Annotated in this window: 57 protein-coding genes, 2 tRNA genes and 1 other annotated feature (1 of these 60 cut by a window edge); of the genes, 20 read left to right on the forward strand and 39 right to left on the reverse strand. The window is 43.1% G+C overall.

Going from position 1 to position 55,665, the window contains the following annotated elements; translation table 11 throughout:
* The 8 genes from GLV98_RS11455 to GLV98_RS11490 all read right to left on the reverse strand — a co-directional run.
* Positions 1 to 279 carry the start of a PucR family transcriptional regulator gene (locus tag GLV98_RS11455; protein ID WP_160915212.1) on the reverse strand. 1,308 nt of this gene lie to the left of the window's left edge, so 279 of the gene's 1,587 nt are visible here — the first part of the coding sequence; the start codon lies at positions 277 to 279; its stop codon lies beyond the left edge, outside the window.
* 444 nt (positions 280 to 723) lie between these two features.
* Positions 724 to 960: a hypothetical protein gene (locus GLV98_RS11460; protein ID WP_160912088.1), complete on the reverse strand. Its 237-nt coding sequence runs from the start codon at positions 958 to 960 to the stop codon at positions 724 to 726.
* A gap of 15 nt (positions 961 to 975) precedes the next feature.
* Entirely contained in the window at positions 976 to 2,469 is a 1,494-nt protein-coding gene (locus tag GLV98_RS11465; protein ID WP_160915215.1) for an NCS1 family transporter, read from the reverse strand.
* 92 nt (positions 2,470 to 2,561) lie between these two features.
* A complete protein-coding gene (gene hydA / locus GLV98_RS11470; RefSeq protein WP_160915217.1) occupies positions 2,562 to 3,977 on the reverse strand; it encodes a dihydropyrimidinase in 1,416 nt (471 codons plus the stop codon).
* A gap of 18 nt (positions 3,978 to 3,995) precedes the next feature.
* Positions 3,996 to 5,282, reverse strand: a complete 1,287-nt coding sequence (gene preA, locus GLV98_RS11475) for an NAD-dependent dihydropyrimidine dehydrogenase subunit PreA (protein WP_160915219.1) — start codon at positions 5,280 to 5,282, stop codon at positions 3,996 to 3,998.
* Entirely contained in the window at positions 5,270 to 6,679 is a 1,410-nt protein-coding gene (locus GLV98_RS11480; RefSeq protein WP_160915221.1) for an NAD(P)-dependent oxidoreductase, read from the reverse strand. The genes preA and GLV98_RS11480 overlap by 13 nt, the downstream gene beginning before the upstream one ends.
* A gap of 130 nt (positions 6,680 to 6,809) precedes the next feature.
* Entirely contained in the window at positions 6,810 to 7,700 is an 891-nt protein-coding gene (locus tag GLV98_RS11485) for a nitrilase-related carbon-nitrogen hydrolase (RefSeq protein ID WP_160915224.1), read from the reverse strand.
* Between the two features lie 295 nt (positions 7,701 to 7,995).
* Positions 7,996 to 9,468 carry a CoA-acylating methylmalonate-semialdehyde dehydrogenase gene (locus GLV98_RS11490; RefSeq protein WP_160915226.1) on the reverse strand — a complete coding sequence of 491 codons (1,473 nt, stop codon included), beginning with the start codon at positions 9,466 to 9,468 and terminating at the stop codon, positions 7,996 to 7,998.
* Positions 9,469 to 9,694: 226 nt separating this feature from the next.
* On the opposite strand from GLV98_RS11490, the gene GLV98_RS11495 reads away from it, so the two are divergent.
* Positions 9,695 to 10,558, forward strand: coding sequence for an SDR family oxidoreductase (locus GLV98_RS11495; RefSeq protein ID WP_160915228.1), 864 nt, complete (start codon positions 9,695 to 9,697; stop codon positions 10,556 to 10,558).
* 95 nt (positions 10,559 to 10,653) lie between these two features.
* On the opposite strand, the gene GLV98_RS11500 is transcribed toward GLV98_RS11495, so the two are convergent.
* Both GLV98_RS11500 and GLV98_RS11505 read right to left on the reverse strand, forming a co-directional pair.
* Positions 10,654 to 11,310 carry a hypothetical protein gene (locus GLV98_RS11500; RefSeq protein ID WP_160915230.1) on the reverse strand — a complete coding sequence of 219 codons (657 nt, stop codon included), beginning with the start codon at positions 11,308 to 11,310 and terminating at the stop codon, positions 10,654 to 10,656.
* Positions 11,311 to 11,376: 66 nt separating this feature from the next.
* Entirely contained in the window at positions 11,377 to 12,750 is a 1,374-nt protein-coding gene (locus GLV98_RS11505; RefSeq protein ID WP_272917295.1) for an alkaline phosphatase, read from the reverse strand.
* Positions 12,751 to 12,953: 203 nt separating this feature from the next.
* On the opposite strand from GLV98_RS11505, the gene GLV98_RS11510 reads away from it, so the two are divergent.
* Together GLV98_RS11510 and GLV98_RS11515 are read left to right on the forward strand one after the other, a co-directional pair.
* A complete protein-coding gene (locus GLV98_RS11510; RefSeq protein WP_160915232.1) occupies positions 12,954 to 13,442 on the forward strand; it encodes a hypothetical protein in 489 nt (162 codons plus the stop codon).
* 119 nt (positions 13,443 to 13,561) lie between these two features.
* Positions 13,562 to 14,227, forward strand: a complete 666-nt coding sequence (locus tag GLV98_RS11515) for a DUF3889 domain-containing protein (protein WP_160915234.1) — start codon at positions 13,562 to 13,564, stop codon at positions 14,225 to 14,227.
* A 139-nt stretch (positions 14,228 to 14,366) separates the two neighbouring features.
* On the opposite strand, the gene GLV98_RS11520 is transcribed toward GLV98_RS11515, so the two are convergent.
* Positions 14,367 to 14,439, reverse strand: a tRNA-Val gene (locus GLV98_RS11520).
* A gap of 172 nt (positions 14,440 to 14,611) precedes the next feature.
* On the opposite strand from GLV98_RS11520, the gene GLV98_RS11525 reads away from it, so the two are divergent.
* Entirely contained in the window at positions 14,612 to 15,931 is a 1,320-nt protein-coding gene (locus GLV98_RS11525) for a DUF2254 domain-containing protein (RefSeq protein WP_160915236.1), read from the forward strand.
* A 132-nt stretch (positions 15,932 to 16,063) separates the two neighbouring features.
* Here GLV98_RS11525 and GLV98_RS11530 read toward each other — a convergent pair.
* Positions 16,064 to 16,136: transfer RNA gene (locus tag GLV98_RS11530), tRNA-Val, on the reverse strand.
* Between the two features lie 295 nt (positions 16,137 to 16,431).
* On the opposite strand from GLV98_RS11530, the gene GLV98_RS11535 reads away from it, so the two are divergent.
* From GLV98_RS11535 to GLV98_RS11550, 4 genes are all read left to right on the forward strand, one after another.
* Positions 16,432 to 17,160, forward strand: a complete 729-nt coding sequence (locus GLV98_RS11535; protein WP_160915238.1) for an alpha/beta hydrolase — start codon at positions 16,432 to 16,434, stop codon at positions 17,158 to 17,160.
* A 31-nt stretch (positions 17,161 to 17,191) separates the two neighbouring features.
* Positions 17,192 to 17,707: a 2'-5' RNA ligase family protein gene (locus tag GLV98_RS11540; RefSeq protein ID WP_089653965.1), complete on the forward strand. Its 516-nt coding sequence runs from the start codon at positions 17,192 to 17,194 to the stop codon at positions 17,705 to 17,707.
* 6 nt (positions 17,708 to 17,713) lie between these two features.
* Positions 17,714 to 18,136 carry a GNAT family N-acetyltransferase gene (locus GLV98_RS11545; RefSeq protein ID WP_160915241.1) on the forward strand — a complete coding sequence of 141 codons (423 nt, stop codon included), beginning with the start codon at positions 17,714 to 17,716 and terminating at the stop codon, positions 18,134 to 18,136.
* A 106-nt stretch (positions 18,137 to 18,242) separates the two neighbouring features.
* On the forward strand, positions 18,243 to 18,920 hold the full coding sequence (locus tag GLV98_RS11550; RefSeq protein ID WP_160915243.1) for a DUF421 domain-containing protein: 678 nt from the start codon (positions 18,243 to 18,245) through the stop codon (positions 18,918 to 18,920).
* Here the strand turns inward: GLV98_RS11550 and GLV98_RS11555 are convergent.
* The 5 genes from GLV98_RS11555 to GLV98_RS11575 all read right to left on the reverse strand — a co-directional run bounded on the left by GLV98_RS11555 (position 18,907) and on the right by GLV98_RS11575 (position 21,009).
* Positions 18,907 to 19,806, reverse strand: a complete 900-nt coding sequence (locus tag GLV98_RS11555; protein ID WP_160915245.1) for an MBL fold metallo-hydrolase — start codon at positions 19,804 to 19,806, stop codon at positions 18,907 to 18,909. The two genes, GLV98_RS11550 and GLV98_RS11555, sit on opposite strands and share 14 nt — an antisense overlap.
* A gap of 22 nt (positions 19,807 to 19,828) precedes the next feature.
* Positions 19,829 to 20,128: a hypothetical protein gene (locus tag GLV98_RS11560; RefSeq protein ID WP_160915247.1), complete on the reverse strand. Its 300-nt coding sequence runs from the start codon at positions 20,126 to 20,128 to the stop codon at positions 19,829 to 19,831.
* Positions 20,129 to 20,164: 36 nt separating this feature from the next.
* The gene (locus GLV98_RS11565) at positions 20,165 to 20,380 is read right to left on the reverse strand and encodes a hypothetical protein (protein ID WP_160915249.1); all 216 of its coding nucleotides are present in this window, start codon (positions 20,378 to 20,380) and stop codon (positions 20,165 to 20,167) included.
* Positions 20,377 to 20,706, reverse strand: coding sequence for a DUF1360 domain-containing protein (locus GLV98_RS11570; RefSeq protein ID WP_237417114.1), 330 nt, complete (start codon positions 20,704 to 20,706; stop codon positions 20,377 to 20,379). Before GLV98_RS11570 ends, GLV98_RS11565 begins: the two co-directional genes overlap by 4 nt.
* A 63-nt stretch (positions 20,707 to 20,769) precedes the next feature.
* On the reverse strand, positions 20,770 to 21,009 hold the full coding sequence (locus GLV98_RS11575; RefSeq protein ID WP_160915251.1) for a hypothetical protein: 240 nt from the start codon (positions 21,007 to 21,009) through the stop codon (positions 20,770 to 20,772).
* A gap of 191 nt (positions 21,010 to 21,200) precedes the next feature.
* Here GLV98_RS11575 and GLV98_RS11580 point away from each other — a divergent pair, with 191 nt between their 5' ends.
* Positions 21,201 to 21,701 (forward strand): CotY/CotZ family spore coat protein, encoded by a 501-nt coding sequence (locus tag GLV98_RS11580; RefSeq protein WP_160915253.1) that lies wholly within the window; start codon positions 21,201 to 21,203, stop codon positions 21,699 to 21,701.
* Between the two features lie 49 nt (positions 21,702 to 21,750).
* Here GLV98_RS11580 and GLV98_RS11585 read toward each other — a convergent pair whose 3' ends face one another.
* A complete protein-coding gene (locus GLV98_RS11585) occupies positions 21,751 to 22,302 on the reverse strand; it encodes a CotO family spore coat protein (RefSeq protein WP_160915255.1) in 552 nt (183 codons plus the stop codon).
* Positions 22,303 to 22,485: 183 nt separating this feature from the next.
* Between GLV98_RS11585 and GLV98_RS11590 the strand changes: the two genes are divergently transcribed.
* Positions 22,486 to 23,496 (forward strand): EAL domain-containing protein, encoded by a 1,011-nt coding sequence (locus GLV98_RS11590; protein WP_160915257.1) that lies wholly within the window; start codon positions 22,486 to 22,488, stop codon positions 23,494 to 23,496.
* Between the two features lie 47 nt (positions 23,497 to 23,543).
* Here the strand turns inward: GLV98_RS11590 and fabI are convergent, their stop codons facing one another.
* The 3 genes from fabI to mgtE form a co-directional block, all read right to left on the reverse strand.
* Positions 23,544 to 24,323, reverse strand: a complete 780-nt coding sequence (gene fabI, locus GLV98_RS11595; protein ID WP_160915259.1) for an enoyl-ACP reductase FabI — start codon at positions 24,321 to 24,323, stop codon at positions 23,544 to 23,546.
* 787 nt (positions 24,324 to 25,110) lie between these two features.
* The gene (locus GLV98_RS11600; RefSeq protein WP_160915261.1) at positions 25,111 to 26,973 is read right to left on the reverse strand and encodes a monovalent cation:proton antiporter family protein; all 1,863 of its coding nucleotides are present in this window, start codon (positions 26,971 to 26,973) and stop codon (positions 25,111 to 25,113) included.
* A gap of 15 nt (positions 26,974 to 26,988) precedes the next feature.
* Positions 26,989 to 28,353 carry a magnesium transporter gene (gene mgtE / locus GLV98_RS11605; protein ID WP_160915263.1) on the reverse strand — a complete coding sequence of 455 codons (1,365 nt, stop codon included), beginning with the start codon at positions 28,351 to 28,353 and terminating at the stop codon, positions 26,989 to 26,991.
* A gap of 253 nt (positions 28,354 to 28,606) precedes the next feature.
* Between mgtE and prpE the strand changes: the two genes are divergently transcribed.
* Positions 28,607 to 29,338 carry a bis(5'-nucleosyl)-tetraphosphatase PrpE gene (prpE, locus tag GLV98_RS11610; protein WP_160915265.1) on the forward strand — a complete coding sequence of 244 codons (732 nt, stop codon included), beginning with the start codon at positions 28,607 to 28,609 and terminating at the stop codon, positions 29,336 to 29,338.
* 60 nt (positions 29,339 to 29,398) lie between these two features.
* Here prpE and GLV98_RS11615 read toward each other — a convergent pair whose 3' ends face one another.
* From GLV98_RS11615 to GLV98_RS11625, 3 genes are read right to left on the reverse strand one after another with little or no spacing between them, the layout of a single operon-like run.
* Positions 29,399 to 30,250 (reverse strand): RluA family pseudouridine synthase, encoded by an 852-nt coding sequence (locus tag GLV98_RS11615; RefSeq protein ID WP_337193746.1) that lies wholly within the window; start codon positions 30,248 to 30,250, stop codon positions 29,399 to 29,401.
* Between the two features lie 19 nt (positions 30,251 to 30,269).
* Positions 30,270 to 31,076 (reverse strand): NAD kinase, encoded by an 807-nt coding sequence (locus tag GLV98_RS11620; protein WP_115824145.1) that lies wholly within the window; start codon positions 31,074 to 31,076, stop codon positions 30,270 to 30,272.
* A 16-nt stretch (positions 31,077 to 31,092) separates the two neighbouring features.
* Positions 31,093 to 31,731 carry a GTP pyrophosphokinase gene (locus GLV98_RS11625; protein WP_160915359.1) on the reverse strand — a complete coding sequence of 213 codons (639 nt, stop codon included), beginning with the start codon at positions 31,729 to 31,731 and terminating at the stop codon, positions 31,093 to 31,095.
* Between the two features lie 133 nt (positions 31,732 to 31,864).
* Between GLV98_RS11625 and GLV98_RS11630 the strand changes: the two genes are divergently transcribed.
* The 4 genes from GLV98_RS11630 to GLV98_RS20000 all read left to right on the forward strand — a co-directional run bounded on the left by GLV98_RS11630 (position 31,865) and on the right by GLV98_RS20000 (position 34,055).
* Complete coding sequence (locus tag GLV98_RS11630; RefSeq protein ID WP_160915270.1) at positions 31,865 to 32,449, forward strand: CYTH domain-containing protein; 585 nt, start codon at positions 31,865 to 31,867, stop codon at positions 32,447 to 32,449.
* 54 nt (positions 32,450 to 32,503) lie between these two features.
* A complete protein-coding gene (locus tag GLV98_RS11635) occupies positions 32,504 to 32,902 on the forward strand; it encodes a globin (RefSeq protein ID WP_160915272.1) in 399 nt (132 codons plus the stop codon).
* Complete coding sequence (locus tag GLV98_RS11640; protein WP_160915274.1) at positions 32,899 to 33,786, forward strand: DsbA family protein; 888 nt, start codon at positions 32,899 to 32,901, stop codon at positions 33,784 to 33,786. Before GLV98_RS11635 ends, GLV98_RS11640 begins: the two co-directional genes overlap by 4 nt.
* Positions 33,787 to 33,878: 92 nt before the next feature.
* Positions 33,879 to 34,055, forward strand: coding sequence for a hypothetical protein (locus tag GLV98_RS20000; protein WP_202410018.1), 177 nt, complete (start codon positions 33,879 to 33,881; stop codon positions 34,053 to 34,055).
* Between the two features lie 40 nt (positions 34,056 to 34,095).
* Here the strand turns inward: GLV98_RS20000 and pepF are convergent, their stop codons facing one another.
* From pepF to mecA, 3 genes are all read right to left on the reverse strand, one after another.
* Positions 34,096 to 35,904 (reverse strand): oligoendopeptidase F, encoded by a 1,809-nt coding sequence (pepF, locus tag GLV98_RS11645; RefSeq protein WP_160915276.1) that lies wholly within the window; start codon positions 35,902 to 35,904, stop codon positions 34,096 to 34,098.
* A 65-nt stretch (positions 35,905 to 35,969) separates the two neighbouring features.
* Entirely contained in the window at positions 35,970 to 37,121 is a 1,152-nt protein-coding gene (locus GLV98_RS11650; protein ID WP_160915278.1) for a competence protein CoiA family protein, read from the reverse strand.
* A 191-nt stretch (positions 37,122 to 37,312) separates the two neighbouring features.
* Positions 37,313 to 38,011 carry an adaptor protein MecA gene (gene mecA / locus GLV98_RS11655; RefSeq protein ID WP_160915280.1) on the reverse strand — a complete coding sequence of 233 codons (699 nt, stop codon included), beginning with the start codon at positions 38,009 to 38,011 and terminating at the stop codon, positions 37,313 to 37,315.
* A 296-nt stretch (positions 38,012 to 38,307) separates the two neighbouring features.
* Between mecA and GLV98_RS11660 the strand changes: the two genes are divergently transcribed.
* Positions 38,308 to 38,973, forward strand: coding sequence for a TerC family protein (locus GLV98_RS11660; RefSeq protein ID WP_160915282.1), 666 nt, complete (start codon positions 38,308 to 38,310; stop codon positions 38,971 to 38,973).
* 84 nt (positions 38,974 to 39,057) lie between these two features.
* On the opposite strand, the gene spxA is transcribed toward GLV98_RS11660, so the two are convergent.
* The 8 genes from spxA to GLV98_RS11700 form a co-directional block, all read right to left on the reverse strand.
* Positions 39,058 to 39,453 (reverse strand): transcriptional regulator SpxA, encoded by a 396-nt coding sequence (gene spxA, locus GLV98_RS11665; RefSeq protein WP_008638741.1) that lies wholly within the window; start codon positions 39,451 to 39,453, stop codon positions 39,058 to 39,060.
* A gap of 287 nt (positions 39,454 to 39,740) precedes the next feature.
* Positions 39,741 to 40,331 (reverse strand): GNAT family N-acetyltransferase, encoded by a 591-nt coding sequence (locus GLV98_RS11670; protein WP_160915284.1) that lies wholly within the window; start codon positions 40,329 to 40,331, stop codon positions 39,741 to 39,743.
* 813 nt (positions 40,332 to 41,144) lie between these two features.
* Positions 41,145 to 42,365: a putative glycoside hydrolase gene (locus GLV98_RS11675; RefSeq protein WP_160915286.1), complete on the reverse strand. Its 1,221-nt coding sequence runs from the start codon at positions 42,363 to 42,365 to the stop codon at positions 41,145 to 41,147.
* Between the two features lie 169 nt (positions 42,366 to 42,534).
* Complete coding sequence (locus tag GLV98_RS11680) at positions 42,535 to 43,473, reverse strand: ABC transporter ATP-binding protein (protein ID WP_160915288.1); 939 nt, start codon at positions 43,471 to 43,473, stop codon at positions 42,535 to 42,537.
* Positions 43,470 to 44,528, reverse strand: a complete 1,059-nt coding sequence (locus GLV98_RS11685; protein ID WP_160915290.1) for an ABC transporter ATP-binding protein — start codon at positions 44,526 to 44,528, stop codon at positions 43,470 to 43,472. Before GLV98_RS11685 ends, GLV98_RS11680 begins: the two co-directional genes overlap by 4 nt.
* Positions 44,529 to 44,544: 16 nt before the next feature.
* Positions 44,545 to 45,675, reverse strand: a complete 1,131-nt coding sequence (opp3C, locus tag GLV98_RS11690) for an oligopeptide ABC transporter permease (RefSeq protein ID WP_160915292.1) — start codon at positions 45,673 to 45,675, stop codon at positions 44,545 to 44,547.
* Positions 45,676 to 45,681: 6 nt separating this feature from the next.
* The gene (gene opp3b / locus GLV98_RS11695) at positions 45,682 to 46,608 is read right to left on the reverse strand and encodes an oligopeptide ABC transporter permease (protein WP_160915294.1); all 927 of its coding nucleotides are present in this window, start codon (positions 46,606 to 46,608) and stop codon (positions 45,682 to 45,684) included.
* 178 nt (positions 46,609 to 46,786) lie between these two features.
* Entirely contained in the window at positions 46,787 to 48,490 is a 1,704-nt protein-coding gene (locus tag GLV98_RS11700) for a peptide ABC transporter substrate-binding protein (RefSeq protein ID WP_160915296.1), read from the reverse strand.
* A 416-nt stretch (positions 48,491 to 48,906) separates the two neighbouring features.
* On the opposite strand from GLV98_RS11700, the gene GLV98_RS11705 reads away from it, so the two are divergent.
* Together GLV98_RS11705 and trpS are read left to right on the forward strand one after the other, a co-directional pair.
* Entirely contained in the window at positions 48,907 to 49,269 is a 363-nt protein-coding gene (locus GLV98_RS11705; protein ID WP_237417127.1) for a DUF3899 domain-containing protein, read from the forward strand.
* A 53-nt stretch (positions 49,270 to 49,322) separates the two neighbouring features.
* Positions 49,323 to 49,521: a binding site (T-box leader), on the forward strand.
* A 58-nt stretch (positions 49,522 to 49,579) separates the two neighbouring features.
* Positions 49,580 to 50,581 (forward strand): tryptophan--tRNA ligase, encoded by a 1,002-nt coding sequence (gene trpS / locus GLV98_RS11710; RefSeq protein ID WP_160915300.1) that lies wholly within the window; start codon positions 49,580 to 49,582, stop codon positions 50,579 to 50,581.
* 27 nt (positions 50,582 to 50,608) lie between these two features.
* On the opposite strand, the gene GLV98_RS11715 is transcribed toward trpS, so the two are convergent.
* Positions 50,609 to 51,370 (reverse strand): YjbA family protein, encoded by a 762-nt coding sequence (locus tag GLV98_RS11715; RefSeq protein ID WP_160915302.1) that lies wholly within the window; start codon positions 51,368 to 51,370, stop codon positions 50,609 to 50,611.
* A gap of 90 nt (positions 51,371 to 51,460) precedes the next feature.
* Complete coding sequence (locus GLV98_RS11720) at positions 51,461 to 51,661, reverse strand: hypothetical protein (RefSeq protein WP_160915304.1); 201 nt, start codon at positions 51,659 to 51,661, stop codon at positions 51,461 to 51,463.
* Positions 51,662 to 51,843: 182 nt separating this feature from the next.
* On the opposite strand from GLV98_RS11720, the gene GLV98_RS11725 reads away from it, so the two are divergent.
* Positions 51,844 to 52,839 carry an LCP family protein gene (locus tag GLV98_RS11725; protein WP_237417115.1) on the forward strand — a complete coding sequence of 332 codons (996 nt, stop codon included), beginning with the start codon at positions 51,844 to 51,846 and terminating at the stop codon, positions 52,837 to 52,839.
* 39 nt (positions 52,840 to 52,878) lie between these two features.
* Here the strand turns inward: GLV98_RS11725 and fabF are convergent, their stop codons facing one another.
* Together fabF and GLV98_RS11735 are read right to left on the reverse strand one after the other, a co-directional pair.
* Positions 52,879 to 54,120, reverse strand: coding sequence for a beta-ketoacyl-ACP synthase II (gene fabF, locus GLV98_RS11730; protein WP_160915306.1), 1,242 nt, complete (start codon positions 54,118 to 54,120; stop codon positions 52,879 to 52,881).
* An 18-nt stretch (positions 54,121 to 54,138) separates the two neighbouring features.
* Positions 54,139 to 55,077, reverse strand: a complete 939-nt coding sequence (locus GLV98_RS11735; protein ID WP_160915308.1) for a beta-ketoacyl-ACP synthase III — start codon at positions 55,075 to 55,077, stop codon at positions 54,139 to 54,141.
* A 193-nt stretch (positions 55,078 to 55,270) separates the two neighbouring features.
* Here GLV98_RS11735 and GLV98_RS11740 point away from each other — a divergent pair, with 193 nt between their 5' ends.
* A complete protein-coding gene (locus GLV98_RS11740) occupies positions 55,271 to 55,447 on the forward strand; it encodes a hypothetical protein (RefSeq protein ID WP_160915310.1) in 177 nt (58 codons plus the stop codon).
* Positions 55,448 to 55,665 lie beyond the last annotated feature (218 nt).

The following is a 55,665-nucleotide window of genomic DNA, read 5'->3' on the forward strand; positions in this document are numbered from 1 at the left end:
TATGTAATCAACGAAACTCCCGATCTCGATACAAATTCCGGCTACTTCTTTTTCGATTAATTGTTTTAATAAATGGAGAAAAAGCTCATGATCATCCTTCCAGCCAAATCCTGTCGAAAGGACAAGCTCCCCACCTTTCAAATTCTTTCTCACTTCGATCATTTCATAAACGTGAACCCATTTGACCAGCCGGTCGATCCCCTTACGACCAGCAATAATTTCAGCTGAAGCGAAATGGTCCCTTTTCAGGATGTTTTCAATCGACATGTGTTCGTTCATTGAATGACCCCTCTTTTAAAGTACAACAATTTTTCAGAAAAATCTAATAGATTGTGAGATTTTCTTACAAAAAAGTTTAATAGTCCTAGTGAATCTAACACCTCCTCCAATATTCAACGATCTTCAACAAACTGGCAGGATTGTGTAAGACTTGATTTCGAGACTTTTGTTGGAGTTTAGAGGCTCCGGGAAAAGGTTCGCTTTCCGTGGGCGAGTGATGAGCCTCCTCGAGCTAACGCTCTGCGGGGTCTCATCTACCACGCACTTCCCACAGGACGCAGTCCGAGGAGGCTCACCGCGCTCCCGCGGAAAGCGAGCTATTCCCCGAAGCCCCCTTCCACTCAGCAAACATCTCGAAACTGAGTTTTCAAGAATAGGGAGCTTATGTGAAAGATATAGATGAAATAGAAGAAAGAGGATTGGCAGGGGCCAATCCTCTTTCTTCTATTTCACACTCTGTTTTTTCTGTTGCTGGACGAGAATGGTAGAGAAATACTTCCTCGTATCCGGGTGCAGGATGTGGAGCCGTTCCTTTTCACTTTTATCAGATTCGTTTCCTTTATATTGAAACTCAACGAATGCTCCACTTAAATTTTCAGTGACTCCACTTATGACATAGCCCTGCTCCAATAAAAAATCGATCTTTTCGCGTTCTGCTTCAAACTCGCGATGGTCAGACATTCAAATTCCTCCTTCTTATGCATCTATTTTCCTTGTGGATCCTTCTGTACCTGTCTTACGCCCCAGCTTTTCTTCTACGAATTTTTCTCCGATGACCCAGTCACGACCGACGGTTATGCCGAGATATTCATCATCACTTGGGTTATCAATTTCTGCCTGGGGATGCTTTTTGAAATACCAATGTTTGGCTAATAAGTAATAACATAGCGCTCCTACGCCAAATCCGACGAAGAAAGAATAGGTTGAGAACGTATAGGCGAAGGCACTTCCGATGACCCATGAAATGATTCCAGCCCAGTTGACTCCTCCGTCATACCGGAATTGACCACCTTGTTTATACAAATCGTGGACGTTCATTCTCCGCTTCCTCAATAAGTAGTAATCGGCGAAAATGATCCCTACGATGACAGAGAGAATGGCTGCCGCAATCAATAATACGGGAATCAATAAGTTGAAGATACTCCATGGTTGGATGACTGTTCCTACAAGCCCTGCGATAAAAACCCCTGCCCAAAATGGCAGTTTCGGTCCTCCGACATTAGAGAAAATAGTGGCCGCAGGTACGATGTTCGCTGACACGTTTGTCGACCATTGGGCAAGAACGATCATTAATAGAAGAATACCAAGGACTAGTCCGCTGGCTGATTCCTGTAAAGCAACGACAGGGTCAAAGTTGGATACAGCAATGTAAGATACGGCACCAAGAACAACGATGAAGGTTTGTGTTAAAGGCAGTGCCACAAGACTTCCTACAAGAGCCCCTTTGTTTCTTTTCACCCAATTACGTTCCAGTTTCGGTGCTTTTATAAAGCGAGAAATGGAGGATATATCAGCTGCGAGCGTTGACCAATATCCCATATTCCCAACAACGACGACAACGAAAGCTGTAAAAGCCGCGCCTCCGGTGACAGGGCTTTCCACCCAAGTCCATATGTCTTTCCCCTGTTCAGAAGCTGTTCCAGCGAGGGTAAAATACATCCATACTCCAATCAAAATAATGATCGGGGCAGCTAGGTCAGCGAACTTCTCTACCGCTTTGATGCCTAAGGCCGTGTTAAATAATTGAAATAGAGCAAAGAGAATATAACATACAAACCAATTATCAAAACCGAATAAAATGTTTAAAATTCCATTAATGGCAGTTGAACCGAAGAACGTATTAATCCCGAACCACATCGATGCAGCAACCCCGCGCACGACAGATGGAAAATGGGTACCTATCGTCCCAAAAGGTGCCCTCATATAAACTGGGAAAGATATCCCATGTTCGATTCCAATATCAGCCGTCACAGAAATCGCTAGACCGATTAGAATCGTTCCCACCAAAGTACCAAGAACGACCCAGATCAAGGATATTTCCTGTACCCCTGCTCCACCGATAGCGAATGCTGCCAGTACGACAGCCATTCCGACCCACATAAACGAAAAACCTAAGGTACTGATTTTTTTCTCATTGTGAGGGATGGGCATTAAATCCGGGGACATCAAATGATTTGTCTTTTTGTCCATATATGGACTCCTCCTACCTATACCTGTTTTTTAAAAGGCTGCCTGGCTTTCAATGAAGCGAGGCAGCCTACAATCCATGGCATACGGACAGGTTACTTCTGATAAAGTTCTTCTTTGGAGGATGTCAATTCCCCGTAACGGGAACGTTTCAAGTAGTTTCCTTTGCCGAGTTTACCGACAAATTCTTTATTCTGGATGACAAAGTCACCACGGGATAATACACTGATCGGTTGTCCGGTCACTTTCATTCCTTCAAAAGGATTGTAGTCGGCAGCCATGTGACTCGTTTCAACAGAAATCGTGCGTTCCACATTCGGGTCGAAGATGACGATATCCGCATCTGCGCCGACCGATATCGTACCTTTTTGTGGGAACAGTCCGAATGTCTTTGCAATTTTCGTGGACGTTATGTTTACAAACTCGTTCAGAGAAATTCTTCCCTTTTTCACCCCTTCAGAGAAAAGGATGCTAACGCGATCTTCGATGATCGGACCGCCGTTCGGAATCTTTGTGAAGTCTCCTTTTCCTAAATCTTTCTGACCTTTAAAGTCAAAGGAGCATTGATCGGAACCAAGCGTTTGCAGGTCCCCTGTTTTAAGGGCCTTCCATAATACATCCTGGTGGTGCTTTTCACGAAGTGGTGGCGACCACACATACTTCGCGCCTTCGAAGTCTGGCTTTTCTAAGTAACTTTGATCGAGAACCAAGTATTGCGGGCACGTTTCACCCATCACGTTATAGCCTTTTTTGCGTGCTTTCGCGATGGCCTCCACCGCTTCTTCACACGTCACATGAACCACATATAACTGGGAGTCGGCAAGTCCTGTTAATTCTGCTGCACGCCCCGTCGCTTCACCTTCTACTTCAGGCGGACGCGTCAATGCATGATAAATCGGATCGGTTTGTCCCGCTTCCAATGCTTTATTAACTAAATGATCGATTACATCCCCGTTTTCCGCATGGACCATGACTAAGGCGCCCAGTTTCTTCGCTTGTTCTAATGTACGGAAAAGCGTGCCGTCATCTGCCTGGAACACATTTTTATAGGCCATGAAAACTTTGAATGAAGTAATCCCTTCGTCTTCAATAACACTTGGCAGCTGTTCAAGGACATCATCGTTCATTTCGCCAATCATCAAATGAAAACTGTAATCGATGACGGACTTGTCCTTTGATTTCGCATGCCACTGATCAATGGAGTTCTGTAGTGGCTTTCCTTTGTCTGTGAGGCAAAAGTCTATGACCGTGGTTGTCCCACCGTGAGCAGCAGCAATGGTACCCGTTTCAAAGTCATCCTTACTCACTGTCCCACCAAACGGCATCTCGAGGTGAGTGTGTGGGTCGATGCCTCCAGGGAAAATGTAATTCCCTTCTGCATCCACCACTTCCGCTGCAGGATCGGTCAAATTCTGTCCGATCAAAGCAATCTTTTCATTTTCGATGAGAATATCCGCTTTGTACGTATCAGCAGCTGTGACAATCGTTCCATTTTTGATGATTTTCTTCATCTAATCCCTCCATACCATTTATTTAATTAAATTGACATCACAAGAGGACGCTGCACCAATGGCTGCTTGCCTTTCATTCCATGTCATCGGTGGCTTGCCGTTCGCGTACTCCACCATGTCGATCGCGCCATCTACCGGGCAGACGATGCTGCAAAGGTTACACCCGACACAATCTTCTTCACGAACTTTCAGAATGTCGTTGCCATTGGCATCTTTCAACATATCGATACACTGGTGAGAAGTATCTTCACATGCGATATGGCACTTGTTACAGTTGATGCATACATCATTATTGATTTGAGCAACGACCTGGTGATTGAGGTCTAAATTGCCCCAGTCGCTGTACTTCTCTACAGACTTTCCGACAAGATCCATGACGGAATCAATGCCTTTTTCATCAAGATAATTGTCGAGGCCATCGACCATATCCTCAATGATGCTAAATCCGTGGTGCATCGCAGCTGTACAGACTTGGACCCCTGTTGCACCCATGAGCATAAACTCGACAGCCTCTCTCCAACTCGATACGCCACCCATTCCAGATATCGGAACATTGATTTTCGGATGACGAGCACATTCAGCTACCATGTTCAATGCAATGGGCTTAACGGCAGGACCACAGTAACCACCGTGAGCTCCTTTCCCAGCTACGTTCGGAATCGTATCCCATGAATCGATATCGACCCCAGCAAGGCTGTTGATCGTATTAATCATACTGACCGCATCCGCGCCGCCATTGACGGCAGCTTCCGCTGTGAAAGTAATGTCAGTAATGTTCGGTGTGAGTTTTACGATGACGGGCGTTTGCGCGACTTCTTTCGCCCACATCGTCTGCTTCTCAACAAGCTCTGGAACCTGCCCGGAGGCTGCCCCCATGCCGCGTTCCGCCATCCCGTGCGGACAGCCGAAGTTCAACTCCAGCCCATCCACCCCGACGTCTTCGACACGTTTGACGATTTCATGCCATTTTTCCTGTGTCGGTTCAACCATCAATGAAGCAATGATCGCATGGTCAGGAAACCTTTTTTTCGTTTCGTAAATTTCTTTCAAGTTCACTTCTAATGGACGGTCTGTGATCAGCTCAATATTATTGAAACCAGCCACTTGTTTTCCATTAAACCCTACGGCCGCAAAACGGGAGGATACGTTTAAGATTGGTTCACCTAGCGTTTTCCAAACGGCCCCGCCCCACCCTGCTTCAAATGCGCGCTGGACCTGGTAGCCCGAGTTTGTCGGAGGCGCAGAGGCGAGCCAGTATGGATTCGGAGATTTGATTCCTGCAAGATTCAAACTTAAGTCAGCCATGTATGTTCCTCCTTGTTGAAAGATTTATAGGCATTCGTCGGTTCAGGTGCCAGTTGTTTGTGGATCGCCATCGCTGCTTCTTTTCCTTGTTGGGCGGCTGTTACAACCATCGCTTCACCCTGCCCTTTGGCAAAGATGACATCCCCCGCTGAAAAAACTTTCGGATTGGATGTTTGCAATGTTTCTGGATTGACTGTGACAACGCCACCCTCATGATCCAGCCCAAACCCTTCAATAAGATCGGTATAACGGCTTTGACCAATGGCTTTAATGACAGCATCCACTTCCATAACAAATTCAGAGTTTTCAACAGGAGAAGGTCGGCGGCGGCCATCCGCATCCGGTTCACCGAGGGCCATCTTCACACATTTCAGGTGTGTGACTTTCCCATTTTCATCACCAATGATTTCAACAGGTTGTGTAAGCCAGTTGAATTCGACATCATCCTGCTTAGCAAAGTCATATTCAAACTCATACGCGGTCATTTCATTCCTCGTCCGGCGGTAGACGATCTTCACATCGCCCGCACCTTTTCGAGCGGCGCAGGTCGCTGCATCAATGGCTGTGTTTCCAGCACCGACAACGACGACATTTTCCCCAAGAAGTTCATCGGTGATCGGCCCAGACTTCGTACTTTTCACAAAATCTATCGCGTCATGCACACCATCCAGATCCTCTCCATCAATGCCGAGCATCGGAACATTCCCCATACCGATCGTCAGAACGATCGAGTCATAATCATTGGTCAACTCTTCAAAAGAAACATCTGTGCCTACACGCGTATTGGTGCGGATTTCAACATCCAACTTTTCGACTTGATCGACTTCCCAGCGAGAAATATCCTGTGGAAGACGGAAAGACACAATCCCGTAAGTATCAAGGCCACCCGCTTCAGCTTCAGCCTCAAAAATCGTCACGTCATAACCGAACCTGGCGAGTTCTCTGGCTGCCGATAACCCGGCAGGTCCACCGCCGACAACCGCAACTTTTTTCCCATTTTTCTTACCGGGCTTGAACAATAATTGTTCGTTTTTAATTGCCCAATCTGTTGCGAATCGTTGTAAATCTCCAATTAAGATCGGTTCCGTGGAATGGTTCAAAACACAGGCCCCTTCGCACAATTCTTCCGTTGGACAAACACGGGCGCAGGTCGCTCCGACAGGGTTGGACGACATAATCGTCGTTGCCGATCCTTTCAAGTTCCCGGATGCGATCTTCTTGATGAATTTCGGGATATCGATGCCTGTGGGACAAGCCTGGATACAAGGAGCATCGTAACAATATAAACAGCGGTTCGATTCTTCCATCGCTTCCTGAGCATTCAGCCCGTCATGGACTTCCTCGAAGTTCACCTTCAAATTTTCTAATGAAATTCCTTTGCTCTTTAACTGGGTCAAGGTGTTTCCCTCCTTTAATAAAAGAGAGGCTTTTAGGTAGGCCTCTTAATAAAAAAGTTCCACATAGAGAAAATGGTTCATTTTCTTTTGCTCTATGCAGAACTTCTACTTTGTGTCTGATGGATAGGGTTTAAGGGAGAAGCTCAACCATGTTTTCGTAAGTTTCCGGACGGCGGTCACGATAGAACTGCCAGGTGTCACGTACTTCACGGATAAACTTCTTGTCCATTTCTGCAACGAGGACTTCGTCTTGATCACGGCTTGCGGTTGCAACGAAGTTCCCGCGCGGGTCGACCAGATAGGACTGTCCATAAAATTCACCCATGTTCCACGGTCCTTCATAACCGACACGGTTGATGGCACCAAGGTAATACCCGTTTGCTACGGCATGAGCAGGCTGCTCCAGTTTCCATAGGTACTCAGAAAGTCCAGCTACAGTTGCTGATGGGTTAAAGACCACTTCTGCCCCGTTCAACCCAAGCAATCTAGCACCCTCAGGGAAGTGGCGATCATAACAGATATAGACACCGACTTTGGCAAAGGCTGTATCGAATACAGGATAACCGAGGTTTCCTGGCTTGAAGTAATATTTCTCCCAGAACCCGTGCCCTTTGTCACCGACAGCGACTTGTGGAATGTGGTGTTTGCGGTATTTTCCTAGATAAGAGCCATCTGCATCGATGACAGCCGCTGTGTTATAGTACGTCGAAATCCCCTCTTTTTCATAGATAGGAAGAACAATGACGACACCCAATTCTTTCGCAAGTTCTTGGAAACGTATGGTGGTAGGACCATTTGGAATTTCTTCTGCTGAGTCGTACCACTTCGGATTTTGTTCTGAACAAAAGTACGGCCCATAGAAAATCTCTTGAAGGCAGATGATCTGCGCCCCTTTTTCCGCTGCTTCTTTTACGAGTTTGATATGTTTTTCGATGGAGTGCTGTTTATGAACCTCTACAGGCTCACTTCCATCCACATCATGCGAAGCTTGGATTAAACCAATCTGGACTTTATCAGACACTATAATTCCTCCTTATGTAATCCTTTTTTATTGTCCTTCCACTTGAAACCAAATCCCCCAAGGTTTTGATTTCTTAAAGTAAGACTCACCTCCTATATTTGATGATTGAATTTTCTTTATTTACTGAATTTTTAAATAACTAATTTTACTTTACATGAAAAATTGAAAAATTCCATTATACATAATGTTAAATGTTGCTTTCTGTGTTTAGATTTTTTGTAAGGTTGGCAGGGAATTTGTGGATACGATAGTGGGAAGTGCGCGAAATGTTGAAAATCCCGCGCACTTATAAATTTTAGTACCAGCGTTGTGTCAGCATTTTACGCTTTGTATAGAAGTTGAGTCCATCTTTACCGTTAGCATGGAGATCGCCATAGAAGGACTTCTTGTTTCCAGAGAACGGGAAGAACGCCATCGGGGCAGGAACGTTGACGTTGACACCAAGCATTCCGGCATCCATCTCTTCTCTGAACTGTTGAACGGCCTTTCCGCTTGTCGTGTATATGACAGCACCATTGGCAAATTCAGATTTATTGGACGTTTCAATCGCTTCATCGAGCGTATCGGCACGAACAATACTAAGAACAGGAGCAAAAATCTCATCTTTCCAAATTTTCATCTCGTCGGTGACGTAGTCAAAAATCGTCGCACCAAGGAAATAACCAGACTCATTCTCACGCAGTTCTACACGACCATCACGGACGAGCTTAGCATTATCCTGCTCCCCAGCTTCGATATATCCGAGAACACGCTCGCGGTGGGTGTCACGGATCAATGGTCCGAGATTTGTTTCTTCATCTAAACCATTTCCTACGTTCAGTTGGTCTGCCGCTTCTTTTAATTTGGCGACAAGGTCATCAGCTACATCGCCGACGGCTACGACAACAGAACAAGCCATGCAACGTTCGCCCGCGCTTCCGAAAGCGGCATTGATGATTCCTTCGACCGACTTGTCTAAGTTACAGTCCGGAAGAACGATAGAGTGGTTCTTGGCTCCAGCGAGAGCTTGGACTCGCTTGCCGTGGTTGGCAGCCGTTTTGTACACATATTCCGCAACAGGCTGGGAACCAACGAAGGAGATCGCGTCGACTTCGTCATGCTCAAGCAATCCGTTTACAACGTCATGCGCACCATTGACGACGTTGAGGACGCCCTTTGGAAGACCCGCTTCATGAATCAGCTCGACGAGCATTTTCGCAAGGATCGGCGTGCGTTCGGATGGTTTTAATACAAATGTATTCCCGCACACGATTGCAAGTGGGAACATCCATAAGGGCACCATCATCGGGAAATTGAATGGTGTGATTCCCCCCACGACCCCGACCGGATAGCGGTACATGCCAGAGTCGATGCCTTCCGCAATATCTGGAAGAACGTCGCCCATCATAAGACTTGGAGCGCCGGCTGCGAATTCGACACATTCAATGCCTCGCTGCACTTCTCCTGTCGCATCTTTCATGGTCTTTCCATTTTCCTGGGTGAGTGCTTTCGCCAACTCCTCACGATTTTCTACTAATAACTGATGATACTTGAACATCACTCTGGCCCGTTTCGGAACCGGAACTTTTTTCCAAGTTTTGAATGCCTCTCTCGCTGATTGAACCGCTTTATCTACATCCTCTTTCGATGAAATGGGAACTTGGGCAATGATCTCTCCTGTTGCAGGATTGGGTACGTCCTCCACTTGCCCGCTTTCCGACGAAACCCACTCGCCTCCAATGAAGTTCTGAATGGTTACCTGATTCTTCTTTGAGAAAGTTGTCTCCATTTTTTCACCTCTACTCGTAGATTCTGTTCCTTTACACCCTTCAAAATATATTATAAATTCAGAAAATTCCTACATCAATGGACGAAATGTCAAAACAAGAACCTCCCATTTTGACACAATGACCTTTTGAGGAGGTGTTGTCGGTATTTGGATAATACTGGATGACCTGGGCATCCTAATACTGGGTGACCAGATCATCCAGTATTTTACATATAGGAGGGTTCTGATGAGCAATCAAAAGAAGGAAATACAACCGAAGCAGTATCAGGAGCGGCAACCAGGTTTTGAACATGAGATGAAACCACTTCCGGAATATGTGGATTCAAACTATAAAGGAAGCGAAAAGTTAAAAGGTAAGGTTGCTGTGATTACTGGGGGAGACAGTGGGATTGGGCGTGCCGTAAGCCTTTACTTCGCCAAGGAAGGCGCGGACGTTGCTGTCTTATTCCTTAACGAACAGGATGATGCGGAGAAGACAAAACAGTTAATCGAAGGTGAAGGCCGTACATGCCATCTTTATAATGGAGATATTGGGAGTGCAGAGTTTTGTGAAGAAACCGTCCAACGAATTAAGAAAGACTTTGGAAAGATTGATGTTCTCGTAAATAATGCAGCGATGCAATTCCCGCAAAAAGACCTCATGGATATAACGAATCAACAGCTTGAAAAGACCTTTCGCGTGAATTTCTTTTCTTATGTATATATGGCTAAAACGATTATCCCTCACCTACAAAAAGGAAGCACCATCATTAACACCTCTTCGGTTACCGCTTATGAGGGGAACGAGCAGTTGATTGACTATTCTTCAACGAAAGGAGCCATTACCACATTCACACGTTCTCTCGCCAAGTCCTTAGTAAGTAAAGGCATCCGTGTGAACGGCGTCGCACCTGGACCCATTTGGACACCATTGATCCCTGCAAGTTTTGATAAACAAAAAGTGGCGGAATTCGGTTCTACAAATCCCATGGGGCGTCCGGGGCAACCGTATGAGCTCGCTCCTGCTTATGTCTATTTAGCAAGTAATGATTCTAGCTACGTGACAGGTCAAATGATCCACGTGAATGGTGGAATACCTGTAAACGGGTAACGCATGATAAACAACAAAAATAAGCGGTCCCTACACCTTAAGAAGATGGAGGACCGCTTGTTTTTTCTATTCTATTGTTCGCCGGACGTAAAGGTTTATTCCCATTCGACTTCTATTTTTTCTCCTTCTGCCAACGAGTTCCCTTCCTCATCCAAAACATCACTGGTCTCAATTATCACAGTCTCTAATTCTTCCCAATCCTGTTCAAGGACGAATCCCATTTGCCCTACTCGTGTTTCACCTGGTTCGTAATCTCCTCTTAGCTTTTCCAAATAAAAGTCGTCATTGAATCCCAACTTCTCCCCGGTATTCGTCTTCAAGACTTCCACTGGCGCTAAGTTCACTGGCTGAGCTCCCGTATTTTTTATAGCGACGGTAAACTTGATATAATTAAAATTGCTTTCATTATGTGTATAAGCATGGAAATAATCCACCAAATCAGGCGATGGAGAATAATTGAGCACTTTCACGTCCTTTACCGCCATTTGGACCGATCCAACTTCTCTAAACTTCTCCATTTCTTTCATAGCTTTAAGAATTAACCGGCCATCCATATCTTCTACCTGATCCCCTACTTCCTTTAAATCCTGATCATCGGGCGCTTGAGGATTGTTTTTATATTTCGTTTGTTCTGGGATTTCAAATAAAGGAGGTTGATTCTCCGCTTCATTTTTTTCTCCAGCCACCTGATTTGAACACCCGGCGAGGATAATGGAAATGGTTAAACTCAATAATAACAGCAAACGTTTCAACGTTTATCTCTCCTTTTCTAAAAAAGCCTCCCTATGGAAGGGAAGCTTTTTCAGTTATTTATGTTCCTACTTTTTCATCTTTCCATTCTCCATCAACTTCATGATCTTTTGTCCAACTTCGTGGTTATCATGAAGTCCAGCGAATTGTTGAGACTGAGGTCCATAACCGTACACAATCACATCTTCTCCTGTATGGCCGCCTGTTGTCCAACCTGTACCGGAGCGAATATCGAAAATATGCTCAATCGCATTATCAATCTCTGTCACCGATCCATTTTCTGCCGCATCTTTCACGGATTGAATTTCATCGTCCGTCAACTCAAGATCCACATACTGCTCTAACGTTGCCTCGACTTCTGCTCCTTCTGAAATCTCTGCAGCCATAAAGTCAGGTGTACGTTTAGCTGCTTTCAAAGGTTCAGGATTCCACTGATATTCTCCATCCCGACCCATGGTCATTCCACCTGTAGAGTGGTCTGCTGTCGTAACAACCAATGTATTCTTATTGTTCTTTGCAAACTTGATCGCTTCTTCATAAGCAGCTTCAAAGTCCTGCATATCACTCATCGCAGCTACCGCATCATTATCATGACCCGCCCAGTCGATCTGACTGCCTTCAACCATCAGGAAGAAACCATCTTTGTCCTTGCTCAGCCTGTTCAATGCGGAAGAAGTCATATCTTCCAAAGAAGGTGCATCTGAAGAACGGTCAATCATCTTGTCCATTCCTTTAGGAGCGAACAAACCAACAATTTGATCATTGGAATCTTCCATAAGTTCCTCACGAGATTCCACATAGCTGTATCCATCTTTCTGGAAATCATTAGTCAGGTCACGGTCTTCCCTTTTAAAATAAGAAGTACCTCCACCGAGCAACACATCAATCTTATGTTCACCGTTTACTTTTTCATCAAAGTAATCATCAGCGATATCGTTGTAGTTGTGACGGGATTCATCATGAGCACCGAAGGAAGCAGGTGTAGCGTGATTCACTTGGGATGTCGCTACAAGGCCTGTTGCTTTACCTTTTTCTTTCGCCAACTCGAGAGCAGTTTTCACTTCATTCTTCTCCATATCCACCGCAATTGCATTGTTGTAGGTTTTAATTCCAGCTGCCATTGAAGTTGCAGCCGCAGCGGAATCCGTAATGCTCTCTTCCGGATCCCAGGAATAGGTCTCCTGCATGCCAATTAAATGTTCATCAAATGCCGTGTTTTCCGTATAAGGAGTAGCAGGATCATCCTTGAAGTAACGGTAAGCGGATGTATAGTTAGGGCCCATGCCATCCCCGATTAGAAAAATAATGTTCTCTACCTTTCCTTTATCCTCTTTAGGTTTTGCAAGAGCCTCTTCGTTAAAAGTAAAAGCAGAGCCTCCTAGAATTAGAGATGTAGATAGAGCCACAGGCAATAATTTTTTCATATACTTTTTGCTGAACAACTTTATTCCTCCTCATAATATGTCGATGCAATACGCATATTACTCGGGGTATATGAATCATTGATTAATAAACTGTAAATCTAGCGTAAATTCACAAATTAAGTCAATAGGAATAGGTCTTTATGTCGGAAGTTAATTTTCACCGGAAGATCTGTTAAGCATGGTATAATAGGTCAAAATCTAATCGAAAAGGGTGTGTAATCATGACCAAGAGCTTTTGTCACTGCTTTAGTAATAAGGAAGAGGTTGACCGAGGATTGGCAGATAAGTGTACATATCTCGCTTTTTGTGTCGTATCTGGTGAGCAAGGAGCCGTAGAGTTCAGTTTCCGTACCAGTTATATCGACAGTGATTCGGTAGCACCCTTCAGGAAGTTTTACGACGTAAGCGAGGAACTTGAGGAGGATAATAAGACGTCAAGAAAAATAAGGGTCCACAGTAAACATCCGCTAGCCCAAAGTGATGAGGAACCAACAGAAAAATCTTTCTTACGATCCTCTGACCGCTTCTACTCCTATAAAATCGGACTTGATTTACATAAGCTCCAATCGTTCAATGACAATCCGGACAAATACTTGAGAACCATACATTCAAAAAAACTGTACGATGAAATGAAGGCTGTATATAAGAACATTTTTAAGTACCCACCTGTTGCATTAAAAGATGATCACTGGTTAGTCCTCGTTGATTAACCCCCCATTCACTATCGGAGGATTTTCATGGCAAACAGGAGTACATAATGGACGGTCACACACTAGTCAAAAATGACATAGGCTATTGAGGATATAAAGTAAAGACAGGGGGAAAATGAATGTACACCAATTTTAACCATGTCCCTTATGGTTATGGCTATCCCTATGGGGCCAATCCTTACAACCCATATTCTCGTTATGCCTATCCTCAAGCCTATGGCACCCCAGCAAACTACTATAATTATGGCGTAAGGCAACCGGTACGCGGCCAGGCGACCTGGACAGAGGGCGGAGAAGTGACCAAATGTGGGATTCCATGGTCGAATAATCGATACATGACGGCTGCTGTCGGTCAAAATTCACCTTACCAATGCGGGCAGACAATTAAAGTGAAAAACATGGCCAATCAACGGGTCGTTTTAGTCACGGTCGTCGATCAAGTCCCTAACTACCCAGAAAATAAAGTCAACCTTCACAGAAAAGCCTTTGAAACGTTAGGTGCAAGTGTGGACCTTGGTGTCATTAATGTAGAAATCACACCCAACCCTCAATTAGAAGAAGAAAAATGGGGGAAATATCTTTTAGAGATTGCTCAATCGGCCTACCCGAATTATAATGCCACAGATTATAGTAAAGTCAGCCAAACCCAGCAGAACGGTAACGTGAAAGAAGTTTACAAGTTTGTCATGGAATCCCCTCAGGAAAAGATGAGCATCGAAGGAACAGTCATCTATAACCCAGCGACAGACCGAATCATCTCGATCAACTTCAAGGAAGTATCATAAGGCTCGGCCATACTTTAAGAGACAGCATTCATCTGTCTCTTTTCTTATGAGAAAAAGGAAATAATTGTGTCCTATAAAAAAAGAAATGACGCAGCCTCTCCTGGATGAGAAACTACGCCATTCCGGCACTTAGTATGGATGATTCCGATTGGGCTCGAACCAACGACCTCCACCCTGTCAAGGTGGCGCTCTCCCAGCTGAGCTACGGAATCGTATGTAGAAATTTGTCGGCTGTTTTGCTGACAAATAATAATATACTACGGAACAAAAAAAGTGTCAATGAAATTTTAAGAGTTTTTTAAGGTTATGTAAAAACACCTTTTTATCCCTGCCCCATTCGGTCATACTAAGGAACGTACACTATTCTAGAAAGTAGGTCTTTCAATGAACAAAGGAAAGGTTTGGATCAATCTCAGAGACAGTTTCTGGTTTCTCCCCACAATCTACAGTATCCTTTCAATCCTTGCTGTGGCGATAACCGCCCTCATCGATCAGTGGGTTATTTCAGAATATAAAAACAACATCCCCGCTCTCTTTTTAACGAAGTCATCGGTTGCGCAAACGTTATATGGCTCGATGGTGACTTCGATCTTAACGATGACAACGATTAGTTTTTCGACCATTATGGTTGTATTGACAACGTACACGACACAATTTTCACCTAGAACCCTTCAGGATTTCATGAAAAGTCGTGTGACTCAACATGTGCTGGGCGTATTTTCTTTTGGCTTTATTTTTTCTCTCATTAACCTGTTTCTATTAGGAAAAGAACCGGGATTAGGGTTGGTCAGTCCTCTCTTCACGGTCATCGTGTCCATTATTTGTTTAGCCTTTTTCATATTGTTCATTCACCATTCTTCTCGTTTCCTTAAAGTGAATAACTTAATTGGCGCCATTAGAAAAAGCACCTCAAACCTCATTGCAAAAACATTTGAAGAAAAAAATTATCAAACGGCTACCGAATGGGATAACAACAAGCTAAAAACATTAGACCAATCAAAAGCTCAAGTGATCCCAGCCGAGAAATCCGGTTATATTCAAAATGTTCAGTACGGCTCTCTTATTAAGTGGGCAAAAGATCATACACTTATTCTCGAAACAAGTTTTTTGATGGGAGACTATATTCAAAAAGACATGCCCCTCTTTTATTATTGGAAGGATGCCGATAGTGAACTTTCGAGCCCACAGGAATGCACCGCTTATGTGTTAATTGGGAATGAACGGATTGATACACAGGATGTCGAGTTTTCTATACAAAAGCTGGTGGAGATTGCAGTTAGAGCCATCTCCCCAAGCCTGAACGATCCCCATACCGCGACCAACTGCATTAACCGGATTGGATCTCTCCTTATAAAGCTGGCTTCGGTGTATGAGCCGATCCGATACTACATTGATAATGATGATGAACTGCGTTTAATCGCACAGCCTAAATCCTTTGAAGAATATCTTTATAAAAGCTTTTACCAAATAAAAATATATGGCTATCACGACATATCCGTCATGAATGGTGTCCTTGAAGCATTATATAAAATCGCCACCATGAACGACCAAGCGGTTCAAGAGGATGTTTGGACATTCGGAAAAACAATCATCAATGCAGTAAAAGTGGATGAATTGGATGAACTGGATTTTAAGAGGTTCAATAACGAAGTGGAAAAATTAGTAGAAGCATGTAACAAAGACTTCCGCTTACAAAAGTCTTAGAAGAACAAAGGCTCAGGATTCCCTGAGCCTTTTATTCATTCATCTTGCCATTTGTCCCCAGACCAAAACATCAAGTCTCCCCAGAGCATGAAAAAAGCGAGCATCCATAATGGATGCTCGCTTTTTGATTAGTGATTCCGATTGGGCTCGAACCAACGACCTCCACCCTGTCAAGGTGGCGCTCTCCCAGCTGAGCTACGGAATCGTATGTAAACTTATTAACTTGCTGACAAGGAATAATATACTATTAAAAACGAACAAAGTCAATAGTCTCACAATAAATTATCTTCCCGATACAGAAACACCCCCATACTCATTTCATCTACGAACAACCTAACACCTCAAAATCAGTAAAAGATCATTTTACCTAAAAATCCCACCTATCATCTTTTCAACTTTTTCGACAATTATATGATAAAATGAATAGTGGAACGTTTACACGAAAATTTTAATGGGAAAGCCTAAAAGAACTTTCCATGCTGTGAGGAGGTGGTCGGAAAATGGGTAGAGACGGATCCATGACAGAATATACCATTGATAGTCAATACTTACAGGAGACAATGCTACTTAGGGTGTACACCCCGAAGAATTTCTCTCCATTATACAAATACCATTTCTGTATCATGCAGGATGGAAACGATTATTACTCGATGGGGCGTGCGGCCACATTGAGTGATAAACTCCATAAGGAAGAAAAGATCGAGAACACCATATTCATCGGCATTCATTATAATGACAAATATGATCGTCAGGATAAATACCATCCAGACGGAAAGAAACAAGGGGAATACGTCAATTTCCTCATTCGTGAAGTTGTCCCTTTCCTTGATGATGAATTTCCTGGTTACTGCATGGGACGAGGGCGTACGCTTGTCGGTGACTCTTTAGCAGGTACACTCGCGTTGATGACAGCGGTCAAATTCCCGAATATCTTCGGTAATGTCATTATGCAAAGTCCTTATGTGGATGAACATGTGAAAGAAGTCGTGCAATCGACCAAAGATTTTTCTTCGTTGACCATTTATCATACGATTGGTTTGGAAGAAACAGATGTGGAAACGACAGAAGGAGCAAGAAAGAATTTTCTTGAACCTAACCGTGAACTTCGGGAATTTCTGAATCGGCAGCCGCTTGCCTATACGTACCATGAATTAGATGGTGATCATACATGGGGCACATGGCAGAAGGATTTTGAACGTGCTTTATTGAAGATGTTTGGTAAGGAATAGCGATATAGAAGGAAACAGGAGGGTTAGTCCAATGAGATACGGAATAGCAGTTTTTCCATCAAAAAAAGTACAGGATGTGGCGAATTCATACCGCAAGCGGTACGATCCCCATTATGCGTTGATCCCCCCACATATTACGATGAAAGAAGCGTTTGAAGCAGAAGAGGAAGAAATTGAGAACAAAATCATTCCTGAGTTAAGCGAAATCGCTAAAAACACGCAGCCTTTTTCGTATGGTGTTTATAAAGTGAGCTCTTTCTCACCAGTCACAAATACGATCTATCTTAAAATTGAACCGTCTGATGAAATCTTTGAATTGAATGACAAGCTTCATGCAGGAGAACTGCCAGAGGAGAAAGATTTTGCTTTTGTCCCACATATTACAATTGCCCAAAAACTTTCGGATGAAGAATTCTCTGATGTATATGGCAGCCTGCGCATGCTGAAATTCGACTTGAATGATAAAGTCGACCGCTTCCAGTTGCTTTATCAGCTCGAAAATGGGGCATGGAGTGTCTATGAAACATTCCGTCTTGGCAAAGGGTGATGCTCCGTGGACATCGTGAAGGTTAGAAATAAGCAGCAAAAAGACGACGCTTTCTACGTGAGACGCGTCGTCTTTGTAGATGAACAACAGGTTCCGTTGGAAATAGAAATAGATGAATTTGATGATACCGCCATCCACTTTGTTGGATATGAAGAGAAACAGCCGGTCGCCGCTTCCCGATTACGCTTTGTTCATGGATTTGGAAAACTTGAACGGATTTGTGTCACGAAGGAAAACCGCGGCCGGTCATACGGTAAACAGATCATCAAGTCGATGGAAGATGTCATCCGTGATTATGCATTTGATAAAGCCAAATTGAATGCCCAGACCCATGCAGAGGTGTTCTATGAATCTCTTGGGTATGTGACCATTTCAGACCCATTCATGGATGCTGGCATCCCGCACGTTACGATGGTCAAAAAGCTATAAAACGATGATAAAAGAAACTCCGGGAATCCGGAGTTTTTTCGTTTATCCTAAGGTCCTTTTGTCTAGAATGAAACGTATAGGCTACAGATAAGGGTCGTGAAACGCTATGGAGTACTTACAAATTACTTTGGAAACACTTTTTGGTTTTGCTGCACTTTTTGTTATGACAAAAGTGCTTGGAAAAACACAAATCACCCAAATTACCGCATTCGACTTCATCTCTGCTCTTGTCCTTGGCGAACTAGTCGGTAATGCTTTATACGATAAAGAAGTCGGAATTCTTGATGTCGGCTTTGCCATCTTGTTATGGACTATTCTCATCTTCACCACGGAAGTGATTACCCAAAAGTTTAAAGGGACACGTAAGGTATTGGAAGGAAGTCCTTCCCTCGTCATATATAAAGGAAAGATCGATCGTAATCAACTTAAGAAGAATAAGCTGGATCTTAATCAACTGCAGCATTTGTTACGTTCGAAGGATGTTTTCTCGATCCAGGAAGTCCAATATGCGGTCCTTGAGACTGACGGAACCATTTCTGTCCTGAAAGCTTCTCAGTATCAAAATGTCACTCGTGACGACATGAACTTAGCCCCTCAACCTGTCCCTCTCCCCCGTACTATCATCAGTGATGGGGAGGTCATCTGGGACAATCTCAAAGAAGCAGGTTTTGATGAGAAGTGGCTGAATGACCAACTGAGAGCACAAAGTTTTAACGGTCCTGCTGAAGTCATGTACGCCGAACATAAAGAAGGCAATCCGGACTTATTCGTTATTGGTCTGTAATATAAAAACTCCACGTGTTATTCATGATGCGGTCCTCCACGAGGCCCGCTTTTTTTAATCCGATCAAATAGGCTGTGACCGAAGTTCTGAATAACAACCATTGGGAGAGGCCTTGAGCTTCAACATTGTATTGTTCACACATAGCCCTGACGATGACTTCGTGCGCCACCGGACCTTCTTCAGCAAGGTATTGATGCAGCCATGCGGACAGCTGTTCATGGTAATCCATGTTATTTTGTATCGTTAAGTTAGGAGATGCCTCAAATTTACCATGGCCGGGAACCGCCCCACTGCATGGGATTTGAGAGAGGCGGTCCAAACTGTCCAACGTCAAACTGACGTCTGTCAGAAACGGAATCTTATGTTTCCTTAGTGTCTCCACACTAAAGTAACTGTCAGCTGCATAGAGAATGCCATTGATTTTCAAGGCTGTCTGATGATAACTATGACCAGGCAGATGGTAAGCTTCCGCGCTTATAGAGCCGAATCGCACCTCCCCCTCTTCAACAATGTCATCAACCCTCACAGAAGGTCCTTCTAAAAATTTGTTATGTAACTCTGGCAGCGGGTCATTCCCTCCGAATAAATAAAGGGGCTCCAGTCCAGGATTTCTCAAGATGGCTTCTTCGAACACAGGTGCAACTGTATGTACATCGTAATTCTCCTGAACAAAACGAGCCCCTCCATAATGATCAGAGTGGGCATGGGTAATAAAAAGGTGCGTCAAGGGGAGCTCTCTTTTCTCAAGCTCCTTGAGCACCTTTTTAACGGATGAAGCATCAATTCCTGCATCGATGAGTAACCCATCCGTCCCTTGATGTACGTATCCAATATTGACAGAACTATGATAGTAATAACAACATTCATCCACCTGTTGAAAAGACATATCCACGACTCCTTTAGCTTTTTCATACAGTTTCGCTAAAGTACCGTCCTTTTCCTGTTATGTTAGAAAGAATCTTCTCTGAATCGCTTCTATGAATCGAAGGATGGACGCTGTTCACAGCATGGGTATTCTTTGTTACATGGATCGATGTTCCAAGATGGTCTGCCACATGATCTTGCCCATGGGGGTGATTGTGCTTCATTTTACTATCCAACGTGGTTTTGAAAACTTTTTCAAGGACAAAAGGTGAACGTTCATGCTGGGTCGTCCTGATTTGATAATCCTGATACTGATAATGATTCACAGGCAGAATGTATCCCATATCGACGCCTCCTTAGCTTATCTATACCCTTATTTCCTACTCAAAGAAACGTTCCATCTTCCCCATCTGTTTCGTCAAAAACTTTTCCATGTCTGTCATCCGCTTGGAGAAACGACGATCCCATGCCTGAAAATCCTTTTCCCACTCGCTGAATTTCTTTTCAGGCTGTTTGATAATTCCATTCATTTTCGACGTTTCCTCATCAATTTCCTTTAATACTTCAAACAACGTCTTTTCCTTTTTATCTGTCATTGTCGATCGACCCACGTATAAATGATGGATTGCAATCCGGCAAGAGCCAGAAGCAGGACCAACCACTCTCCATACGGAACTATTATATAGAAGAAAAGCATGATGAAAGCAGACCACACACCCACACACCATTGACAACTCAAACCTTCACCGATAAAACCCTTTGGTTCCACCCATTCTTCTGCGACGCCCTGCTCGTTTTGTATGACCTTGACGTCAATAAAAGGCCTCCTGAACCATTCCATGATGTAGTCTCTGACAATGAGACGAGTCAGACGGAAAGTAGCAAGTGCCAGCAATACAATCTCCATCACACTTAACATCATTCTTCTTCTCTCCCATGAAGAAAAAGCCACTACGTTCCTTGTAGTGGCTCATTCTTTATTTAATTAAAACCAGCGAAATCCCCCACGGCGATCGGAAGATTCATCCTCATGACGGCGGTTTCTTGAACTGCTTTCATCTCTTGCCTCTTCTTCTCTACGTCGTCTCGGTCCGCCGAAAAATGGATCGACACGATCGTCTCTACCATGACGGTCATGACGGTCATCACGCTGGGGCTCGATGACGACATTATCCGCTTTGATGACAAGGTCCTTCACATGGATGACCTTCTTTTTATCAGACATTCCATTCACTCCTTATTCGAATTCACTTCTAATCTATGGTGTTTGCCCCTATTGGGTATAGTCTCCTGCCCATGAAGGCCAAAAAAATTACGGATTAAGAGAAAAGAGACAAATGCCCACACCGACACGGACACATTTCATATTCTAGTAAAGACAATACGTCAATGCGTATGGAAAGGGGAAATTAGAAAATGAGCTGTGGAAAAAGACACGATTCAGGTTCATGTGTGATTGATATCCTGAAAGATATCGTCGACGCACAGAATGACGTTATGCACGATTGCACGACAAGCTGTGAGCGTTCAATCGCAGACCTTTTAGGTGACACTGGTGGAGGTTCAGGCTTCGACACGGTTCCTGTCATCCTTTACTGTAAAGATGGATGCACACCTTTTAAAGGCTACGGTTCAAAACGAAGTGGCGACGAATGCGAAGTGAAAGGAAGCTTCTTCTTCAGAGTTAAATCTGTAGATGACGATGGTTGTGCCATCCTTGAACTTCTTTTTGCTGACCGCTGGCATGATGACGACGATGATGAGGTTGAAGGCACTCGCCGTCACCACAAAGGATTCGATCCAAAATCACCGGCTGATCAAAGCTGCAGAAACCTTCGCGCTTCCGGCATCTGCATCACAGTGGACTTGAACTGCTTCTGCCACGTAACATGTCTTCCGGCAGCAGCAACTCTATAAGATTCATAAAAAACCGCGCAACCGATGCGCGGTTTTTTTCATAAGATTACTAAAACCCTAAAAGTCTTATATCTTTAATGGCATCAAAAGCAATTTCACGCTGAAATGGCCGTTGAAAAACTTTCATGTGTACGACACCATCTACATAATCCGTAATGTACCCCCGATAGTTTTCTTCCTCTGTCGATACTTCGCATTTCATTTTCGGTACGTGGGGGGAAAGATTGAAGAAATATAAAACTTTTTCTTCCAGAGACATGTCATGAAATCGTTGCCTTCGATCCCGAGGCGCATCCTTCTCCACCTTTTCTTCTGTACTTACAGTTGATCGATCTTCATTCCTCTCTTCTCCACTCGCCTCAAGCTCTTCAGATTTGTTCAATTTGGCCAGCTCTTGACGGTGAGGGGAATTCTGTCTGCGCATCCGTATTTCACGCTCATTCGATGGAGCTTCTGCCGGCGGCTGTTCTGTCTTCTCTTCTGCTTTAGAAGGTCGTTGACTTCGAAAGCTTGTTTGCATGGGAACTTCTGCTGGTTTCAAGCCCTTGGGCTGGACGATATAAAGCATCGGTTGCTTAGCAAGTCGCTTTTCATCTGCCATCAAGATCTCTCCTTTTCCATTCGGTCATCATTTTATATATATGCCCAAGTTGCAGACCATGTTCACTTTTGTCCTCATTTGACAAAACCTCTCATAATTTTACACAAATTTAACAGAACCACGGTGATTCTCTTATCTTACGATTGTTATGGTAAGTATAGACCACTGATTAGGAGTGTTTTCATGAGCCTTGCTCAGCAACGAGAATGCAAGTCATCAGATGATGTACTCGCTTCATACATGAATAAGGACAAACTTTATATCCATTATCAACCGATTGTCGATCTCCATAAAGAAAGCGTCATTGGTTATGAAGCGCTGACAAGATTTCCTCCCAGTGCTTATTTCAAAAGCCCAGTCGAACTCTTTCAGTTTGCCGATCAGACGAACCGGTTATTTCAACTTGAGAAACACACACGCGAGCTTGCCATCGACTCCATCATCCCCCATTTACAGGAGAGACAACAATTGTGGGTGAACTTAACACCGAATGTCATTCATGACGATTCTTTCACCCCAGGATTCACCCATACCATTTTAAAGAATACAGGATTGAATCCCGATCAGATCGTTTTTGAAATTACGGAGCACTCCGCTATTTCTGACTATCAAAGCTTCCGAAAGCTTCTGGAACATTATAGGAAACAAGGGTTCAAAGTGGCGATTGATGATGTCGGTGCAGGTTATTCCTCCCTGCAAATGATATCTGAATTAAAACCAGATTATATGAAAATCGATCGTTCATTGATTACCCACATCAATCAATTCCGTGAAAAACAATACATGGTGGAGGCTTTGCAACAGATCGGAAAGAAGTTAGGATCAGGGATTATTGCTGAAGGTGTGGAAACCGATGGAGAGTGTCTTCATTTGATTCAAATGGGGATCTCCCTTATGCAAGGGTATTATTTTGCAAAGCCTGATTATCCTCCTCCCCCGCTTCCAAAGTCCATTTCTGAACAAGTAAAGCTGCAAGGATATAGCCAAATGTTTCCTTTAAAAATTGACGAGCGTACCACATTTTCTGAGCTGATGACATGGATTTCAACATATATGGGAAGCTACGATAATTACTTCGCATTGATCCAAGGAAAAGGAGTGCTTCCATTAACGGAAGTGGTTCGATTTGTGGTCTCCCATAGTACAAAAACGAAAGAAACCGTATGGTCACACCTTCGCTCCTGGTTCACATGACAAAACCCCGTTTCTACTCAAAGTAGAAACGGGGTTTTGAGGTTGAATTAATATGCGACAATGCTGAATCCAGAATCCACGTGAATGACTTCTCCGGTCACGCCGCGGGATAGATCACTCATCAGATAATACCCGGTGTCACCAACTTCTTCCTGAGTTACAGGACGACCCAGTGGAGCGCGTTCCTCAATCACTTTAAGAATTTGATTGAAATCACCGACCCCTTTAGCAGAAAGTGTACGGATCGGACCAGCGGAAATGGCATTCACCCGAATGTTATGTTTACCAAGGTCGTTCGCTAAGTATTTAACGCTAGCATCCAGGCTCGCTTTCGCTACGCCCATGACGTTATAATTTTTCACCACTTGTTCTCCACCGAGATAAGTCAATGTTACGATACTTCCTCCATCAGCCATCAACGGCTGAGCTGCACGTGCAACCGCAGTTAGAGAATAAGAGCTGATGTTGTGAGCGGTAAGGAAACCATCGCGGCTAGTATTCAAGAACTCATCTTTTAATTCTTCACGATTTGCGAATGCGATACAGTGCGCAAGGCCGTGAATTGTCCCTACATCTTTGCCGATTTGTTCGAATGTCTGGATGATTGCTTCATCGTCTGTCACGTCACACTCATAAACGAGTGACTCCTCGCCACCTTCTAGCGTATCAGCAAGGTCCTGGACCGACTTTTTGAAGCGCTCTGAGGCAACTGTGAAAATCAAACGCGCTCCAGCAGAGTGAAGCGAGCGGGCAATCCCCCAGGCAATGCTTCGTTTGTTTGCCACTCCCATGACGACATACGTACGTCCTTCTAATGAAAAGTTCATATTGAATACCCTCCTTGAGGTAGTAGGATCTAAATTAGTATTTGTTATTAGTACCTGCTCCTATTTTAAACCATAAACTTTTGAAAAACAAACCTCCCTTTATCCATTCCCTATTTCCACTCACATAAGCCCATTCCCTATCCAAAAATAGGATATGAATAATTCGTGTTATTCAATATAATGGCACGTTTGTGTAAGACTTGATTTCGAGACTTTGGTTGAATGGACGGGGCTGCGGGGAATGGCTCGCTTTCCGCGGGAGCGCGTTGAGCCTCCTCGGACTGCGTCCTGTGGGGTCTCACCAAGCACTCTGTTCCCGCAGGAGTCTCCCCATTCCCCTCCGCCCCTTTGCCATAGCAGTGTCTCGAAACCACCTCTGGAAACCGGTCATTTCCAACTTGATGGAGGTGATTCGTTTAAGAACCCGGGTCAGGTATTTGGATTCTAATGCTAGTTATAGAGCTCTTCCTATTTGCACGCTAGGGGCTGTGGAAGAAAGTCCTTCTTGGTGAAGGAGTTCGTTTCTTACCTGTATGGAATGGGGTGGTTGGGAAGTGGCGAGACTCCCGTGGGAGAAGGAGATAGACGAGATCCCCCAGGACGCAGTCCGAGGAAGCTCGGCGCTCCCCCACAGGAAAGCGAGTTGCTTCCCTACCACCCCTGACTGCCTATATAGCAAACGAACCCCGGTTATGTTGAAACTAAGTCTTCCACATAGGGAACTATAGTGGAGAAACGTTAAATAAAAAAACCGCTCCTTCTCTTGATGAGAAGGAGCGGTTGAGGGTTAACACCATTCACAATATTCCAGTTCCATTTTCAGTTCTTCTACATACTCATGAGAACCTGTAACGATCAGGCGGTCACCCATTTTCAACTCGGTATCTCCGTGAGGGACGATGGAATCTTTTCCGCGGAAGATTCTGACCATAATGACATCTCCAGTGAAAGGAAATTCACGAAGGTGGATGCCGTTATAGACCGAATTGTTCATGTTGATTTGATAGAGCGCACTATCTTGTTTCGTTAAGATATCTACAACATTCGGTGCTTCAATCATCGCTTTTAGGAGCGCTTTTGAAGACAAGAACACGGAGAACACATTGATATTGAGATCTTTCATTTCCTGAGATAGATCTGGAGACTCTACTCGGACAATGATCCGTTCTACCCCTTGTTCTTTTGCAAAGCGGGCAATCTCAGCATTTCGTTCTTCGTCACCCGTAGAAGCAACAATCAAGTCTACCTCGAAGACTCCGAGTTCCTTCATCTTTTCAACATCGTAGCCATCTAACTCTTTAATATCAAAGCAATTACGGCTGATACGCTCATCAATTTTATCCATTTTTGTGTGGTATAGATGCGTTTCGTATGCATGAATGTCCAGTTCACGAACAACTGGCAAGGTCATGCGGTTGGAACCGATAAAAGATACGACGGTCTTATGGTTTTCATCTTCAAATCGTCCATAAATCTTTTTGAAGACGATGGGTGCCACAAGACATGTCAGGACAGCCACAAGGATCAAGGCACCTTCCATTTGGTCATCGATCATTCCTTCCCGTTTCCCGATGGCCGCCGCTGCAATGACAAGAGAGAGTGTGGAAGTCAGGATAAAACCTGATCCAAAAACGGTTTTCTTGTCATACCACTTACTCAAAATTAAAGCAGGAACAATTTTCGAGACGAGTAAGGCGATAAACAACAGCGGAATCAATATGAGCACTCGGGAATCAGTAAATAGACTCCAGATATCAATTTCTACACCAACCATTACGAAGAAGATTGGAATTAAGAAACCATAACCAAAACTGTCCAAACGCTTCACCATCTCAGGGTTAGGAGACAGCAAGGAAACGAGAGTACCTGCTAAGAAAGCACCTAGGATGTTCTCTGCTCCTACCGTTTCAGACAAAGCGACTAGAAGAAGGATGAGCGTGAACACAGCACGCGTATCGATCTGGATGGTCCCTTTGGCCATCGTCTCCACAAACGATTGATGACGAAACTTTTTGCCGATGTAATAGAAAAGAACACCTGCTGCAAAAAGTAGGAGCAGTAACCATGTGTTTCCACCACTCTCTCCGTAAATGGATACGAAGACAGCCAGCAGAATCATGGTGACGAGATCAGCAATGACCGCGATAAGGAGAATGGTCTGACCAATCGTTGTCTTCATCATCTGTGCATCCTTCAATGTCGGCACGACCACACCTAGTGATATTGTGGAAATGATCAGCGTCATCAAGAATGCATTATCAATGAAACCTGCCCAAACAAACATGTAAGAAAGGGCTAAGGAGATGACGAAGATCCCTATGAAGACGATGGTCGCGACCCATACTGGATTCGGAGCACCTGTCCCTTGGTTTTCGGGCTTCGCTTTCTTTTTTCTACTTGCAAAAATAGAGAAATCAATTTCTAATCCACTGAGGAACATCAAGAAAATGAACCCTAATGTAGACAGGATCTCTAACCAGCTTCCTTGCTCTACAATATCAAATCCACTTTGACCGATGATTAGTCCTACTATGATTTCTGCTACTACAACCGGAATGATATTCAATTTAAAGCGGTGTAGTAAGATGGGAGTTATGAATGCTGCGATAATTACAATAACTAGAGAAGTTACTGATGCACCATGTTCCATACTCGCCCTCCTTCCTTAAATCAATAAATTCATGAAAGCTGTCGCGAGTCCAAAATAAATCAAGATGGAGATCAAGTCATTCACCGTTGTAATGAATGGACCTGAGGCAACAGCAGGGTCGATCTTTAAACGATGCATAAGAAGGGGAACGAGGGAGCCAGCCAATGTTGCTACAACCAAGGTCATAAAGATGGACAATCCGACTAATACGCCTAAAAAGAAGTTTTCATGCCATATATATACAATGAGAGTGATCAATACACCACAAGAAAGCCCAGTGATTATACCGGTCCCTGCTTCTCTCATCATCATTTTCCATTTCCCTTGCTTTTCTATTTCCCCGGTAGCAATACCGCGGACGGCAACGGCTAGTGCCTGCGTTCCTGTATTTCCCGCCATTCCGGCAATCAGCGGAATAAATATAGCGAGGATAGCTACTTGATCCAAGGTGTCCTCAAAACGCCCGATGAGACTTGCTGTCAGACTTCCCAAAAAGAGTAGAATGACAAGCCAGGGTAAACGCTTTTTGGCTGAAGCAAAAGCATTATCATCAGGGCTGTCAACGTCAGAGACGGCAGCAAGTTTAGAATAATCATCACTTGCTTCTTCTTCCATGACGTCCATAATGTCATCGACGGTGATGATTCCAAGGAGATGGTCCTGGAAATCAACGACCGGTAACGCAAGAAAGTCGTAGTCGCGCACCATACGTGCCACTTCTTCCTGGTCTTCGCCGACTGAGACCGATACCACTCGTTCATTCATAACGTCAGATATCAGCCATTCTTCTTCTGATATAATCAAATCCCTCAACGAAATAACACCGACGAGCCGTTTATCTTCATTAATGACATATGTGTAATAAATCGTCTCGGCGTCCGGGGCTTCTGTTCTCAGATGAACCATCGCTTCTTTGATCGTCATACCGGCTTTAACAACAACGAATTCTGTTGTCATGATGGAACCAGCGGTTTTCTCTTCATAATGAAGCAGGTCTTTGATTTCGTCAGCTGCATCATCATCCATGATCGTCAAGAAACTCGCCACTTTATCTTTATCTAATTCGTTTAAAATATCAACGGCATCATCCGTCGACATTTCAGCGAAGACTTGCGCAGCAAAGGTTGGATCCATTTCAGTAAAGAAGGGTTCGATCTCATCATAATCGATGTGCTCCATGACATCTGCAACCTCTTCTGGAGAGAGGTAGGTGTAGATTTGCATCCGTACTTCTTTATCCAAACCTTCAAAAATCCGGGCCTGGTCATATGGATGTAATTCCAGAAACTCTGCACGGAACTGGTCGATATGATCATTGAACAAGGCATCTTTAATATTCGTCCAAACTTCTTGGCGCTCCTGGTCATCTAAGTGTTCCATAAGCAACCCTCCCCAGTGTCTATTTCGTTTTTGACCGTTTAATCTTAATGGCGATACACCTGTTTGTCAACGGAAGTAACTCAATTTTCAATAGCCAAATTCTTTACATAAATGTAGTTTAACAGAAGAAATCCAGGTTAGGGAATAAACACCCTGTATGTTTAGTATTTCGAAGGCTTGGGAAAAATATCTTCCATATATAGGACAGCACTTAAGAATCAAGACAATCATTGAAGACAAAAGGAGAATGACCATGAACTACGACATAATCGGGGACGTCCACGGCTGCTTCGATGAGTTAAAACAATTATTTAGTGAACTCGGCTACGAATGGAGCGAAGGCCTCCCGCACCACCCAGACGGACGAACTCCCGTATTCGTCGGTGATATCACTGACCGCGGACCCGCTTCCATTGCGTGCATTTCCTTCGTCTATCGTTTAGTTACCGAAAAAGGAGCGCATTATGTCCCGGGAAATCATTGCAATAAATTGTATCGCTTTTTTCTAGGAAATCCTGTCAAGGAAAAGCATGGATTGGAGACTACCGCTGCGGAATTCCGCACCCTGTCTAAAGTAGAACAGAAGGAAGTTAAACAACAATTTATGCACTTGTATGAGCAATCCCCTCTGCACTTGATTTTGAAAGATGTTGATGCTGTTGTTGCTCATGCGGGCATTCGTGAGGAAGATATCGGTCATAAAAGTAAAAGCATCGAAACGTTCGTTCTCTACGGAGACATTACTGGTGAAAAGCTTCCGGATGGTCGTCCCGTCAGACGAGACTGGGCCCAGCATTACACAGGGGATCGATGGATCGTCTATGGACATACCCCAGTCCGTGAACCCCGTTTTGTCAACAAAACCGTTAACATAGATACAGGATGTGTGTTCGGAGGCAAGCTGACCGCTTTCCGCCTGCCTGAAGAAGATATCGTCAGTGTGCCATCGAGTATGCCTTTCGTTGAAGAAAAGTTTAGATATTAAAAAGCAGGAGCACCCGAGGCTCCTGCTTTTTTATAGACCGTCCAACCGAATACATGCTCCTCAAGCAAATTCATCCCAAAGTTTTGGTGGTTCTGATGTAAAGGTCATCTTTTTCTTTGTCCAAGGATGGATGAAATGAAGCCGTTCACAATGCAAGGCTTGACCTTCCACTCCTTCCACTTTGTTTCCACCATATAACGTGTCTCCAGCTAAAGGGTACCCCCTGTATGCCATATGGACACGAATTTGATGTGTCCGACCGGTGAGAAGTTTAAAGCGGATCCGGGAGCAATGTTTCTTTGATTGAATCAGATAGTACTGAGTTTTTGAAGGCTTTCCCACTGGTGATACAACTCTTCGAATGATGGAATCTTCTGCTCGGCCGATTGGCTCATCTATGAGACCTTCTTTTTCTCGAAATTCCCCTTCGACTATTGCTACGTATTGTCGTGAAATGAAGTCCAATCTCTTAGTAAGAAGGCTATGACTGTATGCGTGTTTAGCAATCAACATTAATCCAGAAGTATCTCTGTCCAGCCTTGTGACAATATGAGCCGTACAAGGATACTTTCTTTTTTCATATTCAAAAAGCAAGTAACTTGCAATCGAAGGCTCTTTTTGGTCAAAAGGAGGAACCACTGGGATGCCTGCCGGCTTGTTGAGGACCATGACGTCATCATCCTCAAATACGACTGGTAAAATCCCCTGCTGAGGAAAGATCGCCCCTTTTTCTTCTTTAGGAAAAAGGATGGCGACTTCATCCCCGCGCTCTAATGGACGCCACATTTCCTCCTGGGACCCATTCACATATACTGCACCGTCCATACGAACCTTCTTGAGCAATTGCCGGGAAAACTCCCCTGCATGTAATAAAAATTCACGAATGGAATAACCGGCGTAAGCCTCTGTCACCCGCCACCTCTTTGTCACATCAGTCTGAGTAGTCATCAGCTACAAAGGAGTCGTGGACACGTTTCCAGAAAGGGAATGGACGGAACCTTGCAAACCTTACTTTTTCTTCAGCTACGCGGCATTGGATCGATTTTACGTCTTTATAAGTACGAGTGATATGATCGATGGTGAAAAGAAAACTGCGGTCATGCTTCGGCTTGAACATGCACGTATGATGACTAGGTAAAATTAATGGAGACCCTATCGTACGGAACACACGGTTATTGATTGAAGCCATTTCAGCAATTTGGAAGGCTTCAAGAGACGGGTGCAGAATCGCTCCTCCCAGTGCTTTATTATAGGCGGTACTCCCGGATGGTGTAGACACGCACAGCCCGTCGCCACGAAACGTCTCAAAATGGTCGCCTTTAATTTCGATATCCATAACCACCGAACCTTCTGACGTCTTGATCGTACATTCATTCAGGGCAAGATAGCGATCCTCTTCTCCTCCGCTTTTCGGGCGTATGGTCACTTCAAGGAGTGGGTACTCGACGACCTGAAACGGCGTCTTCGCAATCTCAATGATCAGCTTTTCTAATTCTTCCGGCATCCAGTCCGCATAAAAGCCGAGGTGCCCGGTATGTATCCCTATAAAAGCTGTCTTATCCAATCGGTGGACATACGTATGGAAAGCTTCCAGCAATGTACCATCCCCACCGACAGAAATGGCAAGATCGGGTTCATCTTCATCGTATTCCAACTTGAACTCCGTTAGGTAGTTCTTAATTTTCGAACGGATTTCGTTCGATTTTTGATCACCTTTAGAAAGGATCGAGAACTTCATGGGTCCACCCACTCCTTTAAGATTTTCTAGGGTTCTTTTTCTGTTCTTCTTTTCTTAAAAACGCCCGTTGAGCTTCTTGGATCTCGCTTTTTATTTTTGACATTTCTTCATCGAGCAGAAAGGCAGCTTCACCGGCACGTTTAAGACGTGATTTGATTTCTGATGGTATTTTCCCCGAATATTTATAATTTAATGAGTGTTCATTGGTGGCCCAAAAGTTCATAGCAAGGGTACGGATCTGAATTTCGGCCAATACCTTTTTCTCTCCATGAATGGTTTCCACCGGGTAACGAATAATGACGTGGAATGACCTATACCCACTATCCTTTTTCCTTGAAACGTAATCTTTCTCTTCTACAATTTCAAAATCATGCCGGTTCCGAAGCATGGTAGCAACCGCATAAATGTCATCAACGAATTGGCAAACTACTCTCACCCCAGCTATATCCTGGAGTTCTTCTTCGATGTTTTCAGGATTAATGGCTTTTCGCCTTGCCTTTTCAATTATGCTTGATTTCGGCTTCACTCGCCCGGTTACAAATTCAATAGGAGATTGTTCCTCCTCATATTCGAATTGCCGGCGCATGCCTTTTAATTTAATTTTTAACTCTTCCACTACTTGTGCATAAGGTGCTATAAATATATCCCAATTCATCAAGCAACCACCTTTATGTATCCAATCTTCATAGTAAATATGTGCGTTTTGTTCATCATTCATTGTATCATAAAGTTAGCCTGCAGAATAAGCAGAGCGCCTGACATTATACTACGATCAGGAGGTCTTAACCATGGCACAGGAAATTGAAATCGAGTTTAAAAACTTATTAACAGAAGACGAATATGAAAAGGTTTATCATTTTTTACCATTCAAATCAGTTGAACTCATGGAGCAAACCAATTATTATTTTGAAACAGAAGACCTAAATCTTAAGCAGCAAGGAGCTGCTTTGAGAATCCGTCAAAAAAGTGGTCAATGGACATTGACGTTGAAGCAACCACATGCAGAAGGTCTGCTTGAAACACATGATTCGCTTACAGAAGAAGAAGCAAATCTTTGGATTCAAAACAAAATGACAGAAAAGCCTCACGTATCCAGACAACTGGATGACCTTGGTATTTCCTTTAAAGATCTCCACTATCTCGGTTCTCTAACAACGAGACGAAAAGAATTGGCCTACAAGGAGGCAACCGTTGTTCTTGACCACAGCCTTTATTACGACAAGGAAGATTATGAGCTGGAAGTAGAGGCCAGTTCAAAAAAGACCGGAAAAAAAGTGATCGACGAAATCCTGCATGCATGCAATATTCCGAACCGTGAGACAGATAATAAGATCAAACGTTTCTACGACAGAAAGCAACTGCAATCAGAATAGTTGCCGTTCTCTAGCCCTCATTGCTAAAATGATGAACAGACAGGAAGGGATGCTATGCAACAACGAGAAACGTTTTTTGAGGAAATAGGAAAAGAAAAAATCGACGAGCTTGTTGAAGCTTTTTATAAACGTGTAAGGGAGCACCCGGATTTAATTCCCATTTTCCCGGACGACCTTACAGAAACCATACGAAAACAGAAGCAATTTTTAACCCAGTTTTTCGGCGGCCCCCCACTCTATGTTGAGGAACACGGCCACCCTATGCTACGGGCACGACATTTGCCTTTTAAAATTACGCCTACAAGAAGAGATGCGTGGTTATCCTGCATGTCCGGCGCAATGAATGAGGTAGATATACAAGAACCTCATCGTTCTTTTATGGTTGAAAGGCTTACGATGACTGCAAACCATATGATGAATTCACCAGAAGATGAGAAAGGAGAATCGATGTGAGTTGGAAAAGTTTAAACAGTGACCGTGATCCAACAGGTACAGCGAGCGGTTTTTTCGATTTACTGAAAAGACCGATTGAGATCTATGTATTCATTGATCCCCTATGCCCTGAATGCTGGTCACTGGAACCCTTCCTCAAAAAGCTCACGATCGAATACGGACGCTTCTTTACTCTCCGGCCGATCATCAGCGGGAAGCTATCCTCTTTACACCAGAATAAAATGAAAAAGCCTGAAAACTTAAAAGAGGCGTGGGACAAGACAGGTTCTCGGACAGGTATGTGCTGTGACGGGGATGTATGGCTTGAAAACCCTGTATCCTCCCCGTTCGCCACGGCTCTTGCTGTAAAAGCGGCTGAATTACAAGGAAAAAAAGCTGGAATGCGCTTCTTACGTAAAGTACAGGAATATGTTTTCTTGGAAAAACAAAACATTTCAGACGAATCGGTGTTAATCGAATGTGCTGAAAAGTCCCGCCTAGATGTTTCTGAATTCAAAAAAGACCTTCACGGAGATGCTGCAAGAAGAGCTTTGCAGTGTGACTTGAAGTTAGCTCATGAAATGGATGTGGATTCCACTCCTACCATTGTCGTCTTTAACGAATCAGAAGAAGATGCTGGTTTGAAAATCACAGGATTATACACGTACGAGGTTTATGTGAAAGTGTTGAAAGAAATGCTACAAAAAGATCCAAAGCCAGGAATAAAACCAGCTTTGGAGGATTTCTTGCAACACTATCGCTTCGTCGCTAACAAAGAGATTGCCGTTGTGTATGACTGGACAGAACAAGAAGCCAAACGGGAAATGAAGAAGCTTGTACTCAAGCAAAAAGTGCGCGAAATTCCCGTTAAGCATGGGGCTTTTTGGCAATATATCGAAACTTGATCAAACTCCCGGAGACGGGAGTTTTTTCTATGTCTAGGAGTCATGGGCATCCATTCTTCCCCATAAACTGGACCATGGAGGTGTGTGTGGAGATGAAGATTTGGGTAGTCCTTCTGTTCGTAATTAGTATGATATTTCTCGCTGCTTTCCACTTGTTCGCACTCATGAATTTATATCCGATCTACATCAGTTCCCCCTTACTGTTGATTGCGATTTACTTGATTGTATCCATACCATCCCACAAAAAAACATTTAGAGGCTTTAAATAAGGAAACCCACAGAACCTTTTCTTCTGTGGGTTTATCTGTGTTATTTTCTTAAAAGCTGTTCCATTTCATTTAATTTTTCCTCAAACACATCCAAAGCTGATAAAATCGGATCTTTCGACGTCATATCAACTCCGGCCTGCTTTAAAACCTCAATCGGATAATCACTGCTACCCGCCTTCAGGAAATTCTTGTAGCGCTCAACCGCCGGCTCCCCTTCTTCAAGGATTTGTCCTGCTAATGCCTGTGCTGCTGCATAGCCGGTAGAGTACTGGTACACATAATATCCCATATAGAAATGCGGGATACGCGCCCACTCAAGACCGATTTTCTCATCAATGACAATGTTATCACCGAAGTATTTCTTATTGAGATCATAATAAATTTCTGTCAGTTTTTCAGCGGTCAGGGCTTCGCCATTCTGGGCTTGCATGTGAATTTCATGTTCAAATTCTGCAAACATCGTCTGGCGAAAAACCGTCCCACGGAAGCCTTCCAAAAAGTTGTTCAATAAATAAAGCTTCTCTTTTTCACTGTTGGTTTTCTTAATTATATAATCATTGAGAAGCGCTTCATTACATGTAGAGGCTACCTCTGCCACGAAAATGGAGTAATTGCCATAACGATAAGGCTGGTTTTTATGTGTATAATAACTATGAAGAGAATGCCCGAGCTCATGAGCTAAGGTGAATAAGTTGTTTACATTATCCTGCCAGTTCATGAGAATATACGGGTTCGTTCCATAGTGGCCGGATGAATAAGCACCGCTTCGTTTCCCTTTATTCTCTTCTACGTCAATCCAGCGATTTTCAAACCCCTCTTTGACGATATTGACATACTCTTCACCCAATGGTTCCAAGCCTTTGGTAACCAACTCCTGAGCTTCATCATACGAAATTTCCATCTCAGCATCTTTCACAAGTGGGGTGTACAAGTCATACATATGAACTTCATCAAGGTCGAGCACTTCTTTTCGAAGCTCGGCATAGCGATGCAAGAGAGGTAATCTCTCGTTCACTGCTTCCAACAGGTTATCATAAACCGACTCCGGAATATTATTGCTGTCTAGTTTCGCCTGTCGTGCCCGGTCATACTTCCTTACAGAGGCGTTGAAGTTATTCTTCTTCACATGTCCACCGAGTGTTGAGGCAAATGTGTTCTTGAACGATCCGAACGTATCATACATCGCATCAAATGCAGATTTCCTCACTTCCCGATCATCGGACTTCAGAAAATTGATATAGCGCCCGTGGGTTAGATCAACCTCTTCTCCTTTTTCATTTTTGATCGTCGGAAAAGTGAGATCCGCATTGTTTAACGCGCCGAATGTTTGTGAAGGATTGGCACCAATCTCAGAGAAACCAGCCAACAATTTCTCTTCTTTCTCACTCAATACATGCGCCCGTTGACGTGTGATTTCATCGAGTGTATGTTCATAGAGCTCCAAGGGTTCATAAGATTCAATAAAGCTTTTTACTTTCCCCTCAGGAAGAGCTAGAATCTCCGGAACGATGAAACTCATAACCGAGGCGATCTTCGTATATAAGTTTTCAGCCTTAGCATTCATCTCCTGATAATGAGCATTCGTTGTATCCTGGTCATTTCTCATGTGGGCATACGTGTACAACAAGCCAATTTTATGAGAAATTTTATCTTGAAAGGAAAGAAGCTCATACAGCTGTTCCGCTGATTCCCCAAGTTTACCCTGGTATTTTTCTAATTCAGGAAGCAACTCCTTTGCTTCTTCTAATTCTTTATACCATTCTTCATCAGTTGCAAACATGGCTTCCAGATCCCATGTTTTTTCAACAGGTATTTCTTCTCTTTTTGGTAACTCTTTCGCAGACGACATCCAACTTCCTCCTTCAAAATAATTCGTCACCCTAAAAATTTCTCGATTGAGGTGCAAATCCCTTCTTAAATATTAATTCTTTGCAAATTTCTCAACTGTTCCAACGTCCTACGGTCATCTTCTAGAGCATCCTCTACTCGTTTGTGGAAGGGGACCTGTTTGCTCTTGATATAATTATTCTTCCCTGTTTTTTCTATGATATTTAATTGAGTAAGTAGGTCTAAATATTGTTGACTTAAATGAGGGACATATCCGTTGGGAGTTGAAGGGAGATTCAAGAAGGGAAATTCAATGAAGGAACCTATCGGAAGGTGGAAAAAATGATCGAGGAAAAGACGAGTCTGCCATATATACGGCCTCATCCCAGCCTGAACTTGGCCAGGAACAGGTAAATAACAAATGCTCGGGATCAACGAGAAGTGATAACCCCTTAAGTAAAGATACTGACGATATTGCCGTTCTTCAGAACTTACCTGGCTCTGATAAACGGTCCGGTTTTTATACCATAATCTTTCCACTTCTTTGATAAAATGATCTTCAATGTGACTACATGATATAGAGGAGAATAATTGGCTAAAACTCAGATTCGTTATGGTCGTAGAGAACCTATTGGCAAAGACTCGACGCCCACCTGCGGATTTTGCATTGGAAAGCACACAGATTGTATTTTTGGAAGCATGGAAGAAATATAAGTGATAATCATCATTTAAGTAATAGAGGAAAGCACGAGTAAAATCACTGAGAGAACAATGATTGGAGATAGAGGAAGGGAGATGTTTCTCACCAAGAATCCAGAGAGGGAAAATTCCTGCATCCCGGTAGGAGGATGTTCGTTTATTGATTTCACGCTTGGAGATAGAAGCACATTGATACTCAATTGCAATTATCTTTTCATTGACCATTAAAAATAAGTCGGGTCGTTGTCTAATTTCGGGCAAGTAGTGCTCCAGGTGAACGTCATACCCTTGATTTTTCAACCATGTAAACAACCGCCATTTCCCCCGATCATGCTCGAGAGTCTCCCCTCCTTTTATCTCCGTACAATTGCTTTTGGGAAAATGGGAAAAGTGAGGAACCGTCCTTGGACCCGATCGTATTTGCAACATTTCATGACAAACAGGACAAAAATAAGGGGTCTTCCTTGCCTGATTTATTTCTGCTTGCCTCAGCTGATACAAAGATTGTAATTCTCCATTTGTATCCAAAGCATACAACACTGACTAATCACCTCCTATATCCTTTTTATTCGACACATGTCCCCATTAATCCTGCTTATCATGCCGGACCTCCAACTCAAATATGTAAGTCTGACGGAACTGATTCTTCATGTTTTAAGATTCTAATTGGAAATATATAGGTGGGTTATAATACAAAAAAAATAAGCACACGTGGTTGTGTGCTCGTCGAATTAATCGACAGGGAAATATTCTTTTACGGATTCTAATGCCTTCTCGTTGAATATCGTCTTTCCATACTCCTCCAACCTGTGAATCGTAAGGGATGACTCATATCCGTATTCCATAAGTTGACTCAACACATTTTCTTGGTCATCATCACTCATATTTTCATCATTGAATTGAATATATAAATAGTAACGATCTTCAAAATGGAATAAGCGCTGCTCCATGGAATCAGCCGGTAATACATAGTGGCTCAGTTGGATCACATCTTCAAAATCATTGAACTTGAGTGTGAACGTCAGTGGTTCATCTGACTCCTCCTGATCCTCTTCATAATCATTGCTTTGATCATAGTCTTCAGAAGAATGGAATTTATCATCAAGCAGTGATTCCAGTTTTTCATCCACTGGAACATCAATTGCCTTACCGTCCTCATTCGGAAGTTCAAGCTTTTGGCCATCCTGGGATACTTGGGCCTTAGTCACGATCACTTCTAGTCCTTTGTCCATTGCCTGGACCTGAATCCACAATGGCCCATCGGCCTGGAAGTTTTCCTGATCGTTCACTTCATCCATCATTTCCCAAAAAAGCTGTTCACTGCGTTCTCGGTTATACCAGATTTCTTCTCTGTCAAAACCTCTTTGTTCTACATCTTGATATGTTACGTAAAATTTAACGGTATTTTCATTAATGCGTTCAATTTCCATACGTTTCTCTCCCTTCTTGTCATGTTTTAAGGGGGAAGGGAACACTCACCCTTGCGTCGCTTATAAAACCTTACCCGCTAGGCCAAAGCTTCAACCGTCATGATGTGTAGAATGTAAGGGTTGATGTACTTCTATTGTATGACAGCAAAGGCTGTTTGGAAAACAAAATGCTCGATTTCAGCATATAACCATTTGTGTCATGAATAAACATGGAAATAGGCCCTCATTCGGTTGATTGACTTTATATTTTAGCTTATTCCCTTAGGTTTGTCACTACATAGCAGGAGGATTTTTCAATGAACTGGGACTTGCTTGAACCATTACTAATCATTATCAGTATTGATATCATTCTTGGCGGTGATAATGCCGTAGTCATAGCGCTGGCCAGCCGCAATTTACCCCCTGAGCAAAGAAACAAAGCGATTCTTCTCGGGACAGGCTTAGCCATCGCTGCCAGAGTCCTTTTGACTATGGTTGCTCTTTATCTTCTCCAAATCCCTTTCCTTCAATTAATCGGAGGATTGCTTCTCTTTTATATTGCCATGAAACTGCTAACTGATACAGAAGATACCGACCACATTAAAGCAGGTGACAGCCTGGCTGCTGCTGTAAAAACCATTGTCTTTGCAGATATCGTAATGGGCTTTGATAATGTACTTGCCATAGCTGGAGCTTCTCACAACAACATTGTTCTCGTCATCATCGGGCTTCTTGTATCCGTCCCTATCATTGTTTGGGGAAGTCGAATTATCCTCGTGCTCATGGACAAGTTTCCACTCCTCATTTATTTCGGAGCTGGAATTTTGAGCTACACAGCTGCAGAGATGGTCATGGAAGACCGCTACATCCTCCAGTATATGGAGGATTACCCACTCATCCATCAGTGGTTTGCAGTGGTAATGGTTATTGCAGTCGTTACTCTAGGTTATTTTTCAAACAAAAGAAAAGGCACGGCAGTCTAACAAAAAAACACCCATTTTCTGAGGGAGAAAAGGGTAATAAAAAAAGCTGTGAGGATAAAATCACCTTCACAGCTTTTTCATTTATTAATTGACTAAGCGTTGTGCTTCTTTCAATTGGAATGTGCGTACACTTCGAGGTAAGAAACGTCGAATTTCATCTTCGTTATAACCTACCTGCAGTCGTTTGTCATCCAAAATAATTGGGCGACGTAACAAACCAGGGTTCTCCTGAATCAAGTCAAAAAGATCTTGCATCGGCAGCTGATCGAAATCCACCTTCAGTTTTTGGAATACTTTTGAGCGTGTAGAGATGATTTCTTCCGTTCCATCCTCCGTCATACGAAGAATTTCCTTGATCTCATCCAACGTTAGTGGCTCAGAAAAGATGTTTCGTTCAGTGTAAGGAATATCGTGCTCTTCCAGCCATGCTTTAGCTTTTCGACATGATGTACAACTTGGTGAGGTATAAAGTGTAACCATACAGAAACTTCACTCCTCAATATTTTATGGTAGAACTTTAATTGCTTATTTAATTTGTAATCAATATAATCTAACCATGATTCTACTATAACACACCTGTCAAGTTTCATCTATAAAAACACGAACATATGTTACAGAAAGCAATTATGAATCGTTTCCATGTACTTATACCACGTTATAAATAAGGTTAAACATCTTTCTTATAGAAAATATGGAGAGGTTCTATTTTCAACTAAAAGCCATCCATTGAAAATACCCACCTTAATGAACGGTGGGTATTTAAGTAATCAGTTTTTTGTTTTATCCAGTTCTTTTAAGATGTTTTCCATATCACGATCTTCATCATGAGTCAGAACTTCATCCACAGGCTGATAGGACTTTCCGTAGAATTCTTTATCCTTATACGTATGAATTTCTGTGTACATTTCTTTCATCTGCTCATAGATTTGTTCTTCCGATGCATCTTCTGGAGACCAGTAAAGGATTTCCATCTGATTGAGTTCGTCTGTAACAACGGAACGTCTTGTGTAACCGATGGATTTTGCATGTTTGAATCCTTCACGCTGATAAAAGCGGAGTCTTGCTTCGGTATCCGAATCCTCATAATCGACAGGTTCAACTTCAAGGATAATCGGCTTCCCTTTCGCTTTCATTTTTTCGATGAGTTTATGACCAAGTCCTTGACCACGCGAAGCAGTGGAAACGTATACATAGTCGATAAAAAGAAAAGAATCGAATTCCGCGTACATAAGGACGTGGTTTTCTCCTTCATCTTTGTAGTACACATTACTTTTTTCTTTCAATAATGCTTCCATGTGTTCTTTCGATTTCATTTCCTCTACTGGGAAATACTCGTTCAACTTCTCATACCAATTCATTGATCTACTCCCTTATCATTAGTCATCTTCTATTATACCGAATAATCATTCAGTTGTTAAATGCTATTCTATACACATTTCTTTGCATTTGTAGAGTCAGCTGTGTATAGAATGTGGAGGTTTCCATTAAGATATGCTCTATTTATCCATTTCCTAAAATGGCCCCGAAAAAACATCCCCTCCCTCTCTCTCACCTTTTATAATTCCAGATAAGCTCCCTATTCTTGAAGACTCAGCTTCGAGATGTTTATTGAGTGGATGGGGGCTGCGGGGATTAGCTCGCTTTCCGCGGGAGCGCGGTGAGCCTCCTCGGACTGCGTCCTGTGGGGTCTCACCATGCACTCTTTTCCCGCAGGAGTCTCGCCATTCCCCTCCGCCCCTTTACCACATAAGGTTCTCGAAACCACTTCAGGAATAAGCTGCTTTTATGCACATGGGTAGCTGGAGGGAAATGAACTCCTAAGGACGCAATTCTGCATGCGAAAAGCTTGTTATAGAGGAGTTTTTGCTTATTACACCAGGATAGTGGAAGTCACCTTCACACAGGAAAGGGATTCGTTTCTCAACATCATGGAATGGGGTGGCTGGGAAGCTGCGAGACTCCCGGGGGAGAAAGGAGATAGGCGAGATCCCGCAGGACGTAGTCCGAGGAAGCTCGGCGCTCCCCACAGGAAAGCGAGTTGCTTCCCAGCCACCCCTAACGCTCAACATGGCAACGAACCCCGAAACATCTCGAAATTGAGTCTTCAACAATCCTGCCATTATCTTTAATAAAGAAAAAGGTGTGGAATCTTTTTGATTCCACACCTTTTTCTAATTTAAGGGTGTATAGTCTACGCCTTTTGTATAGTTGTTTCCAGCATTCCATAAAAGGAATTCGTTAATTCCGTTTTCATTCAAAGCACGAATTTGGGCTTCGACTTCTGCTTTTCCGTATTGCTTCGTAGGACCGGAATAAAGCCATGGTGCTTCGAAGTCCTGTAACCATGGTCGGGAAGTCGGTGCATTCTCTAACGCTCCCAATACCTCGTTTTCTACTTTAGCGTATTCACTTATGAGACGGTAAGGTTCTGCATCCGGTTTAGAGATTCCAAAATAGGGCCCCCAGTGACTTGGATAGATCATGGAAGAGATGACGTCTACATTTGATGAAATTTTAGAGAAATTCTGGCCAATGTTCGGTGCTTCTGTAATCGTCGCTGCATATCCGAAGATATCAACAGATACATCAACCCCATAGTATTCCAACTCTTTACTGGCATATTCTACAAAATCCGTGACAGCCTGTACACGTTTTTGTACATTGTCCATGTCCATATCTCCATACTTCCCTTGGCCGTATTCCAATACATCATCACGGCTTCCAAAGCCTTCGGGGAAGCGAACATAATCGTACTGAATTTCCTCAAATCCCATTTCTGCTGCTATTTTTGCAAGTTCTACGTTGTATTCCCAAACTTCCTCCATAAATGGATTGACGAAGGATTCACCTTTTCCATTTTTCCAAACTTGTCCGTTTTGAGTGAAAGATAAGTCCGGTCGTTTTTGAGCTAATAAACTGTCCTTAAACACAACGACACGAGCAATTGGATAGATTCCTTTTTCTTCAAGCTCTTCTAACATTGCACGTGGATCATCAATAAATCCCTCGGCAACGTCCGCGTAAGGAGAACCTTCTTCAGGCTCGAACGTGATGTTCCCGTTATCCTCCTTTATATCGATGACCATGGCGTTCAGTTCTGTATCTTCAACAAGCTTCGTAAGCTCCGCCATCTTCGCTCCACCAGCGGAAGGCCCCGTCACAAAGATACCTCTGACGGCATCTGGATATTCAAAAGTCAGACCAGAGTTATATGTAAATCTTGCTGCTGGACTAGGAACGGTTAATTCCTTTAAACCCAATTGTTTTTTTGTAAGCATTGCGACCTCTTTTGACGCATCTCCTTCTTCTGCCTTAACGCTATCTAATGAACCCATCATTCCGAAAAGGAGAATCCCCACGAAAATCATCATCCATAGTTGTCTTTTCCCCATGTGCATCCTACTCCTATCCTAATTTCTTCTAATCTTTATTATAAAAGACGAAGGCCATTTATAACAGAGCTCCCTGACATTTTTTCATAATTTTTCCCTATCACACAACAATTGTACTAAACATACTCAAAAAAAGGCCCTGTCACAGCGACAGAGCCTTCTTAAAATATTATTTTCCTGTACCGTGTTCACGTTGGTACTGCTCAAATTCTTTTGTGGTACAAAGAACAAAGTGACCAGGACGTACTTCACGGAACTCTGGTTCTTCACTCGTGTCATGTTTCGTAGGATCATAAGTGAAACGCTCACGAGAACGTTCATAATCCGGATCAGGTAATGGAATGGCTGATAGTAAAGATTGCGTGTAAGGATGAATGGGGTGCTTGTACAATTCATCTGCATCCGCAAGCTCAACCATTCTTCCAAAGTACATAACTCCAATACGATCACTGATATATTTGACCATCGACAAATCGTGAGCGATGAACAAATAAGTTAAACCTTTTTCCTCTTGAAGTTTTTTCAAAAGGTTAACCACTTGTGCCTGAATGGAAACATCAAGGGCAGAAATTGGCTCATCAGCGATGATGAAGCTCGGGTCTACAGCAAGGGCACGTGCGATACCGATACGTTGACGCTGACCACCACTGAACTCGTGCGGGTAACGGTTGGCATGCTCTTTATTTAATCCGACCGTCTCCAACAACTCGTGGACTTTCGCTTTACGGGCTTTTGCATCTTTCGCTAGCCCGTGAATATCCATTCCTTCTGCAATAATGTCTTCAACCTTCATACGAGGGTTCAATGATGCATAAGGGTCCTGGAAAATCATTTGCATTTCACGGTTGAACTTTTTCAAATCCTCACGTGATTTTTTCCCGTGGACATTTTCTCCGTCAAAAATGACTTCTCCATCTGTAGCATCATACAAGCGGATGATTGTACGACCGGTTGTAGATTTTCCACAACCAGATTCGCCAACCAGTCCGAACGTTTCCCCTTTGTAGATGTTAAAATTCAAACCGTCCACAGCTTTGACTACACTATGACGACCTGTCTTAAAATGTTGTTTTAGGTTTTTAATTTCTACTAGTTTTTCTTGACTCATACTCGTTCACCTTCCGAACTGCTGGATGAATTCGCCATACCTTCCATACGCTTCTTCACCGCTGCTGGAGGCTCAATCTTTGGTGCATTCTCATGAAGCAACCATGTAGCAGCGTAATGAGTATCGCTGACCTTAAACATTGGTGGCTCTTGTTCAAAGTCGATCTTCATCGCGTATTTGTTACGTGCAGCAAAAGCGTCCCCTTTTGGCGGGTGCATTAAGTCTGGTGGTGTACCAGGGATGGCAAAAAGCTCTTCATCCGCGCTGTCAAGTGAAGGCATGGAGCCTAATAATCCCCATGTGTACGGATGTTGTGGATTATAGAAAATATCATCTACTGTTCCGACTTCGACAATTTTCCCTGCATACATAACAGCTACTCGGTCAGCAACGTTGGCTACAACACCTAGGTCGTGCGTGATGAAGATGGTCGCTGAATCTGTTTTCTTTTGAATATCTTTCATAAGCTCGAGAATTTGCGCCTGAATCGTTACATCCAAGGCTGTTGTAGGCTCATCGGCAATCAACAGTTTAGGATTACACGCTAAGGCAATCGCAACTACAACACGCTGTCTCATACCGCCCGAGAACTGGTGTGGATATTGTTTCATACGGTTTTCAGCATCTGGGATACCGACAAGTTCGAGTAATTCCATCACACGTTTACGTGCCTGAGGTTTACTCATTTTTTGGTGCTTGATCAGACCTTCCATGATCTGATTTCCGACTTTCATCGTCGGGTTCAGAGATGTCATAGGATCCTGGAAAATCATAGAGATTTCTTTACCACGAATCTTCTGCATCTGTTTCTCATTCATTTTCGCAAGGTCTCGACCTTCAAAAAGGATTTCCCCTTCTTTGATCCGACCTGGCGGCTTTGGAATCAAGTGCATGAGCGCTTTCGTTGTAACGGATTTACCGGAACCTGACTCTCCTACAATAGCTAAGGTTTCTCCTTTTTTCACATCAAAGTTTACACCGCGTACAGCTTTGACTTCACCACCGTAGGTGTCAAAGGAGACGTGCAAGTTTTTAACATCTAGTAGTTTTTCCATTTTGTACACCTACCTCCTATTCACGCATCTTCGGATCGAATGCATCACGAAGACCATCAGCTAAGACGTTAAAGGCAATCATGATAAGTGAGATTATAATTGCCGGGAATAATAGAATGTGCGGATAGATCTGCAATGAATCGAAACCTGCATCAATGAGTGTACCTAAAGAGGCCATCGGAGTTGGTAGACCTAGTCCGATAAAACTTAGGAAAGCTTCAAAGAAAATCGCTGAAGGAATCGAAAACATCGTGTTGATAATAATTAAACCTAAAGTGTTCGGAATTAAGTGTCTTTGTAAAATACGTCCATCTTTCGCACCAAGCGTTCTAGATGCAAGAACGAACTCTTGGTTTTTCAATTTCAATATTTGTCCTCGGACAATCCGTGCCATTGATATCCAGCCTGATATGGCAAGGGCTATTGTAATAGACATGATTCCTGGTTCTAGTATTAGAATCATCAAAATGATGAGAACCAAGTTTGGAATACCAACTAGAATTTCAATGAATCGTTGCATGTAGTTGTCCACACGACCGCCGTAATAAGCTGAAATCCCTCCATAAGCAACTCCAATAACCATATCTATAGCTGCAGCTAGCAGGGCAATGTAAAGAGAGACACGTGTCCCCATCCAAGTACGGGACCACTGATCACGTCCCAATCCGTCAGTACCAAACCAGAAGTTTTCTTCCATGTCCTTGGCAGCATAAACATCATAAGTGGCTCTGACTTCTGCTTGCTCACCATTGGAGCCATCATTCAATACTTCCGTAGTAATAAACTCTTCCTGATTATTAAAACGCATCAAGGCTTTTGTTTGTGCGTCCTCTAGTGTATCGGCAGACTGTACATCAGAAAGTGTACCATCCATACCTAGCCACGCTAGACCTTCTATCTTAGGTGGCATTTTGGCACGGGAAAGATCTTGTTCATACTGTCCATAATCGTTCATATATGGACCAAAAGCCGCCATTAATCCTAAAACAATCAAAACAGCTAGTCCAATCATCGCTCCTACGTTCTTGCGGAGACGGATAAAGGAATCTTGCCAGAAGGAAAGGCTCGGCCGTGATATCTTCTCATTTTCTGTTTCTGTCGTTTCTACGGGCACAAATAGGTCTTTCGATGGTTTGTGGTTATCCATAGTCGATTACTCTCCTTCCGCCAGTCGAATTCTCGGGTCAATGACTCCGTAAAGCAAGTCGATGACCAGGATGATGAAGATGAATAGGAAAGCGATTAAGAGGGTTGTACCCATAATGATTGGGAAATCATTCATATTGATCGCCTTAACGAACTGTTCACCAATTCCAGGTACAGCAAAGATATTTTCAATAACAAGCGTACCTGTCATCAATCCTACAGCTAGCGGTCCTAACACTGTAATCAATGGAATTAAAGCGTTTCTTAAACCGTGCTTAAATACAACACCGACTTTATTTACGCCTTTGGCGCGGGCTGTCACGATATAATCAGATCCCATCACCTCAAGCATTTCTGTTCTCATAAAACGGGCAGCAATTGCAATTGGGAAGATGGCCAACGAAATGGTTGGTAGTATAGTATATTCCCAGCCTTCCCACAGGGCAACTGGCAGCCAGCCGAACTTAACACCAATATAGAACTGAAGTAAGCCCGCAAATACAAACGATGGTATCGACTGTCCTAATACAGCCAGGAATGTCGACGTATAGTCCATGATTCCATTATGGTATATCGCAGATACCAATCCCAATAACATACCAATGATTGTTCCGATAATCATCGCTTGGAAACCTAGTTGAACAGACGGGCCTATTCTCTCCATGATTATTGTAGTAACTTCTCGATTATCGAACTGGAAGGAAATACCTAAATCACCTTGAGCCAAATTGACCATATAGTTGAAATACTGAACAGGAACTGGATCATTCAATCCGTATTTTTCTAAAACTACCGCTTGCTGTTCATCTGATAATTTATCTGCAGCACTTAGGGGAGTACCTGGTAAAAACTTCATCAGAAAGAACGTTAAGGTAGCAATTAAAAACATCGTTATAACCATATATACTAAACGCTGGATTATATAACGAGTCATATCAACACCTCCATATGTGTAAACCTACAAACTTATCATGTTGTCATAATTGACAGAAATTTGTCTATAATCTGAATAATTTGATGGCAGGGAAAAAGAGAGCATACGCCAACACGTTGGACATATACTCTCTCCCCTTTAAAGCAAGCCTATATGTGGTTGGAAATAGTTATTTCAATTATTTACCTTCGATATAAGCATACTTGTAAGTGTAGTCAGGTCCCATAGGCTGAGTGATTACACCTTTAACATAAGGCTTCCAAAGTTGAGCTACTGCACGCTGGTAAAGAGGTGCAAGAACTGCATCTTCTTGGATAAGAATTTTCTCAGCTTCTAGGAAAGTTTCGAAACGTTCCACTGGCTCTTGAGCAAGCTCAGTATTCGCTTTTTCAATTAGACCGTCGTACGCTTCAGAAGAGTATCCAGTCTTATTGTTTCCGCCATCTGTTACGAACATGTTCAAGAACGTGTTCGGGTCGATGTAGTCAGGACCCCAACCAGAGTTTTGGATATCATATTCCATGTTTTCGTCACGCTGAAGGCGCTCTTTGAAAGGTACGGACTGAACATTGACAGTTAGACCTTCTAATTGCTCAAGCTGGTCCTTGATGTAAGCATCCATGTTCATTGCAACTTCACTGTCGCCACCAAGGTAGCCAAGTTCAACTGTGTCCATGCCAAGCTCTTCTTTAGCCGTAGCCCAAAGCTCTTGAGCTTGTTCAACATTTGTTTCAATTAGATCACCGTTAAGCTCACGGAAATCTTCTTCTGTTTCAGGGTGCTTCGTAAAGTTCTGTGGTACGTGACCTACAGAAGGAATAGATCCGTTGTTCAAGATAACATCAACCATGGATTGACGGTCGATGACCATTTGGATCGCTTTACGAGCATTAACGTTACCCAATACTTCGTTTTCCTGGTTCATCTTCAAGTAGAACAATACAGGCTCTTCTTCGACTTTGAAATCATCAGAAGTACGGTATTGGTCTACAAATTCTGCAGAAAGACCAGTACGGTCAATTTCACCAGTGTCATAAAGGTTTACAGCCGTAGATGTTTCTTTAACAACGTTAACGTTGATTGTTTCAAGTTTTACATTTTCTGCATCCCAGTAATCCTGGTTCTTTTCAAGCGTCCAGCCTTCACCGTGGTTCCACTCAGTTAGAACGAATGGACCGTTGGAAAGAAGTGTGTCCGCTTCAAGAGCGTATTGATCACCATGTTCTTCAACGAATGCTTGGTTCAACGGTAGGAATGTACCGAAAGTAGTCAAAGATTCGAAGTAAGGAACTGGCTTTTCAAGTTCTACTACTAGTGTGTAGTCGCCATCAGCAGTAACACCCAGCTCTTCGACAGGAACTTCACCGTCAACAACAGCTTGTGCGTTCTTGATGACGCCACCCATCATGTATGGGCCGTACTCAGAACCTGTATCAGGGTTTACTGCACGTTGCCAAGCGTAAACGAAATCGTTCGCTGTGACAGGATCGCCGTTTGACCAAACAGCGTCTTCACGAAGGTTGAACGTCCAAGTAAGTCCGTCTTCACTTACTTCGTGGTCTGTAGCGATACCTGGTTCTGGCTGAGCGTTCTCACCTAGACGATAAAGACCGTCTGTTGTAGAACCTAACCATTGGAATGCTACAGCGTCAGTTGCTAGAGATGCGTCCATTGTTGGAATCTCTGCACTGTCTGTAATGTTAAGTACTTGTTCTCCTGAAGCTTCTCCCTCTTCACTGGAAGTATCTTCAGATTCTGTTGTTTCCTCGGAATCAGCATCATCTGTGGAATTTGACGTATCGTCTGATCCACCAGAACAAGCTGCGAGGAACATGCTAAGTACTAGTGCAAGTACTAGCAATAACCAATTTGTCTTTTTCATGATAGAAAATGACCTCCCCTAAAAATTTTCTAAAAATTTGTTGTGGCGTTTTGTCCACATATCGAATTATACAAGTTTTCTAACTATTTTGCATTACCTTTTTTTTTGAAAACTCTCAGGATTCCCATCATTATTACGTTTCAGTAACACAAAATGAGACTAATTACCTAGTTTATTTTACAATGTTATAGCCCTAAACTTATTATTTATAAGCTCAAATGCATAAAAAAAGATATGGGATTTTGAAACAATGTTATTTATTACGGTTATCCGTTAAAGCGTTTGAATATTACATACAATATTTTACCAAAGTTGAATTTTCAGTTTATTTATTGCGTTAACAATTCCTTCATACTTGATAAACGTGCTATAATATAGGTCGAGTTTGTATGAAAGGTGGAAATGATGTGGCCATCATGAAAAATAAATGGTTTATTTTTTGTTTGAATATTGCTATTGTCACGATTTTGTTTATTACACTGGCCCCTACTTACGATTTATTTCATTATATTAACCAGCTCTTTTATATCGCTTACTTCTATATATTTGTAGGAATTATCATGTGGGTGATCCGAGGGGGATTCTTTGATGGGATCACATACGGTTTCAGGCGTTTTACAAACCGCATGTCCAAACAGAGGGATTACTTAGACGATTGGGAACAAAAACCCCTCCCCTCTCAAACCGTACACAAAACGTTGCCCAGGTTCTTCTTATTTCATGGGACATTGTTAGGCGTAAGTTTACTGGCTTTACTTTTCCTTTACTATTCAACATAAGAACTTGCATCCAGTGGATGAATCCGATATAATACTGACTTACTAATATAGTACGAAATGCAATGAAGAAGGATAAGTACGTAAGGTGGATCCTCTACAGAGAGGCTGTGGTCGGTGAAAACAGTTGAGGACACCCTACGGAATTGGGCCTTTGGAGCTTCAAAAATGACGTAAATCGGCGTTAACGATTCAAGATGACTTCTATATGATTAGAAGTAATTAGGGTGGCACCGCGGATCATTCGTCCCTTCCATAATGGAAGAGATGAATGATCTTTTTTTGTTCAAAAATAAACGTTGAGGTGATGATGATGACGAAAACAATCTTCTCAGGCATCCAACCAAGTGGTACATTAACACTTGGAAACTACATTGGAGCCATGAAACACTTTACAGAATTGCAGGATGATAACCACTGTTATTTTTGTATCGTTGATGAACATGCGATTACTGTTCCGCAAGAGCGTCTGAAATTGAGAGAAAACATCCGTTCGCTGGCAGCTCTATACTTAGCTTCAGGGATTGCCCCGGAGAAAGCGACCCTTTTCATTCAATCGGAAGTTCCCGCCCACACTCAATTGGGTTGGATGTTACAATGCGTCAGCTACATTGGTGAACTGGAGCGTATGACGCAATTCAAAGACAAATCTGCCGGTGGAAAGGAGGGTGTATCTTCCGGTCTCCTTACCTACCCTCCATTGATGGCAGCAGATATTCTTCTATATAAAACGGATATCGTACCAGTCGGGGATGATCAAAAACAGCACCTGGAACTTACAAGGAACCTAGCTCAACGCTTCAACAATAAATTCAATGACATTTTCACTGTTCCTGAAGTAAGTATTCCCAAAGAAGGGGCACGCATCATGTCTCTTCAAGAACCTACGAAGAAAATGAGCAAATCTGATGAAAACCAAAAAGCATTTATATCTATGTTGGATGATGAAAAGAAAATTATGAAGAAAATCAAGAGTGCCGTTACAGATTCTGAGGGAATTGTGAAGTATGATAAAGAAAACAAGCCAGGTGTTTCAAACCTGTTGACGATTGAGTCCGCTTGTAGTGGTGCAAGTATTGAAGAGTTAGAACAAAAGTATGAAGGAAAAGGATATGGCGATTTTAAAACAGGGGTCGCAGAGGCGGTTATTGCCGTATTGAACCCGATCCAAGAGCGTTACAAAACACTGATCCAATCAGAGGAATTGGATGATATTTTAGATGCAGGAGCCGAGAAAGCATCCTATGAAGCAAATAAAATGATCCGCAAAGCAAAGAAAGCCATGGGCCTCGGCCGCGTGAAGAAGAAGAAATAACAAGAAAGCCAGAATTGAGTATTTCCCTCAATTCTGGCTTTTCATATGTTGTGAAACTCCTTCGTTCTCTCCTTGCCATATGGTTTCAAAGAAAGGCTGACCTTTCACCATCTTCTTGCATAGTTCTTCGTGAGCCATTGACCACCCATTGCACGTTCCTTCATATAAACGATCCCATGCTTCCGCATCAGAGAATTGCTTAATCGTTGGATATTGTGCAGGATTCCATTCCGTCAACCAATAGCGGATTTCTTCGGGGTGATCCGATTGCTTTAACTGATCCAATGCCATCATCAAAAGCTGTTTCAACTGCCGTTCTCTCCGCGTCAATCCAGACATTTTCCCTGGGTCTAACGATAAAATATGATGTTCTTTTAGAACTCTTTCTTCTATTAAATAGTGTTCAGGTTCTTTCCCTTGAACCATTTCAAAAACAAGACGTTCTTGTCTTGGTATTAAACGACTCTTCTTAACCGGAAGCGTGTAACCAATCGTATCAAATACCATGACATCTTTTCCATTCGTGACGACCGCTGCATATTCAACTGTGTGACGTTCTTGATTCTTCTTCATATACGTTTTCCGATGGACATCCTGGAGCAGTGATGCTGGTAGATCTTGCAAATCATTTTCAATAAAATTAAATAATTCATCACTGATTAAAATCAAAGGTATTTGATCGATCAGCTCAATTCCATCCTCTTTACGCCATTCATGAAAACGACAGACGTTATACCCATTCTCTTCACCTTCAAACCAGTTCACCCACAGATCATGCATGTATAACATTTCGGACCCTCACTTTCACTCGGTGATCTCTTTTGGTTACATTATGACCAATGCTGGCTTTTTTATTCTTTGAATCCATATTTTAGAAAATTAATCTTCCATCAGAATTAAGGCTGTCGTAATGAATATCAACCCAATAGGAAAAAGATAGCACTCCACACGTGTACGAATCAGGATAAAGAATTCAATCCAACTCAATCCGGCAGGAACGAGATTCAAATAGGTGATTGTTACCGTTCCTCCTGCGACAGCGAAACCGAAACCTGTCAATAGCAGCATCCAGTACCACATAGCTTCATCCCCTCCGGCTCGTCCTCCTATTGCTATCTTATGAAAGGAAATGCCCTGTCATGCGGTGAATTCCCTTTAAATCCTAGTCTTTACTTCACTGGCAAGAAAAGGTACATTTAATAACAGACAGACATGGATTACAAGTTTATTTAGAGTGGGTTAAGTTTGAAAGGATGATGACGTTGTCAGAGTCGAGATCCTTGCGGAAACGCAGCAAAAGAAGGCGAAAACGAAAGATATTCATTGGGATGTATGCTCTTATTTTTCTACTAATCATCAGTTACTCTGGGTACGAGTACTTAGCAGGCAAGCATCAAGCGATGAGTCAACAGGCATCCGCTGCCGAAAGTGTCGATCAAGTAGAAACAGTCGAAAGTGTGTATAAAGAGGAATTCAACGGAAGAGATAATGGAGACGGGAAAATGACCGTGCTGCTGATGGGAGTCGATCAGCGAGGATCAGAGATTGCCAGGACGGACACCATCATGATTGCAGAATATGACCCAGCTTCAAAAGAAGCCAAGGTCGCTTCTTTAATGAGAGACCTTTATGTTGAGATCCCCGGACACGGATACAACAAACTGAATGCCGCATTCGCATTGGGAGGCCCCGAGCTTCTCCGTGAGACCATAGAAATGAATTTGGGTATTGATACCGAATATTACTCGATCGTGGACTTTCAAGGGTTTACGCAAATCGTAGATACTTTATCCCCAGAGGGAATGGAAGTGGATGTAGAAAAGAACATGGAATACCGCTCCGGGGATGGTACGACAGATATCCAGCTTCAAGAAGGCACACAGACGCTGGATGGTAAAGAACTTCTTGGTTATGTAAGGTATCGCAGTGATGCTCGAGGAGATTTTGCCAGAGTTGAAAGACAACAGAAGGTTCTTCAGTTGATGAAGGATGAACTCCTCTCTCTCCAAGGAGTTCTGAAAGCCCCACGTTTGATCGGAAACATCCAACCGTATATTGATACGAACCTCGGTGGAAGTAAAATGATCCAGGTTGGTAAAGACCTTTTGCTGAATCCTGTGGAATCCATGGATATGATCAGCATCCCTACGACAGATAATGTATGGGATGAACGAAAGCCTTATCCCATCGGCTTAGTGCTGAACCACGATGAGAAATCTACGAAGCAAACGTTACTACAATTTTTTGAAAGAGAATAAAGAAAACCCGATGTCTGGATCACAGACATCGGGCTTTTTTTATCCTTCGTACTTTTGGAAAATAAGACTAGCATTGTGGCCGCCAAACCCGAGTGAGTTACTCATCACCGTATTGACGTCTTGTTTACGTGCCTCATTCGGAACATAATCAAGGTCACACTCCGGATCTGGAGTTTCGTAGTTGATCGTCGGAGGCAGTATTCCATCGTTGATTGCTTTTAATGAAATGACCGCTTCAACCGCACCTGCAGCACCCAAAAGGTGACCCGTCATGGATTTCGTTGAAGAAATCGCAAATTTATTCGCATGCTCTTGGAATACCGTCTTGGCTGCATGGGTTTCGAATTTATCATTCAGTTCTGTGGACGTTCCGTGAGCGTTCAAGTAATCGATGTCTTCCGGTTTCAATCCTGCATCATCAATCGCTTGTCTCATCGCACGTGCCGCACCATCTCCTTCAGGTGCTGGAGACGTGATGTGATAGGCATCTCCTGTAGAACCATAGCCTTTCAACTCGCCATAGATTTTCGCTCCACGTTTTTTCGCGGATTCCAGCGTTTCCATAATGAGGATGCCTGCCCCTTCTCCCATGACAAAACCATCGCGGTTTTTATCAAATGGACGGCTCGCTGTTTGTGGGTCTTCATTGAGGGATAACGCACGCGCCGCGGCGAATCCTGCAAAAGACATTTTATTCATCGGCGCTTCTGTACCACCAGCAATCATAATATCGGCATCGCCGCGTTGAATCACTTTAAAAGCGTCTCCGATTGAGTTTGCACCAGAAGAACAGGCCGTTACCGTACAGGAATTAATCCCTTTAGCTCCGAGCGCAATGGAAACCTGCCCCGCAGCCATGTCCGGTATCATCATAGGGATGAAAAACGGACTGACGCGACGGTAGCCTTTTTTCTGGAACGTTTCGAATTGGGATTCATACGTTCCCATTCCACCGATCCCAGAGCCAATCCATACGCCGGTTCTATGAGCGACATCGTCCGTGATCTCAAGCTTTGCATCTTCCACGGCCATATGTGCAGCGACCATCGCATATTGGACGAACGGGTCCATACGACGAGCATCTTTACGATCCACATAATCAGAAGGGTCAAAGTCTTTCAATTCTGCTGCCACATGGACAGGATAGTCTTCCTTATTGACTTTCGTGATCTCCCCGACGCCGGAGACACCATTTTTAATATTGTTCCACATTTCTTCTACTGAATTACCGACAGGAGTTACCGCTCCCATTCCGGTAATGACTACACGATGTTTATCCATCATTCCATTCCTCCTTGGTTACTTCCCCCATCGAAGGGCCACGGCTCCCCATGTGAGTCCGCCACCGAATCCGACAAGAACAACTAGATCATTATCTTTTATTTTACCTGCCTTCACGTCCTCTGACAAAGCAATCGGAATAGACGCTGAAGAAGTATTTCCATAACGCTTCACCTGCGTAGACATTTTTTCTTCAGGGATTCCCAAGCGTTGTCTCGCTGCTTCCATAATTCTTATGTTCGCCTGGTGTGGCACTAAATAGTCAACATCCTGTTCACTCAGGCCAATTTTTTTAACGACATTGACCGAGGATTCAGGCATTTGTCTCACGGCGAACTTGAATACTTCACGACCATTCATGAACAATGTGTCCTCAGGTGTCTGATATAAGTGAGGCCCGCCTGCTCCATCTGCTCCCAGTTCAAAGGAAAGAATTCCTTTATCATCATCTACCGGACCAATGACTGCAGCTCCTGCTCCATCACCAAACAGAACACAAGTATTGCGGTCTGTCCAGTCCGTGATTTTTGAAAGTTTCTCAACCCCGACGACAAGAACATTTTTGTAGGCATTCGTTTCAATGAATTGTTTAGCTGTAATGACTCCATACATGAACCCGGCACAGGCTGCACTCAAGTCCATTGCCGCGACTTTGTTAGCCCCAAGCCTATGTTGAAGCATGGTTGCGACAGATGGAAATGGTGTATCTGGAGTAACAGTAGCAACGAGGATCATATCAAGATCCTCTGCTTTCATATCAGCATCTTTCAACGCTTCTTCTGCTGCACGAAATGCTAAATCAGAAGTATCCATCTCGTCTGAAGCGATTCGACGTTCTTCAATTCCAGTTCGCGTACGAATCCACTCATCACTCGTCTCCACCATTTCCTCCAAGTCTTTATTGGTCAGCACTTTTTCTGGCGCATAGTGTCCAACGCCCAAGAATCCTGCGTTCATATATTCATCCCCTTAAAGGTAATATCTAATATCAATTCTTATGACTTGGTACTAATTTTAATTCATCTTGGGCCAATCTGCAAGTTTTGCAATAGTCCATCCTTGAACTCGTACTTCTTTTTAATATCTGTTGTACCTGCCTACAAAATACTGAACGATTTTTCATAAATTGTAACAGAGGAGGTGTGCTTGCATGGGCAAAAGAAAGTCATCCCCATTTGATGATTTCTGGGGATTCCGTCAGCAGGAAGAAAACGAAGGGGAGAAAGATTCGCAACCGAAACTCAATGATCTCTTTCAAGAAGCATCCAAAACGTGGAAATCCGTGTCACCGATGATCAAACCGATGATTGATAAGTTTAAGAAATAAAATCATTTCCCTTTCACTTCTTTCAACAGTGTTGTTCATATAAGTTATTTGATTCTTTGATACGAATTAAAAAAAGACCTCTGAAGCTATCTAGAGTGACCTAATAAAATGAGACTTAATAAAACACCTTCAAAGTTGTAATACTACTTACACTTGGAGGTGTTTTTCTTATGGGTAAAAAAGTTCATTATCCTGAAGAAGTTAAGAAGAAAGTTGTT

The organism is Halobacillus litoralis, from assembly GCF_009856415.1.
GTDB classification, from domain to species: domain Bacteria; phylum Bacillota; class Bacilli; order Bacillales; family Halobacillaceae; genus Halobacillus; species Halobacillus litoralis_C.

Coding starts and splice junctions, on each gene's coding strand:
- GLV98_RS11460 (WP_160912088.1), bottom strand. CDS start 960: ATGTCTGACCATCGCGAGTTTGAAGCAGAACGCGAAAAGATCGATTTT.
- GLV98_RS11465 (WP_160915215.1), bottom strand. CDS start 2,469: ATGGACAAAAAGACAAATCATTTGATGTCCCCGGATTTAATGCCCATC.
- hydA (WP_160915217.1), bottom strand. CDS start 3,977: ATGAAGAAAATCATCAAAAATGGAACGATTGTCACAGCTGCTGATACG.
- preA (WP_160915219.1), bottom strand. CDS start 5,282: ATGGCTGACTTAAGTTTGAATCTTGCAGGAATCAAATCTCCGAATCCA.
- GLV98_RS11490 (WP_160915226.1), bottom strand. CDS start 9,468: ATGGAGACAACTTTCTCAAAGAAGAATCAGGTAACCATTCAGAACTTC.
- GLV98_RS11495 (WP_160915228.1), top strand. CDS start 9,695: ATGAGCAATCAAAAGAAGGAAATACAACCGAAGCAGTATCAGGAGCGG.
- GLV98_RS11510 (WP_160915232.1), top strand. CDS start 12,954: ATGACCAAGAGCTTTTGTCACTGCTTTAGTAATAAGGAAGAGGTTGAC.
- GLV98_RS11515 (WP_160915234.1), top strand. CDS start 13,562: ATGTACACCAATTTTAACCATGTCCCTTATGGTTATGGCTATCCCTAT.
- GLV98_RS11525 (WP_160915236.1), top strand. CDS start 14,612: ATGAACAAAGGAAAGGTTTGGATCAATCTCAGAGACAGTTTCTGGTTT.
- GLV98_RS11535 (WP_160915238.1), top strand. CDS start 16,432: ATGGGTAGAGACGGATCCATGACAGAATATACCATTGATAGTCAATAC.
- GLV98_RS11540 (WP_089653965.1), top strand. CDS start 17,192: ATGAGATACGGAATAGCAGTTTTTCCATCAAAAAAAGTACAGGATGTG.
- GLV98_RS11550 (WP_160915243.1), top strand. CDS start 18,243: ATGGAGTACTTACAAATTACTTTGGAAACACTTTTTGGTTTTGCTGCA.
- GLV98_RS11555 (WP_160915245.1), bottom strand. CDS start 19,806: ATGTCTTTTCAACAGGTGGATGAATGTTGTTATTACTATCATAGTTCT.
- GLV98_RS11560 (WP_160915247.1), bottom strand. CDS start 20,128: ATGGGATACATTCTGCCTGTGAATCATTATCAGTATCAGGATTATCAA.
- GLV98_RS11565 (WP_160915249.1), bottom strand. CDS start 20,380: ATGACAGATAAAAAGGAAAAGACGTTGTTTGAAGTATTAAAGGAAATT.
- GLV98_RS11570 (WP_237417114.1), bottom strand. CDS start 20,706: ATGATGTTAAGTGTGATGGAGATTGTATTGCTGGCACTTGCTACTTTC.
- GLV98_RS11575 (WP_160915251.1), bottom strand. CDS start 21,009: ATGTCTGATAAAAAGAAGGTCATCCATGTGAAGGACCTTGTCATCAAA.
- GLV98_RS11580 (WP_160915253.1), top strand. CDS start 21,201: ATGAGCTGTGGAAAAAGACACGATTCAGGTTCATGTGTGATTGATATC.
- GLV98_RS11585 (WP_160915255.1), bottom strand. CDS start 22,302: ATGGCAGATGAAAAGCGACTTGCTAAGCAACCGATGCTTTATATCGTC.
- GLV98_RS11590 (WP_160915257.1), top strand. CDS start 22,486: ATGAGCCTTGCTCAGCAACGAGAATGCAAGTCATCAGATGATGTACTC.
- fabI (WP_160915259.1), bottom strand. CDS start 24,323: ATGAACTTTTCATTAGAAGGACGTACGTATGTCGTCATGGGAGTGGCA.
- GLV98_RS11600 (WP_160915261.1), bottom strand. CDS start 26,973: ATGGAACATGGTGCATCAGTAACTTCTCTAGTTATTGTAATTATCGCA.
- mgtE (WP_160915263.1), bottom strand. CDS start 28,353: ATGGAACACTTAGATGACCAGGAGCGCCAAGAAGTTTGGACGAATATT.
- prpE (WP_160915265.1), top strand. CDS start 28,607: ATGAACTACGACATAATCGGGGACGTCCACGGCTGCTTCGATGAGTTA.
- GLV98_RS11620 (WP_115824145.1), bottom strand. CDS start 31,076: ATGAAGTTCTCGATCCTTTCTAAAGGTGATCAAAAATCGAACGAAATC.
- GLV98_RS11625 (WP_160915359.1), bottom strand. CDS start 31,731: ATGAATTGGGATATATTTATAGCACCTTATGCACAAGTAGTGGAAGAG.
- GLV98_RS11630 (WP_160915270.1), top strand. CDS start 31,865: ATGGCACAGGAAATTGAAATCGAGTTTAAAAACTTATTAACAGAAGAC.
- GLV98_RS11635 (WP_160915272.1), top strand. CDS start 32,504: ATGCAACAACGAGAAACGTTTTTTGAGGAAATAGGAAAAGAAAAAATC.
- GLV98_RS20000 (WP_202410018.1), top strand. CDS start 33,879: ATGAAGATTTGGGTAGTCCTTCTGTTCGTAATTAGTATGATATTTCTC.
- pepF (WP_160915276.1), bottom strand. CDS start 35,904: ATGTCGTCTGCGAAAGAGTTACCAAAAAGAGAAGAAATACCTGTTGAA.
- mecA (WP_160915280.1), bottom strand. CDS start 38,011: ATGGAAATTGAACGCATTAATGAAAATACCGTTAAATTTTACGTAACA.
- GLV98_RS11660 (WP_160915282.1), top strand. CDS start 38,308: ATGAACTGGGACTTGCTTGAACCATTACTAATCATTATCAGTATTGAT.
- spxA (WP_008638741.1), bottom strand. CDS start 39,453: ATGGTTACACTTTATACCTCACCAAGTTGTACATCATGTCGAAAAGCT.
- GLV98_RS11670 (WP_160915284.1), bottom strand. CDS start 40,331: ATGAATTGGTATGAGAAGTTGAACGAGTATTTCCCAGTAGAGGAAATG.
- GLV98_RS11675 (WP_160915286.1), bottom strand. CDS start 42,365: ATGGGGAAAAGACAACTATGGATGATGATTTTCGTGGGGATTCTCCTT.
- GLV98_RS11680 (WP_160915288.1), bottom strand. CDS start 43,473: ATGAGTCAAGAAAAACTAGTAGAAATTAAAAACCTAAAACAACATTTT.
- GLV98_RS11685 (WP_160915290.1), bottom strand. CDS start 44,528: ATGGAAAAACTACTAGATGTTAAAAACTTGCACGTCTCCTTTGACACC.
- opp3C (WP_160915292.1), bottom strand. CDS start 45,675: ATGGATAACCACAAACCATCGAAAGACCTATTTGTGCCCGTAGAAACG.
- opp3b (WP_160915294.1), bottom strand. CDS start 46,608: ATGACTCGTTATATAATCCAGCGTTTAGTATATATGGTTATAACGATG.
- GLV98_RS11700 (WP_160915296.1), bottom strand. CDS start 48,490: ATGAAAAAGACAAATTGGTTATTGCTAGTACTTGCACTAGTACTTAGC.
- GLV98_RS11705 (WP_237417127.1), top strand. CDS start 48,907: ATGAAAAATAAATGGTTTATTTTTTGTTTGAATATTGCTATTGTCACG.
- trpS (WP_160915300.1), top strand. CDS start 49,580: ATGACGAAAACAATCTTCTCAGGCATCCAACCAAGTGGTACATTAACA.
- GLV98_RS11715 (WP_160915302.1), bottom strand. CDS start 51,370: ATGTTATACATGCATGATCTGTGGGTGAACTGGTTTGAAGGTGAAGAG.
- GLV98_RS11720 (WP_160915304.1), bottom strand. CDS start 51,661: ATGTGGTACTGGATGCTGCTATTGACAGGTTTCGGTTTCGCTGTCGCA.
- fabF (WP_160915306.1), bottom strand. CDS start 54,120: ATGGATAAACATCGTGTAGTCATTACCGGAATGGGAGCGGTAACTCCT.
- GLV98_RS11735 (WP_160915308.1), bottom strand. CDS start 55,077: ATGAACGCAGGATTCTTGGGCGTTGGACACTATGCGCCAGAAAAAGTG.
- GLV98_RS11740 (WP_160915310.1), top strand. CDS start 55,271: ATGGGCAAAAGAAAGTCATCCCCATTTGATGATTTCTGGGGATTCCGT.